The following is a 55,881-nucleotide window of genomic DNA, read 5'->3' on the forward strand; positions in this document are numbered from 1 at the left end:
GGAAGGCAGCCCCCTGTCCCTTGGGCAGGTAAAAGGTGGTGATCGCGAGGAACAGCCCGAAGCCCACGTTGAAGGCCAGCGTCAGCGTCACATAAAGTGCGGTATTGGCCGCGTAGCGCAGGGTGGACGGCAGGGCGAACAGCAGCTCCACGTTTTTGGTGGTCCAGACCCAGCCGGTATAGGCGGCCTGGGTGATCTGCTCCGCATAAGCGGCGGATGTGCCTGTTTCGGTCAGGGCTGCACGAAAGGCGGCTTCGGTGGCAAAGCGTTCGTTCAGGATCGAGCGTTTGAACAGCTCTGCGGCCTCTTTCCGGTCGCGGGTTCGGCGGATGCGATTGTCGCGCAGGTCCTTCAGCGCCCGTTCCATGTCGCGCCGGTCGGAAAACTCCGCTGCGCCATGCAGCTGTTCCAGTTCCTGCGCGGTGGCGGGGGTGGTCGCTTCGGCCAGGGCGGCAAGCCCGGCCGCATCCACGCGGTAACCGCCAGCCTCCAGTTTCGCCAGCACCTCCTGCGGCAGGCCCTCGTTTTGCAGCCTGCGCAGGCTGGCACTGTTCAAAAGATACTCGCCGCCGGTCACGCCCGTGGCGGTGGACATATTGGTGAAGGCAAAGAACCCGGTCAGCACGACCGGCAGCAGAAAGAACAGCGTCACCATGACCAGGGCGGGGCTCAGAAAGGCGGGGCCCAGCCAGTTTACGTTGCGCATGACAGATCCGAGACGTTTAGGGGAAAGGTGGGAAGGCGGCGCACCGCCCTCCCGATCTTCTTGGGGGAAGATAACCCTCAGCGGACGATCAGCTCGTCACCAAGCTTTGCGGTCAGTTCCGCCTCGACCGCGGCCACGGCCTCGGCGGGAGTCTGAACACCGGTCCAGGCGGCTTCGAGCCCTTTCCACATGGTCTCGGCAAAGACGCCGTATTGCAGGTGGTTCGGCTGCGCATTGGCGGTGCCGAGCAGGCGTTCCGTTGCTTCATCGGCCCAGCGGTCGCCGGAATAGAGTTCGACATTGGACTGTTGCCTGCTGATGCCAAGATGCGCAGATTTGATCGCGTGCAGGGAATTCAGGCGCGGTTCGGAGGCGATCTTCACCAGCTGCGCGGCCACGTCTTCGACCATGTCATCCTGCTGGTCGGTCAGCAGGTAGACCAGCGGTTGGGTGATGGTATTGGCGCGGCCCTTGTCGTTGCCCGCCGGGATCAGCGAAAACTGGATGGTGCCGAAGAAATCATCGTTGCCTTCCTTGCCGGTGTAGCGGGCGTAGTGCCAGGTGCCGCCGTGCCACAACGCGGCCTTGCCGTTGGCGACCTCGCTGTACCACTGGCTCCAGTCGGTGCCGATGTGGTTCTTGCGGGTCACGCCTGCCTCCACGGCATCGACAAAGAACTGGTACATCTCTTCCATCGCGGCCTTGTCGAGCACCAGCTTGCCGGTTTCGGGATCCTGCAACTGACCGCCAAACGACTGGTAGAACTGCGCATAGTCGGGGCCGTTCGACACCCGCGGATAAAACCCGTAGCCCTCGTCGACGAGGCCCATGTCGACGGCCTTCTTGGCATCGGCCAGCACGTCCTGCAGGGTGTATTCACCGGCGGCCACCTTGGTGGGCAGGGCGTCGATGTCGGCATCGGAATAGCCGATGCCCTTCATCGTATCCTTCCAGAAGAAGAACGGACGGCTCTCGGCGTCCTGCGGCAGGCCCCACTGGATGCCATCATAAGAGGCGATCTCCAGCAGGTTCGGGTAGATGTCGTTGAGCGGCCAGGCATCCAGATCGAGGTAATCCTCGACCGGCACGATATAGCCGGCCTGCGACCAGGGCGCGATATCGAGGTGGGACGTGACAACGATGGCCGGCGCGGTGCCGGCCTCGGCCGCCAGCGTCACCGACTGTTTGAATTCGTCCCAGCCGCCAAAGTCGCGTTTTGCCTCGACGGTGATGTTCAGCTCCTCGCCCAGGATCGCATATTCACGCTCCAGCAGGTCGGCTGCGAGCTCGATGGCTTCCCAGCGGTAGCTGTCGGCGTCGTTGGAGCCTCCAGCCCAGACATTGATGGTAACATCCTCGGCGAGGGCAGCTGTGCCGCAGGCGACAAGGGCGGTGGTGGCGAAGACGGCGCGCAAGTTGGACATGGTCGGTTCCCCGTGGTTTTGGCCAATGGTCGAAGCAGTCGGCACATGATGCTCGTGATGTGAGCACACGTGTGCACATCTCGATGCAGGACTTAGGCGATTCGTGTTTCACTTTTTTGACGACGAAGCGCGACAGGGCTGGGGGCGGCCGCAAAAACGCCCCGGATGCGGCATCCGGGGCGTGTGTGAGGTTTCAGGGAAAATGTTCGAAATCAGGTGTTTGGCGAGAACCTCAGCGACAGGCAGGACATGCCGCCGTCCAGTTTTGCGGCCTCGGAATTTCCGATTTCGCGGAGGTTGTAGCCGGCCTCCACCAGGCGGTCGCGGGTCTTGGGAAAGCCTGCGGGCATCAGCACCAGGTCGTTGAAGCGGATGGTATTGGCTGCGGCCTCCTCGCCCTCTGCGGTGAGAATAACCTTGTAGCCGTCAAAGCACCCCGAGGCCGCCAGACGCTCTGTCGCGAGCACGGTCTCACCGTCGAGGAGCGAGCAATCGGTCTTGAAGTGCAAGACGCCTTCCGGGGTGATGACCTCGCGCACGCTGTAGCCCCAATCGGCCACCAGCTGGCGCAACTCTTCGATGCCGGCGGCATTGGTGCGGGCGGAGCGTCCCACCAGGATTTCCGTTTCCGTGGTCAGGATGTCGCCGCCCTCGATGTAGCTGTCCGCACCGGAGATCTCGCGCACCTCGGCGTAGAGCCTGCGCAGATGGGGGGCCATTTCCGCGGCCTCCCCCAGCCGCGAAGGGGCTCCGGGGCGCATCACGATGGCCCCTTCCTGCAAACACAGTGCGGTGTCCTCGACAAAGACCGCATCGGGGTAGGCCTCCAGCGCGTCAAGCACCAGAACCTCGGCCCCGGTCTCCTTCAGCGCCAGCACGTAGTCGGCGTGATGGCTGGCAAACAGCTCAAGATCCGGCGTGCCGGTGTCGACCGCGCGCAGGCCGTCGGTGATGCTGGCGCTGGGTTTGCGCGAAATCGCGTGGGTGAAGCGGAAGGAACGGTCCGTCATGGGGGTAGTCCTTGGTCGTTGAATAGAAATACAGATCAGGCGGTGCGGCGGGGCATCCGGCGCTCCATCAGGCGAAAGGCGATCACCAGCACGAAGGTCAGACAGAGGTAGATCGCTGCCACGAACAGCAGCGGCTCATAGATGCGATAGGTTTCCTGGCGCACGATGGTGCCGACGCCATAGACCTCGAACACGGTGATGGTGGCGGCCAGAGGCGTGGCCTTCAGGGTCAGGATGAATTCCCCCGCAAGGGTGGGAAAGACGTTCTGCAAGGCCCGCGGCAACCAGATCCGGCGCAGCACGGTGAAGGGCGACATGCCCATGGCGCGCGCGGCCTCCAGCTCGCCCCGCGGCACGCCGCGGAACGCGCCCCGCATGACCTCGCCCTCGTAGCCCGCCACGCTCAGCGAAAACGCAAAGACCGCATAGGGAAAGGCCTCGCGCAGCAGGGGCCAGATCATCGTGTCGCGAATGCCGGGGATAAAGGGAAACAGCGATCCCAGCCCGTAGTAGATCAGCCAGAGCTGGATCAGCAGCGGCGTGCCCCGGATCACGGTGCAGAACGCCCGCGCCGCCCAGGCCAGCGGCCAGGGTCCGGTGACCTGCACCAACCCGATCGGGATCGCCAGTGCCATGCCAAAAAAGATCGACAGCCCAAGAAGTTGTAGGGTGAGCCAGAGCCCTTCGGCGAAACGGGGGGCATATTCGGCCAGCCAATACCATTCCATGCTATGTGCCCCCTATGTCTGTACCGGCTGGCCGCGCCGCAGGCGTCGTTCCAGCAGGGTGAAACCGAGGGTGGAGACCAGCGTCAGCGCCAGATAAAGCGCCCCCGCCACCATGTAGAACATGAAATACTCCCGCGTCGCCCCGGCCGCCTGTTTGGTTTCCAGCGCCAGTTCGCTGAAGCCGACAACGGCCAGCAGCGCGGTGTCCTTGGTGGTGATCAGCCACAGGTTCGACAACCCCGGCAGCGCATAGGGCAGCATGATCGGCAGGGTGATGCGGCGCAGCACGGTGAAGGGGCGCAGACCCATGGCACGCCCGGCCTCCACCTGCCCATGCGGCACCGCCTGAAACGCGCCGCGAAAAACCTCGGTGGAATAGGCACCTTGGACCAGACCGATCACGTAGATCCCGGCCCACAGGCCATTGATGTCGGTGCGCTCCATCCCGAGGCTCTCGCGCAGCACATTGAGGAGATCCGTTCCCGCGTAATAGAGCAGCAGGATCAGCACCAGTTCCGGAATGGCGCGGATCACCGTGGTGTAGATTTCCAGCCCCCAACGCAGCACCGGCCCGCCGTGCAGCTTGCCCAGGGCGCCGAACAGCCCGATCAGCAGGCCAAGCGCATAGGCGCCGACGGCGATCTGGATGGTGCGAAACAGGCCCATGAGGAGATTGCCTCCCCAGCCGGGCGGGCTGAGGGCGAGGAGGTCGAATGCGCTATCCATCGGGGATGTGGGTCTTTCCTGAAACAAAGGTGCCGGGCGACCTCAGCGGGTCGCCCGGCCAGTCGGGCGGGGATCAGCCGCCGTAGATGTCGAAGTTGAAGTATTTGTCCGAGATCGCATCATAGGTGCCATCTTCGCGGATCTGCTGGATCGCCGCGTTCATCTTCTCGCGCAGCTCGGTATCGCCCTTGCGGATGCCGCCGCCCACGCCGGGCCCAAAGATCGCCACGTCATTCAGCTCCGCCTTCACTTCGTAATCCTGGCCCGCGTCGCTGTTGAGGAAGTCCTGGAACGCCAGGCTGTCGCCCACAACCGCGTCGATACGGCCCGCAACCAGATCCTGGTTATGTTCGTCAAAGGTGTTGTAGGTCTTGACCTCGGCGGTGTCGGCAAAATGCGCATCGACATAGTTCGCATGCGTGGTGGAGACCTGAACGCCGACATAGCGGCCATCGAGGCTGGCCGGATCGCCGGACATCTCCATCGATTTCGGGCCCACCAGAACGGCGGGTGTGTTGTAGTATTTGTCCGAGAAATCAATGGTTTTCATGCGTTCTTCGGTGATCGACATGGACGCGGTGATGACATCGATCTTTTCCGACAGCAGCGCCGGGATGATGCCATCCCATGCGATCGGCACGATCTCGCAGTCTTCTTCCATCGCGGTGCAGAGCGCATTCACGATCTCGATTTCCCAGCCTTTCCAGCTGCCATCGGCGGCCTTTTCGGCAAAGGGCGGATAGGGTTCGGCGGCGATGCCGATCTTGACCTCGGCGCTGGCGATGCCGGCGGTCATCGCGAGGGCGGCCGCGGCGGTGAATGTGCTGAGTGTTTTCATTGTTTTGAACTCCCTGTTTGGTGGTTTGTTATGGATTGACGGGTCAGTGGACCGAGGCGACAAAGGCGCGGCAGCGGTCACTGACCGGGTCGCCAAAGACCTGCTCCGGCGGACCTTCTTCCTCGATCTGGCCCTGATGCAGATAGAGCACCTTGCTCGACACATCCCGGGCAAAGCGCATCTCGTGGGTGACCAGCAGCATGGTGCGGCCCTCATCGGCCAGCTCGCGAATGACTTTGAGCACCTCGCCCACCAGTTCCGGGTCCAGCGCCGAGGTCGGCTCGTCAAACAGCATCACCCGCGGATCCATGGCCAGCGCGCGGGCAATGGCCACCCGCTGTTGCTGACCGCCCGAGAGATAGGCCGGATAGGCGTCGCGTTTTTCCCACAGGCCGACGCGGGCCAGATGCGCCTCGGCGCGCTCCGTCGCCTCGGCGCGGGACAGCCCGAGGATCTGCACCGGACCCTCGATCACGTTCTGCAACACGGTCATGTGCTGCCAGAGGTTGAAGGACTGGAACACCATGCCGAGCCGAGCGCGAAACCCCTCCAGCTGACGTCGGTCGCGGGGCATCAGACCTGCGCGGCTGGGCTTCAGGCTCAGTTCCTCACCGCCGAGGAAAATCTGACCGCTCGACGGTGTCTCCAGCATGTTGATGCAACGCAGAAAGGTGCTCTTGCCGGACCCGCTCGAGCCGATCAGGGACACCACATCGCCGTCCTGTGCCGTGACACCCACCCCCCGCAGCACATGCGCCGTGCCAAAATACTTGTGCAGCGCGCGCACTTCGATGGCGGGGGGATTGGGCGGTGTGGCATCGGGCATCGGCTGGGTCCGTGGTTGTCTTCGTTGGCGCTAGCCTAGGTGTGATCGCGCCCGAAGGTCAACTCTGTTGCACGGTTGTGCAGTCATTAAATTTCTGGATCGCGCAAGAGTTGTATCCGTGCCTGCGGCATCGGCAGAAACAGCGCGTGGTCATTGATGCCGCCAACGCGGACCGGTGCAGCCCCCTCAGGCGATTGCGTGTTGCCAGGCCTGTGCCAGAGCGCGGGCCTGCTCCGCTGGCAGTACCAGCGCAAGGTCCAAGCCTTCGATGCGGGCCAGCGCCAGCTGCAGATCCCGGCTGAGTGGCAGGAGATGCAGGCGCGGTGTCCTGCGGCATAATGCCGGTCCGGGCGCGTTCAGAGGCTGGTCCTGACGCAGCTTTGCAAGTGCCGCGTCCAGCATTGGCGCAAAGGCCGAGTCCGGCGGGGATCGTTCCACCCCGCGCGTGTCGGTGTGATAGGCGCAAGCCGCCAACGCCTGCGTCCGCGCCGCCGTCAGCACGTCCTGCACGGAGGCCGGGGCACATGCGGCAAGCGCGGCGCGCAGCATCGGGGCCTTGCATGCTGCGGCATGGGGGCGGACGGCGGCGGCACGTCGCGTCAACTCAACCCTGGCGTTTGCAGGTAGCCGGGCGCTGATCTCCAAGAGGGTTCGGGCAAAATCCGTCGCAGCCGTCTCGGGGCAGTCGCCGCCACTGCCAGCACCGTCAGGCGCGTCGGGGCGGGGCAGGGTGCAGCCCTGCCAGCACAGGCGCATCAGGGCGCGCTGTGCGACGTGGAACTCCGCCACCTGCGCGTCGGTGATCCGGAGGCTCAGGACACGGGGCAGGACAATCTCGTCGATCTCCTGTAGCAGCCGCTCCATCAGGTCTGTCGGGGCCGCGGGCAGGGGCGCGGTTGCCAGCAGCCGCAACCGACGGGCCAGCGGGGTATCGGGGGACGGTGCCGTGGGTGCCTGTGCGGCCTGTTTCATATCGTGCCCATGCCCGGGTCCGATAGCAACGCCAGCAGCAGCGCCTGCGCCTCAGGCAGCACCCTATCCGCGGTTTGCACGGTGTCGCAAAGCAGCAGCAGCGCATCCTGTGGCGCTTGCGGTGACCTCAGGAACAGGCGCACGCCACGGTCGTCAATAAGGCGAACCTGCTCGACGTCAGGGCCGTCGTCCGCCCCCCCGCCAAAACCCGGCGGACAGCAGGCCAGCGCCGTTGCACGCAGGGCAAAGGCGGCATGGGCGTCGGCGCTCAACTGGTCCAGCAGCTCTTGCCGCACGGCAGGGCTGGCCACATGGCGTAAGACCAGGCTGGCCTCGAGATCGCAGTAGGCGACAACACGGCACCCGGGATCCCGGCGTTGCACGGCCCAGAGCGCCTGTTCGACGGGCCGAGCGGGGGTATCTGGATCGCTGCCGGATGAGGGGGAAATCACTTGCGTCACTTGACCCGGCGCTCCTGCCGACCGCGGCGTGGACGCGGCGTGGCGTGCTGCGTTTCACTGCGCACGCGGCGCGGCAGCACCCGCACGGTTCCCTCCGCTGCCGTGTCCTCCTCCGCCGGCGTCACCTCTGCGGAGACCGTGCGGACCGGTCGCAGCCGGGGGCGTTGCAGGTTGGGCACGGGCGCCAATTGGGCGATCGTCTCGTCACAGAGGGGGGCCGACGCGGTGGCGGTCTCCCAGTTCAGCAGCATGTCGATGAGGTGTTCGACAAACTGGTCTGCACCGCTGGTTTTCCAGGCTTCCACATCCTCGCCCGCGGCCAGCGCCTGTGGCAGGGCGATGGGGAAGATGGCGCCAAAACCGCCGTCGGTTTCCCGCTCCAGCCGCCGCAGGACCCGCGCCCGATCCCGCTCCGAGGTGAGCTTGTCGAAATGCGTCACCATCAGCGTGCCGGGCATTTTCAGCTGCGGCGACAGGATCGACCAGAAGGCCGCCTCGCTCTGGCGCCAGGCCTGAGTCGCCGAGGTGCACCAGATGACGCTGTCGACCTCTGGAAGCACCGTTTGCCAGACCTCTGCCGGCATGTTTGGATCGGAAATCCCCGGCATGTCGATCAGGTCGCACAGCTCCAGCGCCTCTGACGGCAATTGCAGGTCGATCCGGCGCGCCTGCGCCAGCGGCACGCGGTCCAGCGCCGCCGGTGCGATGTCCTGGACCGTGCCATCGGCCATCTGGACCTGCGCCTGCTCCGGCCCGTGGGAAATCCACACCGGCGGCAGCCGGGTTGCGGTGACCTTGACCGGCAACGGGCGGCTGCCCAGCAACAGATTGGTGAGCGTGCTTTTACCGGCACTGAATTCGCCCATCAGGGCGATCCGGGGCTTTTGGGAGGGATCTGGCATGAGGTGGGTCTCCGGGATCAGTCGGTGAGCCTGCGCAGGGTACGCAGGGTGGCGGGGCAGAGGCTGGTTTCAGGGTGGCCAGCGGCAAGAGGGGTACTTTGCGGTGGCTGTCCCCGGGCCATGGCATCTGTGATTTCAACAAGGATGTCGCGGTGCTGGCGCAGGGTGTTCTGCAACTGTCCCAGCGCCTCGGTGCGGATGCGGTCGGCCTGATCCACCTTGAGCGCTGTCATGAAGGGATGGGTTTCCACCGCGATCTGGGTGCGAAACGTCTCGGCAAAGGCGGCATATCCGCGGGCCCGGCGCCACCAGCTGCCCCACCAGCTGTCGCGGACATCCAGGGAAATGGTCTGGGCGAGCGCCACCGGAGCGGGCAGCGCGGGCGCATCCGGAACCGCGATCTGGATCCCGGCCACGGCGTCGCCGAAGGCGTCGTAGAGGTGGCGTGCCACATCGCTCAAGGCGGCGGAATAGCGGTCCTCCAGCCCTTCCTTGAGCTGTTTGCCCATGACCGAATAGGCGCTGCGCAACAGAAGTCGCAGTCCGGTGGGATCGTACTGCCAGGGGCTGCCTTCGCCCCACTCCTGCAAATGCGCGATCAGGGCATGGGTGGCGCGATCCAGAAACGTATCATGGGCGCGATCCGCCCGCTCCGCAAAGGCTTGCAGCACAGCGTCGATTTCTTCGGCACAAGCCTCCAGATGCGCCTGCGTCAGCGCGTCGAAGGCATGCAGGCTCTCTTCTGGCGTGGCAAAGCCCGCGCCGCTGCCGCCACTGACCCCGCTGACCCGAATGCCCTCGGCTGCATCCCGGGCGGTGGCCAGTGTCAGCGCCTCCTGCGCGATGCGGCGAATGAGGGGGCGTGCGTCGGTTTCGGCCACGCGGGTGGCAATGGCACGGTTCAGCGCCGGCAACCCGGAGAGCGCCCAGACCAGATCCGGCGGTTCGACCGCGTCGCCCTCGGACAGCGGGTTGGCTTCGACCCAGTTGAACAGCGCCTGCGCCGAGGCCCGTGGCATCGCATCCAGATCGCCGGCCAGCACCGCATTGGCCCAAAGCGCACTGCCAAAGATGATCTCAGCCCCGTCGGGCACGTGATGGGCCTTTAATGTTGCGCGCAGCGCGGTTTCGATTTCTGGCACCTGCACCGCCGGCTCTGACAGTTCGTCGATGCGGTTGACGAACAGCACCACCTGTTCGGCCTGAAGGTTGCTCAGCATGCGGATCAACCCGAGATCCACCGTCGACAGCGCCTGACTGGCGGTCAGCACCACCACGCAGACACGGCTGTCGCGCAGCGCCTGCAGGGTGATCTGTTCGCGCATCAGAAAGGTGTCGTTGACCCCGGGCGTATCCCGCAGGCACAGCTTGCAGGGCAGCACCGGACTGCCGAGATAGAGATCGGCCGACCGCGTCACATCGGCAAACCGGCCCTGATGGGCATCCGCGTCGTCGCCAAGGCCGGGATCATCGCCGAGGCAGATATAGCGTTCGATCAGGTTCTTGTCGAAATAGCCGTAGTCATGGCTCTGCCCCATCAGCAGCTCGAACTTGCGTCCCAGTCGCGCCTTGGCACGGTCGCGCATGGTTTCCACCTGGCTGCGGATCTTGTCCATCTCGCCCGCGGCACCGGCGCGCCCGGCCATCTCTCCCATGCGTCCGCCCCGGGTCAGCAGGTGATCCCACTCCGCCTCGGTCATAAAGCGAAAGCGGGCGCTGGTTTCCGCCCGGCCCTGGCCCGGGCTCAGGTGCAGCGAGGTCACCACCGAGGTCCAGGGGTTCACATCCGAAGGCAGCAGATCCGACCAGCCGGCCAGCGCATTCACCAGCGTGGTCTTGCCGGATTTCACTTGTCCCAGAAAGGTCACCGCCGGTTCGAACTGCGCCAGGTCCTGATCCAGCCGGGCCAGATTGCGAGCGGTCTTCTCGCCGGGGCCCTGCGCCAACTGATCCAATGCGGCCCGCAAGTCCGCGAGGTCCTGCGCGATCTCGTCCAACGGCGCCAGCCCGGCGGCGAGATTGCCGGGCTGGGTGGCCGCGCGCAGGTCCGTGGCGCTGTCGATTTCGGTATCGATGTACATTTGGCGGGGGCGTCCTTTGGATCGGGGCGAGAGAGAGCGGCAGATCAGGCTGGGGGTGACATTTCGCGCCGCAGTTGCAGCAGTACGGTGACCGCATCGACGGCGGCGTCCTCGTCCTGTTCCAGTTGGCAGAGCATCAGAACCTCTTCGCCTTCCTGCGCCGTGTCGTGGATCGTGCGCAGCCGGTCGGAGCGCGCCGCATGAGGCTCGACGGAGCGCATCACCTGCCGCAGCGTCGCGAGCGTGCCGTCAAAGATACAGTTGAGGTCGGGGGGCTCGGCGTCCTGCGCCTGCAGGAGGTCCGCGGCGCGGGCGCGGATCATTGCCGAGGCCTCGGCCAGAAGATCCTGCTCGTCGAGACGCGCATGCGCGGGGGCGGGGGCCTGTTCGGGGGCGGGCGTGGCTGCGGCGTCGCTGCGTGCTGTGGCGGTTGGCGCCGGTCGAAGGGGCCGGTGATCGGTCGCCGACGGGCGACGCCGGTCCGGCGGGGCGAATTGTTGCAGCAGCATCTCCGCCTGGTCGAGGTCGGCAGTCCGGCCCTGATCGATCTGATGCATGATGTCATCATAGAGCCGCTTGCCACCGCTCGAATGCCACAGCTGGCGATCGATGCCGGCATCGCCCCCCACCTGCGCCGTCAAACCCTGGATTGCGGCCAATGGATACAGCCCGAGGAATTCCTGCGCGGCCACAGGATCGAGCGCATTGATCGCTTGGTCAAGCGTGCCACGCATGATGCGGCGGTCGGCCATGGTCAGCACCAGAAAGCTGTGATCCTTGCGTTCGTCCGGCACTTCGGACCAGAGCGCCTGTTCCGGTGCGCTGAATTCGGTGCTGCAAAACAGCAGAATATCCGCATAGGCCACCGCCTGTTTCATGATCGCGGACTGGCGCGCGGGCGCGCCGAACACCGTGATTTCCGTCAGGCTGATGCCGCGCAAACGCGGATCGGGCAGTTCCTGGCGCAGGCGCAGCGTGGCCAACCCGGGATCGGTGACAGCACTTTGATCGGCCAGGTGGCCCTCGTGCTGCAGGATCGCGCCGTCGGCGGTCTCGATCTCAGCCCGGGGGCTTTGGCCGAATACGACCTCCGTCATGCCCGCCGAGGGACATTGTCCCAGCACGGGTTGGCCCAGCAGCATGTCGATCAGGGCGGATTTTCCACTGCCCGGCAGTCCGATCACCACCACCTGCACCGGCTTTTGCAATCGGTGCAGCAGGCGTTGTCCCCAATCCGCGTATTGGCGCGGGATCACCCCGGATTGCAGGCTCTCGCTCAGTTGCCCGGCAAGCGGCGTCAATGCGGCCTCGGCTATGCTCATGCGGATCCATCCCTGATGCTGTGGTGCAGATGCAGCCCTGCACGGCGATTGCCCTTGGCCAGAACCGTCAGCCGCCGACGCTTGCGTGCGGGGCGGGCGCGCTGCGGGGCCTGTGCCTGGCGCACACGGATCAGACAGAAGGCGACGTTGTCCTGCTCCGGCGCATTGGCGGCTTCGATACGGGCCAACAGCCGTTGGCTCAGCTCCGCACTCGACAGCTCCGCCCCATGGCCGAGGGTCTCTTCGATCTCGGCGGTGTGCAACGCCAGCAGGCCATCGCTGGTGGCGATCACGAGATCGTCGGCTCTGAGCGAGAGCGGTGCGTGGCGGCAATCCACCTGCGGGATGTCATGCCCGGTCAGGACCGACGTCACGCAGGCGCGATCCGGGTGCGCATGGGCCTCCTGCGCCGACAATTCCCCCGCCGCGACCATCCGGTCCAGCTGGGCGGCCAGCGAATGATCGGCGTTCAACCGGTAGAGCCGCCCGTCGCGAAACAGCAACAGCGGCGAATCCCCGATCGACAGCCAATACAGGCGATTGTCCACGATCACCGGCGCCAGCAAGGTTGCCCCCATCCCCAGCGCGTCTGGCCGCTGGCTCGCATAGGCGCGGATCGAGGCATTGGCGTCATCGGCGGCGTCGGTCAGCACCTGTGCGATCTGCGGTTCCAGCCGGTGCGGTGCATCCGACCACAGCTTCAGCCCGGCAAAGACCTCGGTGACCGCCAGTTTCGACGCCATGTCACCGGCCGCATGCCCGCCCATGCCATCGGCCAGCACGGCAAATCCGATCCCGGATCCGGCAAGGAAATCCGAGGCCACGGAATCCTCCTGCCGGTCGCGACGGCCCTGGCTGATCGCGGTGGCCGCGTCATAGCTGAAACTAGCGCGCGGCGGCATGGCGGCGGTCGCCCTCCGAGGTGTCATCATCCCAGCTGAAGCCCTGATCGCACAGCGGGATGAACCGCAGCTCGGTCTCCCCGATCCGCAGGGTGTCGCCCGCGTTTAAGGGTTCTGTCGACAGCACCGGTCGATTGTTCAGCCGGACCAGATTGGCTTTGCCGCCGTGACCGACATAGAAACTTCGCTGTTCCGGGTCATAGGCCAGTGCCGCGTGCTGCGCGCGCGAGATACTGGTGTCGCCAAAGTCCAGCTGCACGCTCTGATCAGGGCCGCGCCCGATGGTGGAGACGCCGGTATAGAGCGTGAAGGTCGCGCCCCTGCCGGGACCGCGGACCACCGCGAGCCAGCCGACAGGATATTCGCAATAGCCCGGGGAAGGGCCGCCCGCTTCGCTGGCAAAGGGATCCGGTGCTGCGGCGGGGTTGAAGCCCAGCAACCGCGTCTTGACCCGTCCACCGGCGCGCCGTGCGCCGCGCCCCATGGCCGGGGCCGGCACATCCACAGGCGATTGCACGGCTTCGCTGTCACCGAGCGGAGGCGGCAGGGCGTCCCAATCCTCATCGCTGGCGTTCTGCTGCGGTGGGCAGAGATCGGTTGTATCCGGCTGGCGGGGGGCTGCCGCGCGCGCACGATCACTGCGAAACGCGTCGAGGGCGTCGGGGGCCATGTCGGGCGCGGTCAGGTCACCGTCCGCATCGTTTGCATGCAGGGGCCGTGCCTGCGGAGCCTGTGCAGGCGCTCCCATGCCCGGCGTTTGCTCGGGCTCTGGTGATTGCTCCGGCTCTGGTGTCTGCACCTCGGTCGTTTCTGCGCTGCGGGCTGTTGGCGTGGGGGCAGCCTCCGGTTCGGACGGACGCGCTGACATCTGGGCAGGGCGGCGGCGTGTGAACAGGCGATAATCCCTGGGGTCCTCATCTGCCGGTGCAGGTGTGGGCGACGGCGCGCGCGCCGGGGAAGGCGCTGCCGGGGTGACCCGCTCGGGTCCCGGCGTGGGCGCGGTATTGTCGGGCGCTGGTGGCTTGGGGTGGTTGGTGTCCTCTGCTGCCTCCACGCCCGCTGCCGTCGCCGCCCGCAGCGCAGCCTCTTCCTGACGGGTGCGCGTGAGGATGCGGTCGAATTCGCTGTCATTTGCCAGCCGCTCCTCGGGATGAGGCGGGGGCGGCGCGGCGTTCCCGGCCCGCTGCTGCGTCCTCTCGCTGTTCAGGAGGTCAGTCACAGCCTCCAGCTGCGGCGCCGCGGCGGTGCCGGGCGGGATCGGCGCCTCCGGATCAGCGTCATCCACCCGGTCCTGGGTTTCAAGCCGCAGTGGCAGGTCGTCAGAGGCTGCGGTCGGGCGGACGCGGGTGCGTTGCTCTCCGATGATATCCTTGATGAACTTCATGGGTGATCCTCTTGGGGAACGGGGCGTTGTCGGAAACGCGGTAGCGGGGAAGCGGGGTCAGGTCGGAAGGGTCAGGAGGCTGTGGCGCTGTCCCTGGGCCGTGTGCGTTTGCCAAAGAACCGGCCGAGCCCGCCCTTTGCCTGCATTCTGTCGGCCTCGGGCGGGGCATCATCGGTTGCGTCACCTGCGGACCCCGCTGCCAGCGGAGCAGACGGCTCAGCGCAATCCTGATCCGCCATCCAGGCGTGCAGATCCCCGACCGGCTGGCCGAACAGGTCGACAAATTGACGTTTCAGCTTGTGCGCCTTGGGTTCGGGCGGCGGTGCAGGGCGCAGGACTCGCGGCAGCCCCGCGGTCAGCCCGTCGTTGGTCTGGGCGACAAGATCGGCGATCCGTGTGCTCAGCCGCGCCCCGGAGGCGGAGGCCGTCGGAGCGTCTTGCGCAAGCACGTCGGCAGCCTCTGGCAGGGCGGTGGCGGTCGATGTCGGCTCTGGCAGCTCTTGCGTGGCCGGAAGCGGCGCCGCGGTTGATGCGCCCGGGGGGCTGCACCGCAGGTCGGCCAGCCAGTCCGCCGCCGTCTGGTAGCGCTCTGCCGGCAGAATCGACAGGGCCTTGGCGATGGTGGACCAGAACGCCGGGGTCTCTGCCGGCGGGCGGAGCGGATCGGCCTCACCCCGAGTCACAGCCGCCAGGCGCTCCGGCCCTGACGGGGGCGGGTCGCCGGTCAGCAGGTAGTGCATCGTTGCACCAAGCGCATAGAGGTCGGAACAGGCGCGGGCGATGGCCCCGGCGGCATAAAGCTCATGCGGCGAGTAGCCATCCTTGACGGCGACCGTGTCCTCGCTGATGGTCAGATCTTCGGCGGGGGTATGGCAGGCGGCGCCAAAGTCGATCAACATCAGCCGGTTGTCGACGGTCCAGATCAGATTATCCGGGGAGATGTCGCGATGCAGGATGCCCTGCCCATGCAGCGCATCGAGCGCGCCGAGGGCCTGCAGCAGGCAGGCCTGCAACATCGGCGCGGTCAATCGCTGAGGAGCGGTCTCGCGCAGCGACAGAAGATCCTCTCCCAGCAGGTGATCCATCGCAATATAGGCCGTGCCGTTTTCGCGAAACACCTGATGCACGGGCACGATATTGGGATGTTCCGCACGCGCCAGCAGATGCGCCTCTCTCAGGAAACTGCGCAACACGGCCTTGTAACTCCGCAACTGGGCGGGGCTGCGTGGACGCACCTGTCCGGTGGTGTCGCGCTGGCACAGTTCAGCCGGGAAACATTCCTTGATCACAACCTGTCGGTCGAGACTGTCCCGCGCCAGATAGGTGATCCCGAACCCGCCCGCGATCAGGGGTGCCTCGATTTGATATTGGCCGTGCAGCAGCCGCGCACCATTCGCAAGTTCCGCATCCGAAGTCGGCTGAGCGGTCGCGGGGTGCAGCTGCATGAACAAACCTCCTGGGAAACCCGGCAGTGAGACAGACCCCCGGCAGAGTGGGGCGCGGCTTTCAAGGCTGCGAGGCAATCAGGGAAGAAGCGTGTCCTCTTTGGGGCAAATCGGGCAGGATCGCCCTTTTTTCGCCATAGTTCCGGGCACTTCCTTGAAAAGAAGGCGGGAAATGCGCCGCATTGCTTAACGCGCTATTAGTTCAAATTAACACTGATGGCGTTGCGCGCTGAATGTTGCGGGCGCCTGGCCTGTGGTGGCGCATTTTGGGGTAGCGGTGGCGGGCATCGGGGTAGGCTGCGCCGATTCTGCGCCGTCGCATCAGCGCCGGGATCTCTGCCGGATATGGGGCAAGATCGGGGTCATGCCCGCCGCAGCTCAAGGCCGCTTTTCCTGGCTTATTTCCAAGGCGCGCCGCCTCGGCACAGGCTTCTGCTGGTCCTGATCATTGCGGATGCGATCACGGGCGCAATCGTCCACATAGCGGCGCAGCAATTCCGTGTAGAATTTGAGTTCGACCGTCTCATCCTCGATTTGGCGCAGCCCTGACCGCATGGCTTCGGTCGCGTTCCGGTCCTCAAGGATGCGGTCCAGGTGCAGGGCGATATTGCGGAGCGGAGAGTAGGTGCTGTCCCGCGCCTGCACCGCCAGACGTTCCCGGTGCGGCAGGGACTCATGCAGTGCCCCTTCATGTCGCCGGAACACGCAGGCCACAGAGCCGATGAGAGAGGCAAAACCGATGATGATGTGCCGCCCGCCATTCATCGCCATGTTGACCAGCATGCGCATCCGCGCGACCACGGCCGCCTTTCGGGATTTGATGACATCGGGGGCTGTCAGGACCGGCGGCGCGTCTTTGGCGCGTTGCACGAGACGGAGCAGACAGTTGGCGAAATCCGGGTGGAACACATCGGTGATGGACCGTTTCCCGCTGAAGTGAAGCGTGTTCTTCAACGCCGCAGAGTGAAGTGCAACGGAGGCCACGGTTTGGTCGCGGCCTCCGGCAGCATCGCGTATTTCTACGGTCAGCCTGTTGCCTGCATACGCACTTACCTCAAACATGAGACATCACCGTTCAAGACAAAACCCAAACTATGATTATTCTATAGGTTGCAGGCGACAAGGCAAGGCGTCTGGAGGGAAAACACCGGCAATCCCAGGGCGCTGACTGCGGAGTAAAAGCGGGTTTTCTGTTGATTTATTGATGCTTGTATCCTGGAGGGACATCGAAATTTCCAATCCGCCTCGCCGAAAATGGCGGGGGTGGCAGGGCAGGTGTTGGCGCCCGAATTATCGGTGGTGACGCCCTTGTCGGAAATCTGGATCGGCCTGTGGTTGCAGTGCGCGGGGGGCGGCTCAGATCACACTGACGATGACGCCGATGTTCTCCGGGGGCAGACCCTTGAAAATCGGCGTGAACCTGAGTGTTTTTTCGACATCCCCCTCGCTGAACGGGACGCTCCGGTTTTCCTGATGACGAAAACACTCAGAGACCTGTGGCACCAGATGCGGTAGCCCCTCTACGGAGCGGCACGCGCTGAGAGGGATGCCGCTCTGGGGCAGCTGCGAAATCCCGAAATAGGACAGCGCAACCGCCGAGGCATGGCGAATTTGCAGCGCCGGGTCGACCACAAGCGTAGGATAAGGCGTGGCCCGCAGGATGGCGTCCAGCTCGATCATCAGCTGCTGCAATTCCGTCGCGTTGATCTGCATCTCCTCATTGACGGTAATCAGCTCCTCATTGGTGGCCTGCAACTCCTCGTTGGAGGTCTCCAACTCCTCGTTTGTCGCCTGTAGCTCCTCATTTGTGGCCTGCATTTCCTCGTTCACGGATTGCAGCTCTTCGTTCGAGGTCTGCAGCTCCTCGATCGTTTGTTGCAACGCCTCGCGGGTGCTGGCGATCTCGTCCTCGATCTGCCGGACATATTGCATCCGGTCCTGATCGCGGATGTCCGGCGTAGTGGGTGTCCGGGTATGTGCTGCGCGGGTCTCCACCGCAAACAGGACATGATCTTCGCCCTCGTTCTCGGCCAGCAGCGGGTAGCAGGTCAGCCGCGTCTGGTCGAAGCCGGGGCCGGCGATGCTGTGCCAGAGCCCGGAGCGCATGGAGCGGCTGCGCAGGCACAGGGTGATCAGGCTGGAAGCTTCGGCGCGCAGGTCCGATTTCAAAATCTTCGTGCTCAGGCGCAGCAGGGCGCTGCTCTCGTTCAGCTCTGTCACGTGGGAAATGTCGCCGATGATGCGGATGATCTCGCTGTCGCGGGTGGCGATAAAGCCGTTTGGCGCCAGCACCCGGCTGAGCGCGTCGAACATTTCCGAACCCCGGGGTTTCACCTGCGTGCGCGCCGGTTGCGGCATGTCGCGGCTGGCGATCGGCAGGGGCAGGAAACCGGAGGGCAACCGGGCGCTGCTCTGGCGCAGGCCGCGCTTGGAATACAGCCGATCGGGCAGGGACAGGGTTTCGAAATGGCCGTGCATGGCGCCGACGGTTTCCGAGGTGCCGAGAAAGATCTTGCCGTCGGGCACCAGCGCATAGGCCATCCGCGAGAGCACCTTCTCCTGCAGCGATGCGCCGAAGTAGATCAGCAGGTTGCGCAGGCTGATCAGGTCGATATTGATGAAGGGCGGGTCCTGGATGATGTTGTGGCGGGAAAACAGCACCACGGATCGCAACTGCTTGTGGACCTCGACGGTGTCGCCACCGACATGCAGATAGGTCTCGACATAGGCGCGGGGCACATCATTGGCGGCCGACAGCGGATAGAGACCGCGCCGGGCCACTTCCAGCGCCTTGGTGTCGATGTCGGTGGCAAAGATTTGAACCCGATCCTTGGTGAGCCACTCAATCCCACCCAGCGCCTCGGCAAACAGGATGGCGATCGAATAGGCTTCTTCTCCGGTGGCGCAGCCGGCAACCCAGACCCGCAGCGGGCGACCGGCCCTGTCCTTCACCATGGCGGCGATGACCTGGGCGAGGCGATTGAACTGGGTCTGGTCGCGAAAGAACCGCGTGACCGAGATCATCATGTCCTTGTAGAGCGCATCCACCTCGCTGTCGTTGTCGCGGCAGTGCGCCACATAGGCCTCGTAGCTGTCGACGCCGAGCGCCACCATGCGCCGCGCAATGCGCCGGTTTATGGTGGTCTCCTTGTAGTCGCGAAAATCGACTCCGGTGCGCGACAGCAGGATGTGGTAGAGATCCTGAAGCTTGCTCGAGGCGCTGGCGAGGGACTGCAGATCGGCAAGGTCCCGCGGGTTGGACAGGATCCGGGTCAGTTGCTGGCCGATCATGTCCGGCGGCAAGGTCAGGTCGATGCAGCCGGTGTGGACGGCGGAGGCAGGCATGCCCTCGTATTTCGCGGTGCCGACCTCCTGGGCAATGGTCACGCCGCCGCAGTCACGCATGGCGCGAATGCCGTCGCTGCCGTCGCTGCCCGTTCCCGACAGCACCACGCCGACACAGCGGTCGCCGCATTCATCGGCCAGGCTTTTGAACAGGCGATCCGCCACGGGTTGGGGCGTGCCGGGAGGGCCGCCCGAGCCCCGCAGCCCCAGTTTGCCCCCATCCAGTATGACGTCGCAGTTCGGCGGCGTGACATAGATGGTGTCCGGGAGCGGGACGCGATCCTCCTGCGTCAACTCGATGACCGGCAATTCGGTTTCGCGCCCGATCAGCGCGCACAGCAGGCTCTTGTGGGTCGGTGACATGTGCTGCGCAATCACGTAGCTGGCCTTGGCCTGCGCCGGCAGGTTCTTGACCAGCTGCGTGATCGCCTCCAGACCACCGGCCGATGCGGCAATACCGATCATGACCGGTAGCGTTGCCTGTGCCATTCACCCAAACTCCTGTCTCGCAAGGCCCTGTCGGACCGGCCATGCTTCGGCGCGGTCTCGCGGCGACCGTCACAAAGGCCAGATCCGTCCGCGCGCCTGCGCGTCTTCTCGGGTTGTTTCAGAAAACCCGCCGGCGTTCCAGTCGCGCGGCGTCACAAAACACGGCTGCGGCGGCGCGCTAGGGCAGGATACCAGTGCCGCGGCAGGGTGCTTTGCGCCTGTATATTTTAAGCTTGAAGGTTTGTCTTGCACCGGGACCCGCCGCGCAATACCGTTGCCCGGAGATCTGGCGGCGCGGGATCGCAAGCCGCAGGAAGGGAGCACCAAGATGAGCAACACACCCTATAATCCCGGGCAGGAGGGGGCCAGGATGGGCTTTGCCGACGCCATGTCCTATGGCGACTACCTGCACCTAGATGCGCTCCTGGATCAGCAGCACTGCAAGAGCGACGCCCATGACGAAATGCTGTTCATCATCCAGCACCAGACCAGCGAATTGTGGATGAAGCTGGCGCTGCATGAATTGCAGGCGGCGCGCAATGCGTTGCAGCAGGGCCAGACCGCCGAGATGTTCAAGATGCTCGCCCGGCTCAGCCGCATCTTTGAACAGCTCAACAGTGCCTGGGATGTGCTGCGCACCATGACGCCCGCCGATTACACCCGCTTCCGCGAGGCTTTGGGGCCGTCCTCAGGGTTTCAGTCCTATCAGTACCGGCTGATCGAATATGTGTTGGGCAACCGCAACCCCAACATGCTGCGCCCGCATGAACATGTGCCGGAGGTCCACGCGCTGCTAAGCGCCGAACTGGCGCGCCCCAGTTTCTATGACGAGGTGAACCGGTTCCTGTATCAAACCCTTGATGGGCATACGGAAAACATGCCGGAGCCACAACTGGATGCCCCGCATGCGCTCAACGCGGATATTCAGGCCCGCTGGTTGCAGGTCTATCAGGACATCGACAGCCACTGGACGCTCTACGAACTGGCCGAGAAACTGGTCGACCTCGAAGACTATTTCCGCCGCTGGCGCTTCAACCATGTGACCACGGTGGAGCGCGTCATCGGCTTCAAACGCGGCACCGGCGGCACCTCCGGTGTACAATACCTGCGCCGCATGCTGAGTGTGGAGCTGTTCCCCGAACTCTGGACCCTGAGAGGCGACCTCTGACATGACCAACCTGCCCAAGAAACACCTCTTCGACATCCCGGAGGGCATGATCTACCTCGACGGCAATTCGCTCGGCCCGCTGCCAAAAGGCGCGGCGGAGCGGGCGACCAGGACCCTCACGCAGGAGTGGGGCACCCAGCTGATCAAGGCCTGGAACACCGCCGACTGGATGGCCCTGCCGCAAAAGGTCGGGGATCGGATTGCAGGCTTTATCGGCGCCGCGCCAGGCAGCGTGGCCACCGGCGATACGCTCTCGATCAAGGTCTATCAGGCGCTGGCGGCGGCGCTGAAAATGCGCCCGGACCGTCGGGTGATCCTGTCGGACACCGGCAATTTCCCCACCGACCTCTATATGGCGCAGGGGCTGATCTCAACCATCGGTAAGGATTATGAACTGCGCACCGTCGCTCCCGAAGACGTGGCCGAGGCGATCACCGAGGACGTCGCCGTGGTGATGCTGACCGAAGTCGATTACCGCTCGGGCCGGCGGCACGACATGATGGAGATCACCGCACGGGCGCAGCAGAACGGCGCCGTGATGATCTGGGATCTCGCCCATAGTGCGGGCGCGCTGCCGGTGGATCTGACCGCCTGCAACGCGGAATTTGCGGTGGGCTGTACCTACAAGTATTTCAACGGCGGCCCCGGTGCTCCGGCCTTCATCTATGCCCGTCCCGACATCGTGCTGGAGGTGGAACCCGCGCTGTCGGGCTGGCTTGGCCATGACGCGCCTTTTGCGATGGAACCCGGCTATCGCCCCGCCATGACCACCGAACGCCTGCGCGTCGGCACGCCCCCCATCGTGCAACTGTCGATCCTCGACACGGCGCTGGATGTCTGGGACGGCGTGTCCATGGCCGAGATCCGGGCCGCGTCGATTGCGCTCTGCGAGACCTTCATCGCCGAGGTCGAGGCCCGCTGCCCGATGCTGACCCTTGCCTCCCCTCGCGACGCCGCGCAGCGCGGCTCGCAGGTGTCCTTTGCCTTTGACGAGGGGTATGCGGTGATGCAGGCGCTGATCGAGCGGGGGGTGATCGGCGATTTCCGTGCGCCGAATATCCTGCGGTTCGGGTTCACACCGCTCTATATCGACCAGGCGGACGTGCGGCGGGCTGCCGAGATCCTTGGCGAGGTCATGGACAGCGGCGCCTGGAAAGAGCCGCGGTTTCAGGTCCGGTCGCGGGTGACCTGACCGGGCCATCGCGCCCCCAGTGCCTGCCTCCCCCCAGTGCCTTGCGCGCCATGGCGCGAGGCACGCTGTCCCAACGCCCTGTGCGCGCGCGCAGGGGCAGGACGTTGCGATCCTCGTCAACGAATTCGTTAAATCATCACAATTTCGTACGGCTGTCGCGCGTGTCGCATCGACCTGTCGCGCTGAGTTTGTAACAGTTTCTTGACAATGGCGCTCACTGATTGACATCATGACGTCATATATTGAGGCCGCCCCAGATGTCCAAAGACAAAACAAGCAGCAGCAAACCCTCCAAATCCGCGCGCAAGAACACCTCTTTGCGTTTGGACAGCAAGACACTGAAAGCGTTGAAAATCCGGGCCATTGAAGAGGATACCAGCATTCAGCGCCTCATAGAGCGGCTTATCGAGGACTACCTGAGGCAGACAAAGAGATAAGGCGTATGACATCATCTGAACCAATTGGGTTTCTACTGGACGGCCAGATTGACTGGTCGCAGATCGAAACCGCCCTGGCCCCCCTGCAGCTGGTGACGGAGCCTTACGAGGGGACGGTGCCCTTTCGTTTGCTGGATTGCCACGACCAGCTTTTGCGCGGAACCGGGCGGGTGTTGCTGGAGTTTGACGGTGCGCTTGCGCTGTTTGCCGGGCAGGAGGCCCCGTTGCGCCAGGCGGCGGCCTCGGACGGTGATTTCCCGGCGGATCTGCCAGACGGGCCAATTCGCAGCCTGACGCAAAAGCTGTTCCCGCTGCGCTGCTTTCTGACCCTGGCCAGTGGTGCGCTGCGGTCCACCACCGTGCGTGTGGTGGATGAAGAAACCAAGACCCAGTTGCGCGGCGAGGTTCTGCAGGTCGAGGGCGAGGCCGGCGGTGCCGTCACCCTTGTCCTGCTGAAACCGCTGCGCGGCTACGACCGCGCCCCGGCGGCGATGGCGGCCGGCCTGCGGGAGCAGGGCGCCGGACCGGTGGATGCAGAACGGGTCTTTGCGGCGCTGGCGCCGGAGGTGCAGCCCTATGTGGCCAAGCCCAAAACCACCTTTACCGGGCAGGAAACCGCCTTTGATGTGGCGGTGGAAACGATGTCCAACTACATCGCGGTCGCCCGCGCGAACGAGGCCGGTGTGATCGCCGATCTCGACACCGAATTCCTGCATGACTATCGCGTGGCGCTGCGCAAGCTGCGCTCGGTGCTGAGCCTGTTCAAGGGCGTGTTTGGTGCGGTGCAGACGGCAGAGTTGAAAGCCGCCTTGTCCGACCTGATGCAGCCCACCGGGCGGGTGCGCGATCTCGACGTCTACCTGATGGAGCGGGCGGACTACGACGCCCGGGTGCCCGAACATCTGCGCCCCGGCCTGTCGGTGATGTTCGATGCCTTTGCCGCAGAGCGCGCCGGTGCGCAGGCGGCGCTGGCAAAACATCTGAAGAGCAAGGCCTATCACAAGGCGATTTCGGAGCTGGAGGCGCAGTTTGCCCATCCCGAGGGCTTTATCCGCGGCGCCGCAAGCGGGGTCAGCGCAGATCGATATGCCCGCAAGCTGATCTGGAAACGCTACCGCAAGATCTGCAAGATCGCCGCGGGTATCCATGAAGACACGCCCGACGAGGAGGTCCATGAACTGCGCATCGCCTGCAAGAAGTTCCGCTATCTGGTGGAGTTCTTTGCCCCGCTGTTTCCCGGCAAGAGCGCCAAGCGCATCATCAAGCGGATGAAGCTGTTGCAGGACAATCTCGGCGCGTTCAACGATTATGCCGTTCAGCAGCAGGCGCTGCTGCGCTTTGTCGAGAGCCATTCGGCCATGACCGGGCGCCGGGGTGTCGAGGCGGCGCTGAGCATCGGCGCGCTGATCGCCCTGCTGGATCAGGGCCAACGGGCGGAACGGGCACGGGTGATGGAGAGTTTCGACCGGTTCAACAGCCCTGAGGCCCGCGCCGAGATCAAGGCGCTGTGTCATCCCGAGGAGGCCGCAGCATGAAGGTTATTGCCTGCTACAGCAACAAGGGCGGCGTCGGCAAGACCGCGACCGCGGTAAACCTGGCCTACGCCTTTGCGCAATCCGGTGCGCGCACCCTGTTGTGCGATCTCGACCCGCAGGGGGCGTCGAGCTTCTATTTCCGGGTGAAACCGTCGAAAAAGCTGAAGGACGCGCAGTTCTTTCAGGATGTGGAGCGCTTTACCCGCGCCATCCGCGGCAGCGATTATGAGAACCTCGACATTCTGCCGGCCAATCTGACCTTTCGTGATTTCGACCTGTTTCTGGCGCGCATGAAGAACAGCCGGTCGCGCCTAAAAAAGGCGCTGAAGGGCGTGCACAGTGACTATGATGTCATCATTCTCGATTGCCCGCCCAATATCTCCATGCTGTCGGAGGCGGTGTTCAAGGCTGCGGACAAGGTGGTCGTGCCGGTGATCCCGACCACGCTGTCGGAACGCAGCTTTGTGCAGCTTCTGGATGTGTTCCGGGCGGACGGGGTGAAGATGACAAAGCTGCTGCCCTTCTTTTCCATGGTGCAGGGACGCAAGGCCATGCATGGCGAGACGATCACCCGCCTGCGCGCCCGCCACGGCAAGCGGTTCCTGTCGACGGAGCTGCCGTTTTCCACCGATGTGGAGAAAATGGGCCTGCACCGCAAGCCGGCCTTGTGCTTTGCGGCCACCCGCCCGGCGGGCAAGGCCTACCGGGCGCTGTTTGATGAGGTCAACGCCCGGATCTGACGCGGACCACAGGGAGCGTAGGGGTGATGCAAACAAGGACATTGGCATGAAAGAGATCGAGCGGAAATTCCTGGTGGCGGATCAGCCGGACCTGACTGCGGCGCAGGCCACGCCCGTGCGGCAGGGGTATCTGACCGCGTTGGAGGACAGCACCGAGCTGCGCCTGCGCCAGAAGGGAGAGCGTTTCTTTCTGACCCAGAAAGGCGGCTCCGGGCGGGTGCGCGAAGAGCGGGAGGCGGAAATCAGCGCGGCGGTGTTCGAGACCTTCTGGCCGGGCACAATGGGGCGGCGGGTGGAGAAGACCCGTTGGACCGGGGCGTTACCCGATGGCCTGGGCTATGAGCTCGACATCTTCGAAGGGGCGCTGGCTCCCTTGCAGATGGTCGAGGTGGAGTTTCCGGACGAGGCTGCGGCAGAGGCCTTTGTGCCGCCGACCTGGTTCGGGCGCGAGGTGACCGAGGACAAGCGATTTGGCAATAAATCCCTCGCGGTGCACGGTCTGCCGTCAGACCCGGAGTGATCCGCGCAGGGGGGCCTTAAACCGGGGGCGCTCCCGCCCCCGCGCAGACCCTTGCTGACGCAAGACCCCGCTTGGCGTTGGGCCGGGCAGCCTGTCCTGCGGACAGGCTGCGGCGCCGGACCGGAAGGTCCGGCGCCATGCCCAACGGGAGCGGTCGCATTTTTAATGGGGCCGCGACGGACGGGAGCCTTGCCCTTCTTGTTGTATCCCGAAAACCAGAGGCTGCGTGCTCAGGGGGCGCGTTGCAGCAGGTAGATATCCATGATCCAGCCATGATCTGCACGTGCTTCTGCGCGTGTGGCGATGATCCGGTCCTGCACCTCGGAGAGGCACCCAGAGATGTTGATCTCGTTGTCCATGCCCGCATAGGCCGACCAATGGATCGTGATCCGCGCCTGTTCGGCCAGGCTTTGGAACGAGCATTCGCCGTCCAGCATCACCACAAGCGTGTCGCAGCCCTCCGGCCAGCCCGCCGCGCGCAGCCGTCGTCCGGTGGTGATCTGCACCGGGCCACCGATGGTGTTCAACGGCACGCCATGGGCGGCGGTCAGGGCCTGGATCGAGGTGATGCCAGGGATCACCCGCATCCGCAGGTCCAGGCGCGCGCGCAGCCGCTCGGCAATCCGCATGGTGCTGTCGTAGAGTGACGGATCACCCCAGACCAGAAACCCCACATGCCCGCCATCGGGCAGGTGATCGGACAGGGCCGACTGCCAGACCGCGGCAATCGCATCATGCCAGTCGTCGACCCGTTGGCGGTACTCCGCGGTGTTCGGGTCTCGCGTGGGCAGGGCGAATTCGGCGATCCGCGGGGGATCCGCGCAGTCTGCCAGCACGTCGGCGCAGATGGCCTGCCGCAGCCCGGCAAGATCATCCTTGCCCGCCCCCTTGTTGGGGATCAGGATGAGATCTTGGGATCGAATGGCCTCGATGGCCTCCCGCGTCAGGTGCTTGGGATTGCCGGTGCCGATACCGATCAGGTTCAGATGGATCATGGCGTGCCGCTTTCCGGTTCCAACTGCGCCAGCGGTCCATAGAGGATCAGCACCGGCGCCGGTGAGGTGATCGCCTCCAGCAGATCCGGCAGACCGTCAACGGTCACCCGGAGCAGCTCTTGCGCGGGCGTCGAGACCCCAAGCGCCACCAGCGCAGGCGTGTCTTGCGGTAGGCCCGCCTCCAGCAGCAGGGACAGCAGCGCCGCAAAGGTGCGCTTGCCCATATAGACCACGGTGGTTGCCTCAGGATCGGCAAGGGCTGCAAGGTTCATGTGATCGGGCAGGCCGCCGGTCACGTCATGGCCGGTGATGAACTGCAACCGGCGCGCGGTCAACCGCCGGGTCAGCGGAATTCCCGCAGCGGCGGCGGCGGCAGAGGCTGCGGTGACGCCGGGGATGATCTCATATTTGATGCCAGCAGTGCGCAGCGCGATGATCTCTTCTTCAAGGCGGCCAAAGACGCCGGAATCCCCGGATTTCAGCCGCACCACATGGGCCCCGGATTGGGCATAATCCACCAGAAGCTGGCTCACGTGGTCCTGCTTGGGCGAGGGGCGGCCTGCGCGTTTGCCCACGCCCACCAGATCCGCATCCTCGCGCGCGTGCGACAGGATCGGACCCGAGGACAGGTCGTCAAACAGAACCGCATCCGCCGCCTCCAGACGTTTAACGGCCTTGACCGTCAGCAGGTCCGGATCACCCGGCCCGGAGGAGACAAAGCTGACAAATCCGCTCATGTGTGCTCTCCGGTGATCAGGTGGAAGAAAGTGCCGGTGACATGACCCTTGATCGATCCGGTTTCGGGGACCGGATTGCCGTCGGCGTCCATGACGCGCGCCAGCGGTGCGTCAGGCTCATCCAGAATGGTGGAGTAATGGAACTCATGCCCGCGCAAATAGGCGCCGCTGTCAAAGCCCGGCATCGGCGCCTGCAACTCCGCACGGCGGTAGCCGAGGTGGAATTTGCGTTTCTCATACGATGTGACAAGCCCCAGAAGCCCCGCCATCTGGTGCCGGGTGCCGCCTTTGTCAATCAAGGCCTCCCCCAGCGCCATATAGCCGCCGCACTCGCCATGCACGGGTTTGGTCTCAGCATGTCTTGCCATGCCTTTGCGCCAGTTTTCGGCAGCGGCAAGCGCGGCACCATGCAGCTCCGGATAGCCGCCGGGCAGCCATACCAGATCGGCGTCGGTGGCGGGGGCCTCATCCTTCAGGGGCGAGAACGGCAGGATCTCGGCCCCGGCGGCACGCCAGCCTTCCAGGAGATGCGGGTAGGTAAAGGAAAACGCAGCGTCGCGCGCCAATGCGATGCGCTGCGCAGGCGGGTGAGGCAGGGCGCGCAGCGCGGGTGCAGCAGCGGTGCTGGCCGCCGCACGGATCGCATCAAGATCGACGTTTTCGCGCAAAAAGGCGGCATAGCCCGCAATCGCGGCTTCAAGATCTGGATGCTCCACCGCCTGAATGAGGCCAAGGTGGCGTTCGGGCAGGGTCAGATCCCCGCGCCGGGGCAGAGAGCCAAGCACCTTGACGCCCGCGCGCTCCATCCCGAGCCGGGTGAGCCGCTCGTGCCGAGGGCTGGCCACCCGGTTCAGGATCACGCCCGCAAAGGGCAAATCGGGGTTGTACATCTTGAACCCCAGCGCGGTGGCGGCGGCGGATTGTGCTTGTCCGCCCACGTCGATCACCAGCACCACCGGCCAGCCCATCCTGAGCGCGGTCTCTGCCGAGGAGCCAAAGCCAGACTGGCCGCGCGTGGCGACCCCGTCAAAGAGGCCCATCGACCCTTCGCCGACGCAGATATCAGCGCCTTGGGCCTGGGTGGCGACAGCATCAAGCAGCGCACTGTCCATCGCCCATGTATCAAGGTTGAAGGACGCTCGTCCGGCGGCCGCAAAGTGAAACGCCGGGTCGATATAATCCGGTCCGCTCTTGAAGGGCTGCACGGTCAGCCCATCGTCCTTGAGCGCGCGCAGCAGGCCCAGCATGACGGTGGTCTTGCCGGTGCCAGAGGAGGGCGCGGAGATCATCAGGCCTTTGGGGAAATGGGTCATGTTGCCTCCCTGCGCACCGGCAAGTTCCGTCCGGCCGAAAGGCCGGACAGCGCCCGACCCTCCCCCCGGGAGGGCGCTTTCGCACCCACCCAGGCTCGGGCGCTGTTCTTATTTCTAATCCGCAGCCGATCAATCATCCCCTTCGCTCCATTCCGACCACGGGCTATCGGCACTTTGTGGACGATAACGGCGGTCATAATCCGCACCATAAAGGCAGCTTTCGGCGAAATCCTCTGCGCCCAGGGCATGGCCCACGAGGATCAGCGCGGTGCGTCCGCGCGCGCCCTCGGTCGCCTCGATAATGGACCCAAGCGTAGCCTTGACGATCTTCTGATCCGGCCAACTGGCGCGCCACACGATGGCCACCGGACACTCCGCGCCATAGGCGGGCGTGAGCCGTGCCACCACATCGTCCAGCACATGCACCGACAGATGGATCGCAAGCGTTGCACCGGTGGCGGCGAAATTCTCCAGCGTTTCGCCTTCGGGCATCGCCGAGGCGCGCCCCGACGTGCGCGTGAGCACCAGTGATTGCGCCACGCCGGGCAGGGTAAGTTCGGTTCCCAGCGCCGCCGCACCCGCCGCAAAGGCAGGCACACCGGGGGTGATGTCATAGGGAATATTCAGCGCGCGCAGGCGGCGCAGCTGTTCGCCCATGGCGGACCAGACCGACAGATCCCCGGAATGAAGCCGCGCGATATCATGTCCGGCGGCGTGGGCACTGGCGATCTCTGCCATGATCTCATCCAGCGACAGCGGCGCGGTGTTGATGATCCTGGCCCCCTCCGGGCAATGGCTAAGCAGCGCTTCGGGGACAAGGGAACCAGCATAAAGGCACACCGGGCAGGCCGCGATCAGGTCGCGTCCGCGCAGGGTAATCAGGTCGGCGGCACCCGGTCCGGCACCAATGAAATGAACGGTCATCTCTCTATCATCTCCGCAAGCGCCACGGTGGCAAGCCCGTCCGTGGTCACACATCGTCTCTGGATCAGCCGCGCGCCTGCGCCCGCTGCCACAAGGGCGCAGGCTTCGGCCACCGATCCGGTGTTGAACCGCGCATGAATACGCGGCGAAAGGGTGGGGGTCGCGACCCCGGCGATCTGGTCCTCATCAAGGGTCTCGACCCTGAGGTCTTGTGCCAGCGCAAAGGCGCGAAACACGGGGCTGTCGGCCTTGGCACGCAGGGTCACCACCCGATCCGGGCGCGTGTGCAGCGCATTGTAAGCCTCCGCAAGGCTTGCCTCGGTGGCGCGGTTGGAAAAGCCAAAGCCTGCGATCATCATCGGGTGACGCTCCACTGGATCACGGGACGGGCGCGCTCCCAGCCGCGCATGGACCCCAAGGCGCCGGCTTCGGCGATCTCCGCCTTGAGCAAATGACCGCCATGGCTGGCATGAGCCTGCATCAGCAGGGTTTCGGTTTCCAGCGTCACACCATTGGCAACAAGGCGCGTGCCTGCGGGCAGGATCTGCCAGAGGTGGTCAATGAGGGCCTGCGACCCGCCGCCGCCGATAAATACGCAATCGGGCGGGGGATGACCGTCCAATACCTCCGGCGCGCGGCCCTCAAGGGCTGTCAGGCGATGCGCCAGTCCGAAGTCTTCGGCATTGCGGCGAATGTTCTCCAGCCGATCCGCGCGGGCCTCAAATGTGGTTGCCGTGGCCCCTTGGGCCGCAAGGCACCATTCCACCGAGACAGACCCCGATCCGCCGCCAAGATCCCACAGATGTTCGCCCACACGCGGCGCAAGGGCCGAGAGCGTCAGCGCACGGATGGGGCGTTTGGTGATCTGCCCGTCACTGGCAAAGAGTGCATCCTCAAGGCCGGACGCCTGCGGCAGGCTCGTGCCTGACGCCGTGAGTGCCGCCACGACGGGGGCGTCAATGTCGGTGAGGTCAAACTCTTGGGCGGTGGTCGTGCGGATGCGCTCCCTTGGTCCGCCAAGGCGCTCTAGCACGGTGATCGCGCTGGTGCCAAAGCCGATCTCGCAAAGATAGGCAGCCAGTTCCGCCGCTGCCGCACCATCACGCAGGGTGCAGATCACTTGCGTGTCACGGCCCAAAATCGGGCGCAGGCGCGCATAGGGCGCGGCATGAAGGCCTAGGCAGAGCGTGTCCTCCAGCCTCCACCCCAGCGCATTGGCAGCCAGCGCAAAGCAGGAGGGTGCCGGGTGGGACGTCCATTCGCAGCGGTCCAGATCGCGTAGCAGGCTGCCGCCTGCGCCGTGCCAGAAGGGATCGCCCGACGCCAGAACCACCGTCGCGCGCCCGCGTGCTGCCAGCACCGGCGCAGTGGAAAAGGGCACGGGCCAGACCTGCCCACGTGCGCCTGCATCGACCAGTTCCAGATGACGCGGCCCGCCGATGATGATTTCTGCGGCCTGAAGGGCTGCACGGCTTGCATCCGACAGCCCGTCGGGGCCATTTTCCCCCAGCCCGATCAGGGTCAGCCACGGGCGCGCACCGCTCTTTGTCAGAGGATCAGACATGACCAAGCTCCTGCTTCTGGGCGGCACCACCGAAGCCTCGCATCTGGCGGCGCATTTGGCGCAAGCCTGGGTTTCGGACGATCCGGTGGCCGGGCGTCAGGCGGTGTTTTCCTACGCAGGCCGCACCGCGCGCCCGGCTGCGCAACCGTTGCCCTGCCGTGTCGGCGGGTTTGGCGGCGTGTCTGGGCTGGTCGACTATCTTCGCCGCGAGGGGATCACCCATGTGGTCGATGCCACCCATCCCTTTGCCGCGCAGATGAGCACCAACGCGGTGCGGGCCTGCGCCGAGGCGGGGGTGGGGCTGGTGGCCTTCGAGAGGCCTGCGTGGCAGTCGAAGCCGGGCGATCACTGGGTCCATGTGGCGGATATGGGAGGTGCCGTTGCCGTCTTGCCGGAGGCTGGCGCGCGGGTGTTTCTGGCCATTGGCAAGCAACATGTGGCGGAGTTCGCGGCAAAGCCCAAAAATCACTATCTGCTGCGGCTGGTGGATGCGCCGGAGGCACCGCTGTCTTTGCCCGATGCCACAGTCATTGTGGCGCGGGGACCGTTTGAAGCGACCGGCGATGAGGCCCTGATGCGCCAGCACAAGATCACGCATATCGTGGCCAAAAACGCCGGTGGCGCAGGTGCCGAGGCCAAGCTGAGTGCCGCGCGCTCTCTCTCCTTGCCGGTCGTGATGATCGACCGGCCCAAGGTGCCCGCACGCCCGGTGCTGGGCACTGTCGCTGAGGTGATGCGCTGGCTGGAGCACGGCGCTTAGGTGTCCTTGTCGGTCGGGGTCTGCCCGGTTTGATGACCGGGTTGGTGACCGGGCGCAAAGCGCGGCGTGTAGACATAAGGCCCCACGCGCCGCGTGTCGCGATTGCCGACGATCACCACGGTACGCATGTCCGCCATCTCTGGCAGGGCATCCTTGAGCGGTACGGTGAGGATCTCCTGCCCGGGTTTGGTGACATCACGGGCGAAGGTAATAAGGGTGTCCGCGCCACAGGCCGCGCGCAGCACGTCCAGAGCGCGGGCAAACTGATGCGGGCGGGATTTGGAGCGCGGGTTGTAAAAGGCCATCGCCAGACCTGCCTCACCCACGAGTTGCAACCGACGTTCGATCAGCTCCCACGGTTTTAGATTGTCGCTGAGGTTGATCGCTGCAAAATCATGGCCCAGAGGCGCGCCGATCGCCGCTGCGGCCGCCAGCATGGCGGTGATGCCGGGCAGCACCCGGATGTCTAGGTCGAGCCACGCGGGCTGCGCCTTGGACCCGTCTTCCAGTGCTTCAAACACCGCCGATGCCATGGCGAAAACCCCCGGATCGCCGGAGGAGACCACCACCACGCGTTTGCCCTCTGCCGCCATCTGCAGGGCCTGCGTGGCGCGGTCCACCTCAACCCGGTTGTCGCTGGCATGGAGGGTCAGGCCCGCGCGCGGCGCGATGCGCTCCACGTAGGGGATATAGCCAACCACGTCTGTGGCCTCGGCCAGAACCTCCTGCACCTCGGGGATCACCATGCTCTCTGAACCGGGGCCAAGCCCCGCGATCACCACCCAGCCTTTTTGCGCATCCCTCATGGGCGACGTCCTTGCCCGTGCAAGAGCACGATGGAGAAATAGGGCACGTCGCCGGTGATCTCGGTGAGCTTTTGCACCGTCTGGCTCGGCATGGTGCCGCGCTCCACCAGCCATGCGTCCTGAAGTCGGCCTGCAGCCTCAAGCGCGCGGCGCAGCTTGGGCAGGTTGCGGCCGATTTTCATGACCACCAGCGCGTCAGTCTCAGAGATGCGTTTGGTCAGCTCTTCTTCCGAGAGGGTTGCCATCGCCACGGTCAGAACATCATCACCCCAGGTGATCGGCTGGCCGGTGGCGGTCCAGCAGCCGGACATGCCGGTGATGCCGGGGATGATTTCCACCTCTGCGCGGCCCTCAAGGCGGGTGTGCAGATGCATGAACGACCCATAAAGGAAGGGATCGCCCTCGCAGAGCACCACCACCGTGTCCGTCGCCGCAATCTCGGCCAATGTGTCGGCCCATTGGTCATAAAACGCGGCCAATTGGCGGTTATACTCGGGGTCGGAGAAATGGATCTCGGTGGTGACCGGATATTCCATCGGGTACTCGGTGACGCCCTCGGGCAGGATGCCTTCGACGATGGCGCGGGCCTGCCCTGCGCGGCCTGCCTTGCGGAAATAGGCCACATGGGTTGCGCCTTGCAGCGCGCGCCAGCTTTTGACGCTCATCAGGTCCGGATCGCCGGGGCCGAGGCCCGCGCAGATGACTTTGCCGGTTTTGGGCGCGTTCATAGTCATTCTTTCCACGATGCCAGCGCATTCACTGCGGCAACCGTGATGGCAGAGCCCCCAAGGCGGCCGTTGACGATCATCGCGGGCACCGGCAGATCCTCCATCAACGCCTCCTTGGATTCGCGCGCGCCGACAAAGCCCACAGGGCAGCCGATGATTGCGGCAGGGCGCGGACAGGCAGGGTCCTTGAGCATGTTCAGAAGGTGAAACAGCGCGGTGGGGGCATTGCCGATCGCGACCACGGCCCCGTCGAGTTTCGGACGCCAGAGTTCCAGTGCCGCCGCCGAGCGGGTGTTGCCCATCTCGCGGGCCATTTCCGGCACTTTGGGGTCACGCAGGGTGCAGATCACCTCATTGTCGGCAGGCAGGCGCGGGCGGGTGATCCCCTCGGAGACCATATAGGCATCACAGAGGATCGGTGCGCCATTCGCCAGTGCCGCGCGGGCGGTTTCGGCCATCCCGTCTGAGAATTGCACATGTTCCTCCAGCCCCACCATGCCCGCGGCGTGGATCATGCGCACCGCCACCACCTCCTCGTCTTTGGTGAAGCGGGCGAGGTTGGCTTCGTTGCGGATGGTGGCAAAGCTCTCGGCATAGATCTTGGCGCCATCGGTCTCATAGGTGTGCAGCATGTCAGGTGTCTTTCGTCAGAAGGTGCGGCGCAGCGCGCAGGGTGCGCGCAGAGAGATCAGAACGCAAGGGGCGGTCGTCTGCGCGGCCATTGCGAACAAGGTCGAAACGGTCTGTGCCGGTGGCGGTCAAGGTCACATCCGCGGGTTGGGGATGGGCGCAGCCCTTGGCGCAGCCCGAGATGTGCAGGCTGGTGCCCTCCGGCAGATGCGGGGCGAGGTCGCGGGCCAGCGCGCGGGTTTCAGAGAGCGCCTGCAGGCACCCGGGTGCGCCGGTGCACGCGCTCACCCGCAGGCGCGGATCCGTTGCGCTGTGGATCAGGCCGGGCAGGGGCGCGATGTCTTGGGCGTTCTCGATCAGCAGCATCCGCCAGGGGGTGAGGCGCAGGGGGCCGAGATCGGCAAGCGCGGCGAAGGTCTCGGCGGTGATCTGGCCAAACTCCAGCGCAACCAGTGCGCCGCTGTGGGTCTGGCCGGGGGCGGGCCGCGAAGCGCCTCTTGCGACACCTGCGGTATGCGACGCGGGGGCTGCGCGGCGCGCGAGCAGGGCGTGCATCCGGCCCCGGCCCTCCGACGCGCCGCCTTGGTCAAGGAACCAGCGCGCGAGGGTCAGCGCCTCGGCTGCGGCATCGTCTTCGCGCACCTCCAGCGCCACATCGGCACCGTCCGCGCGCACGGTCAGCCTGTCGCCTGCACCCTCAATGCGGATATCGGCAGCGGCGCCCTGCAATACGGGGGCCGGACCTGCGTCCACGGCAAAGCCGAACTTGCCGGGCAGGGGCAAGTCCTCGGCCTGTGCGAGGCCCTCTGTCAACGCCAAGGCGATCTGGTGGCTGCAGTCTCCCTCCGCCCAGAAGGGCGTCATGAGGATATTGCGGCGTGCCTCGGCATGGGCGTCCTGGTCCACCAACCCCAGATCCTGAAGCGCAGCGATCAGGGCGGGATGGCTGGCCTCGCGGACGCCGCGCAGTTGCAGGTTCGCCCGCGCCGAAAGATCAAGCACCCCATTGCCGTAGCGCGTGGAGAGATCCGCGACGGCCTTGGCCTGCTCAGACGTGAGCCGCCCCAGTGGCGCGCGGATGCGCACAACCAGCCCGTCGCCGGACATCATCGGCCTTAGCGCGCCGGGGCACCAGCCATAGACCTTGGGGGCGGTGCTCATGCCGCGCCCTCAAGCGTGGCAAGGATCGAATTACGCCGCGTCACCCACAGCCCTGCGTCGCGCAGGGCGTTGAACCGATCCCGCATGGCCTGAAGGGCAGCGGGGTTTTCACGCTCCAGAAACGCCACCAGATCGTCGCGCCCCAATGTGGCCTCAAAATAGAGGTCAAAGAGATGCGCAGGTACAACCTGGGCCAGATGCGCAAAGGCCGCCATGTGATCCAGCGTTGCCGCAATCTCTGCCGCACCGCGAAAGCCGTGGTTCATCATTGAGGTCGCCCAATGCGGGTCAGAGGCACGGGCGCGGGTCACCCTGGCGATTTCCTCCTGCAGGCTGCGCGCCTGCGGGCGGTCCAGACGGGTGGCGTCCATGTGATAAAGCGCCGGGGCCTCAGCGCCCAGACGTTTCATCGCGGCGGCAAAACCAGCCTCATGGGCGGCATAGTCCGAGGCGACCAGAACATCCGTTTCCGCCAGATCTTGCAGATGTACAAAGCTGTCTGCGCTGTGCAGTCGATCCTCAAGCGCCGCGCGCGCCTCGTGGATGTCCCCTTTTGCGTCAATCGCATGTGACGAGGCCGCAAGCCAAGCCTCGCCCGCTGCCGCGCGGGCCTCTTCGGAGTAGTCATCGAGATGCTGGGTCATGCCAAGGCCGTATAACCCGGGCTTGGGGCCAAAGACGCGCGGCGTGGTCTTAAGATAGGGGTTGTCGCCTGGGTCCTCTTCGCGGGCACTCAGCGCGGCGGCGGCGGCCTCGAACATCTGGGCAAGGCCGGGAAACACGTCGCGAAACAGGCCGGACACCCGAAGCGTCACGTCGATGCGCGGACGGCCCAGAAGGGCCAGCGGGATAATCTCAAAGCCCGAAACACGCTCGGATCCTGCGTCCCATTGCGGGGCAAGACCCGCAAGATGCAGCGCCATGGCAAATTCCTCGCCCGCCGTGCGCATGGTGGCAGAGCCCCAGAGATCCACCACCAACCCGCGCGGCCAGTCGCCATGGTCCTGCAGGTGGCGGCGCAGCAACTCTTCTGCCAGCTTGACCCCTTGCGCCTGCGCCGCCCGCGACGGCACCGCGCGGGGATCGGTGGTAAAGAGGTTGCGCCCCGTGGGCATCACATCCGAGCGCCCCCGGTAGGGCGACCCAGACGGGCCGGGGGAGACCAGCTTGCCCGCCAGCGCATCCAGCACCCCGCGCAGCTCTGCCGCGCCGTGATCGCCCTGACCAAAGATATGCAGACCCTCGCCGTATTGGCTTTCCTTGATGTCGCAGACAAAGCGGTCGATGCGGGTGATCGCCTCTGCCGCCGAGGCGTCGGCGGGGATGCCCAGATCTTCTTCGACGCCGGTGCCCTGCGCCTCAGCGCGGATGTCGGCGATGAGCCGGTCGCGGCGCGCAGGATCCAGACCGTCGGCCGTGGAGTATTCATCCAAGAGGCTTTCCAGGCGGGTCATCCCGTCGAGCAGCGTGGTCTGTGCCAAAGGCGGCGGCATGTGGCCCAGCGTGATGGCACCGAAGCGGCGTTTGGCCTGCGCGGCCTCGCCCGGATCATTGACGATAAACGGATAGATCACGGGCAGATCCCCCGCCAGCACCTCGGGCCAGCATTGCCCCGAGAGTGCCACCGCCTTGCCCGGCAGCCACTCCAGCGTGCCATGGGCCCCCACATGCACCAGCACATCTGCTTGCCTCCTGAGCCAGAGATAGAAGGCGACATAGCTGTGGCGCGGCGTGCGGTCGAGGTCGTGATAGTCGTCATCGCGGGCGTGCACGTCCCCCCGTTCGGGTTGCAGCGCGATCAGTGCCTTGCCCGCACGCAGCGCGCGAAAGTGCACGAGGCCGTCCCTGATCGCGGGGTCCTGCTCGGGCGCGCCCCAAGCCGCAGTGAGATTCTCGCGCAAGCGGGCGGGAAGGTGGGCGAGGGCTGCGAGATAGTCCGAGAGCGGCCATGTCAGCGTCTCATCCGAGAGGCGTGCGCCAAGGTCTGCCTCGGCGGTGACGTCATAGCCCTCGGTCGCAAGGGCGCGCAGAATTTCGGACGTAGAGGCCAGTGCGTCCAGCCCCACCGCGTGAGCGAGGTTGTAATCGCGCCCCGGATAGGTCGAGAGCACCAGCGCGAGGCGTTTGTCGGCAGGCGTTTGGCGGGCGAGCCGCAGATGCGCCTCGATGCGATCCAACGCCGCCTCTACTCGTTCCGGATCGGCGCGATGGGTGAAACGGGAATATTCCAGATCGGGGTCGCGCTTGGTGGGGGATTTGAAGCTGACAACACCGGCAAACAGCCGACCGTCCACCTCTGGCAGGACCACATGCATGGCCAGATCCGCAGGCGACAGACCGCGATCCGCCAGATCCCAATCCTTGCGCCGCGCCGTGGACAGCGCCACCTGAAACACCGGACAGCCCGTGAGGCTCAGCGGGGAGGTGCTGCCATCGCGCCCCTGCGCGGAAAAGGCAGTGGCGTTGATGAGCGCGGCGGGGTTCAGGGCGGGCAGTTCCGCGCGTAGCCAGTCGACCGCTTCGGGGACCTTGAGGCTCGGTGCAAAAACGCCATAGGCGGCATACCCGCGCCCGCGCAGGCTATGGATCATCGCATCCACAGGGGCGGTGTCGGCAGACGTCAGGTAGGAGCGATAGAAACTGACCAGGACCAGGGGTTTGTCGATCTCGGGCAAGGCATCCAGCGCGCCGCGCTCGGGGTCGTAGAACCCGAAATCCGGCACGGTTTTCTTGCCGATCACCGGGCTGGCATAGAGGCCGGAGGCCAGCGCCAGCTGCGCCAGTGCCGCCTGCGCGGCGACAGCACCGCCCGCATCGCACAGCGCCTGAAGGCGGCGCAGAGTGGAAACCGGCAGGGTGGACAGCTCATCAAGGCGCGGATCTTCCTGACCGTCGGCGGGCAGGATCGCCAGCGCGATCCCCTTGCGCCGGGCCAGATCCTGAAGCGTGGCCAGACCGTAGGACCAGTAGCTTTCGCCACCGATCAGCCGGACCAGGACACCCTTTGCGCCCTCCAGCGTCTGCTCGGCGTAAACATCGACCGAGAGCGGGTGTTTGAGCGCCACCAGATTGGCAAGCCGAGTGGAGGGGAGTTTGCCGTCCGCGCGATGCCAGCCCGCCGCAAAGGCGCCGAGATCGCTGTCGGAAAAGGACAGCACCACCAGATCGCCGGGGGTCTGCCCGACGTCATAGGGGGTGTCTGTTTCTCCGAGCCCGTGGCTTTCGCGGAAGACGACGTGCATGAGGTTAGCTCCGTTTGGACACGCCAAGGATAGCCCCGGACCGCGGGTGGGGGAGAAGCCCCCGCCCGGGGGGGCGGTCGGGGGCTGTCCGGCCTCTCGGCCGGACGAAAACGATGTGTTTCCACTTCGCCCGCATAGAAACTCAGGCCCCGAGATCGGCGTGGATGCCTGCTGTGTCGATGTTATCATGCTCGGCGATCACCACCAGCTGGGTCTTGCGCTCCTGTGCGCCCCAGGGTTGGTCGTATTGCGCGCGAAGGCGTTCGCCCACCGCTTGTACAAGCATTCGCATCGGTTTTCCTTCCACGGCCACATAGCCCTTCACCCGCAGGATGTTGCGGGCGCGGGCCATCTCGATGATCCGTTTTTGCAGGTCTTCGGGGTCGGAAACTTCGCCCATTTCGACCACGATGGACTCAAAATCGTCATGTTCGTGATCGTGATGGCCGTCGTGGTGGCTGGGGCGCGCGTCGAGATCGTCTTCGGCGGCAGCGCCAAGACCCAGGATCACGCGCGGATCGATCACCCCTTCGGTCATTGGCAGGATCGGCAGCTTGCGCGGGGCCTCGGCTTCGATCACGGCGCGGGCTTTCTCGACGCCGGCCTCACCGGCCAGATCGGCCTTGGACAACAGTACGATGTCTGCGCAGGAAATCTGATCCTCAAAGACCTCGGACAGCGGTGTTTCGTGATCAAGGCTGTCGTCCGCCTCGCGCTGGGCCTGCACGGCGTCCAGATCCGGCGCGAACTGGCCCTTGGCGACGGCCTCGGCATCGGCCAGGGCGATCACCCCGTCCACGGTGATGCGCGAGCGGATCGCGGGCCAGTCGAAGGCTTTGAGCAGCGGCTTTGGCAGTGCCAGACCGGAGGTTTCAATGACGATATGCTCGGGCGGCTCGGGCAGCGCCATCAGGCTCTCGATGGTGGGGATGAAATCATCGGCCACGGTGCAGCAGATGCAGCCATTGGCGAGTTCCATGATGTTCTCCGCCGGGCAGCTCTCGTCGGCGCAGGATTTCAGGATGTCGCCATCGACACCGGCGGTGCCAAACTCATTCACCACCACGGCAAGGCGCTTGCCCTGCGGGTTCTGCATCAGGTGACGGATCAGAGTGGTTTTGCCAGCGCCGAGAAAGCCGGTGATGACGGTGACGGGGATCTTGTTCAATGTGGTCATGTGAAATAGGCCTTTCGGATCAATCCTGCGCAAGCTCGGTGGCAGGCGTGTCTGGGGTGTCACTGGAAGAGTCGTGACGCTCGGGTGCAGGCGTCGGGGTCAGCGCGACGCTTGGCATGGAGACGGGCGGAATGCGGGCGATGGATTGTTTGCGAAACACCACCGGGCGTTCGCGCCATGGCACAAACCCATCCTCGGTCGCGGCATAGGCGGCCGCACCGGCGAGGATATCCTCAAGATGGGCATCCGGGTCGAGATCGCCGTAGATATAGCTCCAGCGCGCAGGGCCCCCGGAGAGATGCAACGTGCAGGACCGCGTGCAGGCCGAGAGGCACTCGACCCCGCGCACGGTGACGCCCTCGGGCAGCGCGCTGCCCGCAAGACGGTCGGCAAGGATGCGGCCGGGGCGCATGGCTTCGGGATCGCTGCCGGTCTGGCGACAGGTGGTGCAGACGGTCAGGACAACCGGCTCCGGGCTCTGGCTGGGGGTCTCTCCCATGCGGCCTTTTCTCCTCCTCAGCGGCGAGGCGGGGCAGGCCAGATGGGGGCGCGTGCCACGTGTGGCAGGCCCTCAACCGGTCGCGGCACACCCCGTCCGCCGGTTTCACACGCGCTGGCAGGTCTCCCGGCTTGCGGATGCCAGACCCGGGTGGGGCGCTGACGGTCGTCCCGCCTTCCCGGTGCCCCCCTGGGGGTGCGCCAGTGGCGTCGGGAGACCTCTCCGGTCACGGTCGCGGGGGCGGCTGTGCTTGGGGCGCGCTGCGGCGTGCCTTGTCACATTCCCTCTTCGCCCGAAGGGTGTCACCTTCGGGAACCAACGAAAATCCCTTGCGCCATGGGGGCACTCTTTGTCAAGACATGGGGCCAAACAGCAGGAGCGACCCCGTGAGCGATCAGACCAGCGCAAGTAGCGAAACCGACATCTCCGACGAAGAAGCGGCACGCCATGCCTCCAAGATGGCAAAGAAAAAAGCCGCCCGAGATCGGATGATGAAAACCAAGGATGGCGAAAAGGGTCTGATCATCGTTCACACCGGCCCCGGCAAGGGCAAGTCGTCCTCGGGATTCGGCATGATCATGCGCTGCATCGCCCATGGCATGCCCTCGGCGGTGGTGCAGTTCATCAAGGGCGCGTGGCAGACCGGCGAGCGGACGTTGATCGAGGAGAATTTCTCGGATCTGTGCCAGTTCTACGCGATGGGCGAGGGATTCACCTGGGAAACGCAGGACAAGGCCCGCGATATTGCGGCAGCCCGCGCGGGCTGGGAAAAGGCCAAGGAAATGATCCTCGATGAGAAGAACACCATGGTGCTGCTCGACGAGATCAACATCGCGCTGCGCTATGAATATCTGGATTTGCAGGAGGTTCTGGAGTTCCTCGTCGAGCATAAACCGCCGATGACCCATGTGGTGCTGACCGGGCGCAACGCGAAGGAAGAACTGATCGAGATCGCCGATCTTGTGACCGAGATGGCGCAGGTGAAGCATCCCTTCCGGGCCGGGGTGAAGGCGCAGAAGGGCGTGGAATTCTGAAACCTCAGCGCGCGTTGTGAGCGGGGATGCGAGGCGCTGCCTCGCGCTCCGAGGTATTTGGAAAAATGTGAAGAGGGGCGCTGTGCCCCTCTTTTCTGTTGGTCTGTTTTGTTAGTCGGTGACGCGGGACTGGATATAAGCGTCGACCGCTGCGCGCGCATCAGGGTCCAGACGCAGGCCGAGTTTTGTGCGTCGCCACAGGAAATCCTCGCCCGTGCGCACCCATTCGCGGGCAATCGCCCAGTCGAGTTCGCGGGCCGTGATGGTCGCGCCGAAGCTCTCGCCCAGATCGCTCTGCGCCTTGGCGTCGCCCAGAATGGCCCAGGCCTCGGTGCCATAGGCGCGGATCAGGCGGCGGGTGGCGTAGGCCGACAGGAAGGGATAGTCGGCGGCGAGTTTTTCGCGCAAGCGGGTGACATCTTCGACCGGGAAATCGCCGCCGGGCAGGGGCACACCTGCGGTCCACTCCGAAGGCAGGCTTGGGAAGACCTCGTTGATTTTATCCAGCGCCGCCTCGGCCAGTTTGCGGTAGGTGGTGATCTTGCCGCCAAAGACATTGAGCAGCGGGGCCTGTGTCTTGTCGAGCGTCAGCACATATTCGCGTGTCGCGGCGGAGGCGGAGCTGGCGCCGTCATCATAGAGCGGCCGCACGCCGGAATAGGTCCAGACGATCTGATCGCGTGTCACGGGTGTGTCAAAATAGTTCGACGCGAATTTCACCAGATAGTCCTGCTCTTCCTCGGTGCAGATGGGTTTGGTCTCGGGATCGGGGTGATCAGCGTCGGTGGTGCCGATGAGGGTGAAATCCTCCTCATAGGGAATGGCAAAGATGATGCGCCCGTCCTGCCCCTGAAAGAAGTAGCAGCGCCCGTGGTCGTAGAGTTTTGGCACCACGATATGGCTGCCGCGCACGAGGCGCACGTTTTCGCGGCTGTTTTGTCCGAGCTTCTGGCGCAGCACATCCGCCACCCATGGCCCACCTGCGTTGACCAGCATCTTGGCGCGGCGGGTGCTTTCTGCGCCGGTGGCCAGATCCTTCAGGTGGATTTCCCAGTGATCCGCGTGGCGGGTGGCATTCACGACCTCGGTGCGGGTCATGATCTCGGCACCACGGGCCTCGGCGTCGCGGGCGTTGAGCACCACGAGGCGGGCGTCCTCGACCCAACAGTCGGAATATTCAAACGCCTTTTTGAATTTGGAGTTCAAGGGCTTGCCTGCCTCATCCGTAGTCAGGTCCACGGTTGCGGTGCCGGGCAGGATGCCGCGTTTGCCAAGCGTGTCATACATAAAAAGACCCAGCCGGATCAGCCATGCAGGGCGGCGGCCTTTCATCCATGGCATGACGGTGGTCAGCAGTTTGGAGGTCGGCGTGGTGTTGTCGAACCGCATGTCCTTGTGGAAAGGCAGCACGAAACGCATCGGCCATGAGATATGCGGCATGGCGCGCAGCAGCACCTCGCGTTCGATCAGGGCCTCGCGCACCAGACGGAATTCGAAATATTCCAGATAGCGCAGGCCGCCGTGGAACAGTTTGGTCGAGGCCGAGGAAGTGGCTGAGGCGAGGTCGTTCATTTCGGCCAATGTCACGGAGAGGCCGCGACCGGCGGCGTCGCGGGCAATGCCGCAGCCGTTGATGCCGCCGCCGATGATGAACAGGTCGGTGATGTCGGAGGTCTTGGGCGTATCAGTCATTTTCGCTGCTTTCGGTTTCGGGGCCGCCGTCTGCGATCAGGATTCGGGTGCCGGACGCTTCTGCGGCCTCGGCAAACTCTGCCGGAACAGGGCGGTCTGTGATGACAAAATCCAGCTCCGCGAGGGCGCAGATACGCACGGGGGCGGAGCGGTCGAATTTGCTGCCGTCGCACATCAGGATGCGCGTGCGGGCATTTCTGAGGATGGCGCGGGCGACGGAGACTTCGCGGGCGTCGTGGTCGAGGATTGCACCGTCCGCGTCCATGGCAGAGGCGCCGATGACGGCGTAGTCGACCTTGTAGCGGTTGATGAAGTCCACCGCCTCTTCGCCGACAATGGCACCGTCGCTTTGGCGGATGGTGCCACCCACAAGGATCAGATCTCGCGCCTCCATCCCCATCATCATATTGATAATGTTGATATTGTTGGAGAGGACCGTCAGCCCCTTGTGACCGGAGAGCGCGCGCGCCACCTGTTCGGTCGAGGTGCCGATGTTGAGCGCGATGGAGCAGTTCTCAGGGATCACATCGGAGGCCAATGCGGCCATCGCGCGTTTGCCGCTGGCATTGAGGCTGCGGCGCTCGGCATAGCCGCGATTGGCGGCAGAGCTGATGCGCACGGCGCCACCATGGACGCGGCTCAGCTGGCCACGAGCAGACAGATCGCGCAGGTCAGTGCGCACGGTTTGCAAAGAGACGCCAAAGCGGCGCGCAAGATCTTCTACCTCGACACGATCCTGCTGCGTGAGCAGGGAGAGGATTTCGTTTTGGCGGTCGCTTGCGTCCATGAGCTTTCCTTTTCATGGATGCATATAGAGAACACCACGCGTTTTGTCACGTATGGATTTCGTTCTCGTGTGCGTGTGGCGCAAAACGAAAGCCCCTCGCGCGGATGCGGAAGGGGCGGAGGTTTTGCTCTCGGAGTTTTGACTGGGTTTCGCCCGGACGAAGGTCGGGCAGCCCCCGACCTCCCCCACGGGAGGGGGCTTCACCCCCACCCGAGGTCGGGGCCGCACTGCGTGCTCTCAGGTGAGCGGGATCAGATGGTTGTCCCAGGCCAGCGGCGCGGTGGCGAGGTGTTCGACCTCTGTGCCGATCCGCGCCACGGCTCCGGTTCCGGTGCTGGCTAGGAAACCTTCGCGCCGGGTCGCAAGGCCGCAGACATCCCGGAGCGCATGTTCGGCCAGTAAAGCACCGCTGGCGCAGTCCATCACCTGCACCACGCCACCCCGGGGCGAGGTCACGGCGATCTGCGTCTCATCGCCAGAAAACGCGATGGAGCCGCCATAGCCATTGAGGTTGCGCAGGCGCGGGTCGTCCGCCGCCATCAGGCGCGGCGCGTCGCTGGGGTGATGCAGGCCCACGATCGGCACGTCCGCGCCCAGATCGCCCTGCCATTGCATGGCAAACCCCACGGTGCCATCGCTGCGCACCGCGATATGGCGGATGGAGTTTTTGTGCAGATCCGAAGGCAGTTCCATCTGCTCCTGTATCTCACCCGACAGGCTCAGATAGCTGAGGTTTGGGCGCATAAAGGGGATGTTGAGCTTGGCGCGGCCAGTATCCGGGTGGGTCTCGATGCCGCCATTGGCCACCACAAGACCGGGGGCGTCGCGGCGCAAGAGCATCTCATGCGGGCCGATGCCGCCGGAGGGGAACTGGCCGATGCGGCGATAATCGCGGGCGTTCCAGACGCCAATCATGCCTTCGCCGCTCTCGAAGGCATTCTCGGTCGTATACATCACCTCGCCCTCGGGGGAGAACACGCCGTGACCGTAGAAGTGATGCCCCTCCGGTGGCTCCAGCCGCGCCAGTTGCGCGCCGCTGCGGCAGTCGATCACATCGGCAAAGCGGCCCGGTCGGCGGGCAAAGGCGACCGCCTCTGGCCGGGTGGGATGCGCGCTGGCAGCATGGCCCCGGTCGGGCAATGCATGGCGAAACAGCACCTCGCCCGCCGCAGAGAGCCCCGCGACCACAAACAGTCCCAACTCGTCCTTGCCCGCAGAGAGATAGGCGGGCGCGCCCGCGTCAGCCCAGGTGGCGGAAGGGGCCATGCTGCTGGCCATCAGGCCTGCAATGAAGCCGCGTCGAGAGGGCATTTGTGAACTCCTGTCTTGGATCGGAACGGGTTGTGAAGTGTCGGGTCAGTCGCCGTCCAGTGCGTTGAACCCGGCCTCCACCCCCAGCTTGGGGCCAAGGCCCAGTGCGGCGATGTCTTTGATCTCGCGTACATCCTGTTGCAGCGTTTCCAGCAAAAAGCGGTGTTGCGGATCACGCACCCCGGCAAAGCTGGGGTCATCGGCAAGGTTTGCGGCGTGGCGGTCGGCCTTGTCGAACAGCTGTGTCAGATGTTGCGAGAGGTCTTGATCGCCTTCGGACAGGAGGTGTGCCAGCTGACGCAGGCTATCCAGCTGGATCTGCACATGGCGCAAAGAACGGCCAGAGCGGCGGGCCTCGGCGCGATTGGGGCGCGGGTTGTCAAATGTGCCAAGCGGGCGGCCAAGGCGCATATCGGCGAGGATCTCCAGTCCGGTGGTGAGCGCCTTGAACAGTTCCTGATGCGCTTCCTCATCGCTGCGGTAACGGTCATCGGGGTAGCGCAGCTTGTTGGCGTAGTCCTCTTGCCATTCGGTCAAAATCGCGGCGCTGTTTCGCGACAGATCTTGCGCGACCGCTTTGACAAACGCGCAAGCATAGTCCGGGGAGGTCAGATCCGCATAGGCGGGGTCATAAAAGAGGTACTCTAGCGCATAAAACCCGCGTACCGCGACCGAGGCTGTGGCGAATTCCTCGGGGGTGTTGACCACCGGGTCACTGTCCAACAGCAGGCTGCGCAGAGCCTTTGGAGTCTTGGAGCGGCTGTCGGGCCAGAAGGCGATGGCAAAGGCGCGGTTGTCGGCCTCGGAGGGGCCAAAACGCAGGTGGCTTGCCGCAACCCATGCGTCAAAGGCCTCACCCCAAGCGGTGCGCACGGCCTCTGATGTGGGGGCGCAGTCGCTGTCTGTAAGGGTTGCAAATTCGGCAGTCTCGGTGGCCAGACGCGCGTAGGTGGGCAGGATGTGCTGGTCGATCACCGCATCCGTGAGCGCATCCGCGCGTGCCAGTCCGGTGAGGGCAACAAGGGCGCAGGTGGTGGACGCCAGACGAGACAAGACAGACATTAAAGAGACTCCAGAAAGGTGATAAGGGCGGCGCGATCATCAGGGGGCAAGGCGACAACAGTGTCGCGGGCGGCTTGAGCTTCTCCACCATGCCAGAGGATGGCTTCCAGCAAAGTGCGGGCGCGGCCATCATGCAGGAAGGTGGCGCGGGTTGAGACCTGCTGCGTCAAGCCAATCCCCCAAAGCGGTGCGGTGCGCCAATCGCGCCCGGTCGCGCGCGCTTCGGGCCGGTTGTCTGCAAGGCCCTCGCCCATGTCGTGCAACAGCAGATCGGAATAGGGCCAAATGAGCTGAAAGCTCTGCTCGGGGCGATCAAGCAGGCGGTGGGTGACAAATTTGGGCCGGTGGCAACTGGCACAGCCGCTGTCATAGAACACGGATTTGCCGCGCAGCACTTCGGGGGCGTCCAGATCGCGGCGCGCCGGCACCGAGACATTGCGGCTGTAGAAGGTGACCAGATCCATATTGGGCTGGTCAATTTCGGTGACGCGCACGTCGCCGTCGCCGTGCGGCGCGCTGCGGCAGGCGTCCTGCAAGGCCGTGCAATCGCCATAGGGCTGCGGAAACAATGGTGTCGAGATGCCGATATCGCCGGAAAACGCCGCAGCGGATTGTTCGTGGATGGTGGCGGTGCCCGCCTTGAGGCCAAAGCGCCCCAGCATCACCTGACCAAATTCCTTGGACCACACAAGGTTCGGCCGTCCCGATATACCATCGCCGTTCTGATCGTCGGGGTCGGCAAGGGCGAGGATATCAGCCGCCGGGATCGCCTCCAGCAGGCCAAGACCGATCATCGGCGGCGCCACGCGCGGCGAGAGCATCGCCTTGGCATGCAGGGGGCCGTATTTCAGCGCGGTGGCTTCAAACGTGGGCTTGCGCAGGCGGACCACCTCGCCGCCATTCAGGGTGATCTCTTCCTCGGTGTAGGTCACAGACAGGCGGTATTCGGGATCAACGCCGGGGCTGGAGAAATCCTGCAATTGCCAGCCATAGGTCGGCTCTGGCGACATGCCGATATAGTCGGGAATGGCGCGCAACATAGGGGGCACCGGGCCGGGAATGGAGACGCGCAGAAAGGTCGAGGCAGAGCGATAGTCCGGCCCTTCGGGCAGATGTCCCCGCCCATCGCGGATGTGGCAGCGTTGGCAGGCGCGGGCGTTGTAGACCGGGCCAAGCCCATCGGACGCGCGGGTCGAGGATGGCGAAAACACCCAGAGTTTGTCAAACAAGGCCTCGCCCAGCCGAAACTCCAGACCCTGTTCAAACGTCAGGTTCACGGGCGGCGCGCTGAATGCCTCGCGGTCGTTGCGATAGGGCAGGGTGGCGGCCCCGGCGGGGAGGTCCTCGAACGGCTCGGGTGCGGTGAAGTCCTCCGCAGGGGCGGTGACGCGCGCAATGCGGCTGGTTTCGTCCTTGGTGCGGGGCAGAACGGAAAGATGCGGCTCCGCAAGGCCATCCGGGGGCGGCGCGGCGGCGCGGTCGGTTGCATGCAGCGGTGCGGCCAGCACCAGAGCGAAGGCCGCACCGAGGACACAGGCCGAATTACTCGGCGTTGTCCATCTTGGAGGCGTTGAGATGCGCGTAGTTTTCGGCGCCAACGCGGTCGTGCAGTTCAAGCTGGGTCTCCAGGAAATCGATATGGCCTTCTTCGTCGGCCAGCAGCTCTTTGAACAGCTCCTCGGTGACGAAATCACCATTGGTCCTACAGTACTCGGCGGCTTCCTTGTAGAGGTCGCGGGCCTCTTGTTCCGCGGCCAAATCGCACTCCAGCGTTTCCTTGGGGGACTGGCCGATGCGCAGGGGATCCAGCGTTTGCAGATTGGGATGCCCCTCAAGGAAGATGATCCGATCAATCAGCTTGTCCGCGTGATGCATCTCTTCGATGCTTTCCTCGCGGCTTTTCTTGGCCATGTGACCAAGGCCCCAGTCGTCCTGCAGGCGATAATGCAGCCAATACTGGCTGACAGCGGTCAACTCGCTCCTAAGCGCCTTGTTGAGATAGTCGATGACTTTGGGGTCGCCCTTCATAATTGCTCTCCGGAGAAATGGCTGTACGTAGGTTCTGCAGATGTGCAGGTACACTAACCTTAGCGTTGGCGCGCATGGTGTCCAGAAAGAGCGTCATGCAACCGCCACAATCCGCCTTCTTGCCGAGGGCGCGATAGATTTTCCCAGGAGTTATAATGGTTTGCGGGTCAGAGGCGCGCATCCAGTCGATGGCCGAATGGATGTCGTGATCCGAGATCGCAGTGCAGTGGCAGATGATCATGACGGGGCTTTTATCCCAAGAGATTCTATAGGCTACTTGCTTGCCTCAATATCTGAGCAAAAGAATAAGTTTTCAAGGATAAATAAGACTGATTTGCTCAGGAAATCGTGAGTGCCTCACATCATGACGACTGGCGCGCGCAAAAAAGAAGGAGCCGCGCACGGGGCGCGACTCCTGTCAGATCGGGGACCTGATCTGAATTACTGGAATACGGCCGACGGGTTATCGAGCGAGTCGGAGCCCTCGATGGCGACGGTGTCCAGTTCCAGCACGGCAACCGCGCGCTCGATCGACCGGGTCTGATCCACCAGCGCCTCGACGCCGCCCATGACCAGCGCCTCGCCGGCTTCGCTGCCCTGCGCCAGCATCTGGTCATAAGAGAAGCCGGCCTCGGCTGCCGTCTTGATGCGGCCCAGCTTCATCATGGTGGTGGAGAGTTTGCCGGTCAGTTCCGCGTTCAGTTCAGAATCCGCGGCTTCGACGAGATCGGCCAGCGCCGGGCCGGACACCAGATCGCCGTTCACCCGCACATATTCGCCCAGGTAGACGTTCTGGATGCCCAGACCGTCATAGTAGTGGCTGTTGTGGGTGTTGTCGGAGAAGCAATCGTGCTCTTCCTCGGGGTCGTTCAGCATCAGGCCAAGACGCATCCGCTCGCCCGCTTGTTCGCCATAGGACAGCGACCCCATGCCGGTCAGGATCGTGGTGATGCCTGCGTCTTCGTCCGAAAGCACGGTTTCGCGCGCTTCGCCGCCTTCGGCCCATTGTGCGGTGATCCACTCAAGATCGGACACCAGCAGATCGGTCGCCGCTTTCAGGTAAGCGCCACGGCGGTCACAATTGCCGTTGGTGCAGTCATCGCCCGCCGCATAGTCCGTCCATGCGCGCTCGCCCGCGCCATGCTCGGTGCCGTTCAGATCCTGCCCCCAGAGCAGGAATTCGATGGCGTGGTAGCCGGTTGCCACATTGGCTTCGACACCGTCGGCCTCGTGCAGGGTCTCGGCCAGCAGCTCGGGCGTGATGTCGGAGGCGTCAATTGTCTCGCCGGAGAGGGTGAACTCTGGGTTGGCAACCACGTTCAGCGCTGCGGCGGCATTTTCGTCGGTCGGGCCACCATAGGAGGCGTCCACATAGTCAATCAGGCCTTCATCCAGCGGCCATGCGTTCACTTTGCCTTCCCAGTCGTCGACGATGGCATTGCCGAAACGATAGACTTCGGTCTGCTGATAGGGGACGCGCGCCGCCAGCCAGGCGTGTTTTGCGGCCTCAAGGTTTTCAGCCGAAGGGTCCGCAATCAGCGCATCAACAGCAGCCTGAAGTGCCTTTGCGGTGATCAGGCTGTCTTCGTATTTTGCCTCGGCGATGTTTGCGTAATTGGTCAGAACATCGGCCTTGGACGCGGCGAAAGCGGCCGATGTGCCTACGGTCAAAGCCGCAATGGCGGCACCGGTGAGAAGCGGCGTTTTCATGAAGTATATCCTCGCTGGAACTTTGGTATTTGTGGCGCTGTTGCGCGTGGGGTGAATTACTTGGTCAGGATCAGTTTGCCGGCGCGGGTGATGCGCAGCGAATAGATCTGACCATTGAGAAGAATGCGGGCCTGCACACCGCCGCGGGTCAGATCCTCGGCGTGGTAGGTCGGGTAGGTTTCCGGTTGTGCGGCTGCGGCAATGTCTTCTTGGGAAATCGGTTTCAGGTTGCTCATCGGGGAGACCTCTGTTTCTGCTCCACCTTGTCGAACAGCCACTCAAAGCAAAAGCTCTGCTGCGGCACCTCTCCCGACAGGACGTTGTGCCACAGATCCGACACCGGCAGCGGATCTGCGTCGCGGTCACTGTGCGTGGGTGTTTGGCCAGAGAGGTTCAACATGTGCGGGACGCAAGGTTCAGGTTGTCGGCTGGCCCGTGTGATGCACAGGTTGGCTGGATTGCCCTATTCCTGATTTATTTGGTCGGATATGTCAAATGGTTTCATATCCGGCCTGTTTTCTTTGACTTATCCAAAGGTGGCGGCGGCGTCAGGGTCGGACAACACCAGGGCGCGGGCCGCTATGGCCCCGGCTGCGGCGCGGTTCCGCACCCCTATGACGAGCCGCCCGTGGCGGAAAATTCGGCCACAAGCGCGTCTATGAACAGGCGCACGCGCTGGGGTTGGTGGCGGCGATCCTGATAGACGAGGTAAAGACCAAGCTGCGATTCGACGCCGGGGGGCGGGGCGGCGATCTCCACCGTGCCCGCTGCGGCATCCTTTTCACAAAGCGACAGTGGCAGACAGGCGCGGGCGGCACCGGCCAGCGTCAGTTCCCGCGCCAGTGCAAAGGATTCGCAACGGGCCTGTCCGGGCAGCGGGGTGCTGTTCAGGTGCCGGGTGAGGGGGCCGAGGATCGGTAGGCTCTCGTCCCGCAGCCGCCCCGGTGGGGCCACCAGATGCACCGGCATCTGCGACAGGAGCCGCGCAATCAGATCCGCGCCGCCGGGTCGGTGGCCACGCAGGGCCACATCGATCCCGTCGCGGACAAAATCGGTGGCGCGATCCTCAACGGTGATGTCCACATGGATTTTGGGGTGGCGCGCCAGAAAGTCCCGGATGAGACGGGCCAGCCGATCCATCGGCAGGGCAGTCGGCACCGACAGCCGCACCGGCCCGCTGGCGCTGACATCGGCCGAAACAAGGCTGCGTGCCGCCTCGATCTCGGCCAAGGCCCGTTGGCAGCGCTCCAGAAACACCGCGCCCTCGGCGGTGAGGGCGGTGCTGCGGGTGGTGCGATCCAGGAGGCGCACGCCGAGGCTCTGTTCCAACGCCCGCACCCGGCTCGTGACGGTCGAGGGCGGCAGACCCAGACGCCGCGCCGCGCCCGCAAAGCTCAACTGGCCCGCCACTTCGGCGAAGGTTTCGATGTTTTGCAGATCGTTCATTGCACGACTATCTCGTTTAGTGTCTGCGGTATTATGGCGATTATTTCGCCCTATGCGAGGGGTTACATCCGCTTCATCAAAAGTGGAGAAGCAGATGAACAGACGTAGCTTTTTAAAATCCGGTGTTGCGGTTGCCGCAGCGAGCCTGTTGCCCGCCACCGTGCGCAGTGCGGCGGCCCCCCTGTCGGTGCGTTGGCTGGGGGGCGCGATGATGGAGATCGAAGCCGCAGGCCTGCGTATTCTCACCGATCCCTGCCTTGGCGAGGGAGAAGAGGCCTTTGTGATGGGGGACCCCAATGAGATGTTTGACCTTGCCAAAGGCCCAAACATCAAGACCCACGCCCGGCTGACGCCCTTTCCGGGGCTGAAGCACAGCAGCCCGGATCTGGTGCTCCTGAGCCATCTGCACGAGGATCATTTCGACCAGAAAGCCCAAGCCTGGCTGGACCGCAGCCTGCCCTTGCTGGCACCGGAGCATGACACGGAGCATCTGCGGCAGCAGGGCTATGGCGCACAGGCCGTGCGGCACGGGGCGACGCGTGTGTTCAACGGCCCCAGTGGTGAGGTCCGGGTCACCGCCCTGCCTGCGGTGCATTCGCTCAATCCGCAAATCTCGGCGGTGCTGGGGCTTGGCAACGGCTATATGATCGAGGCCCGCCGTGGCGCGCAGGTGCAGCGTCTGTATTGGGCGGGCGATACGTTCCATGCCGCACCGGTGGCGCAGGCGCTGGCCCAGCAAGACACTCCGGATCTGTTCATTCCACATATCGGCGCGGTCGGCGGCGAGGGCGCGCTGGGGCAAATTTCCATGGACGGGGCGCAGGCGATGGATTTTGCCGCACAAGTGGGCGCGCGTTCGGTTCTGCCGGTGCACCACACAACCTATTCCCTCTATCGCGAAGGGCCGGAGGTGATGCAGCGCCTGCACCAAGCCCGCTCCCCCGGCTGGTCGCTTCACGTGCTGAACGAGGGCGAACAGATTGCCCTCTGATGCGCGCAGATGCAAAAAGGCCGCCCGGAACAGGGCGGCCTCTTCTTTGTTCTCTGCATGTATGCGCGGGGTTTAGGCGTCGCGTCCGCCGGCAAAACGCGCCTGCCATTCCTCGCGCTGCTCGTCGGTGATCTTGGCAAAGAGCACCTCCGGCACGGTAAAGGCATGGCCTGCGGGCAGGGCGGCCAGCGCTGCGGCGACGTCTTCGGGCCAGCTGCGATCCTCGGTGCCCAATGCCTCAAACAGGCGATAAGAGGCATCGGGGATGAAGGGCGCCGACAGCACCGCATAGAGGCGGATCAGGTTGAGGCCCAGACGCACCTGACCAGCGGCGCGTTCAGGGTCTTCCTTGAACACCGACCACGGCGCGGCAGATTGCAGGTATTCATTGCCCGCAACCCAGATCGCGCGCAGCTCTTGCGCCGATTTGCGCACTTCCATCGCTTCCATGTGGCGCTCATAGGCGCCGATGCGGGTGGAGAGCTCCTCGATCAGGGCCTGTTCCTGCTCGCCCCATGCGCCGCCCTCGGGGACCTGCTCGCCAAATTTCGAGCGGCAGAATTTGGTGATGCGCGAAACGAAGTTGCCAAGCACATCCGCCAGATCCTTGTTCACCGATTGCTGGAAGTTCTCCCATGTGAACTCCGCATCAGAGCTTTCGGGGGCATGGGACAGCAACCACCAGCGCCAGTAATCCGACGGCAGGATCTCCAGCGCCTGATCCATGAACACACCGCGCCCCTGCGAGGTGGAGAACTGGCCGCCGTCATAGTTCAGGTAGTTGAACGACTTGAGGTGATCCACCATCTTCCACGGCTCGCCCGATCCCAGCAGGGTCGCGGGGAAGGACAGGGTGTGGAAGGGGACGTTATCCTTGCCCATGAACTGGACGTATTTCACGTCATCCGCGCCCTTGTCGGTACGCCACCAGCGTTCCCAGTCCGCATCCGATTTGCCGTGTGCCTCGGCCCATTCGCCAGCAGCGGCGATATATTCGATCGGCGCGTCGAACCAGACGTAGAAGACCTTGCCTTCCATGCCGGGCCAGTCCTCGGTGCCTTTCTTGACCGCGATGCCCCAGTCGAGGTCACGGGTGATGCCCCGGTCCTGAAGCCCATCGCCGTCATGCAGCCATTTCTTGGCGATCGAGGTGGTCAGCACCGGCCAGTCGGTCTTGGAGTCGATCCACTGGTCCAGTTGGTCGCGCATTGCGGATTGGCGCAGGAACAGGTGCTTGGTCTCGCGCACCTCAAGGTCGGTGGACCCGGAGATCGCCGAGCGCGGGTTGATGAGGTCGGTCGGATCGAGCTGCTTGGTGCATTCCTCGCATTGATCGCCGCGCGCCTTCTCGAACCCGCAGTTGGGGCAGGTGCCCTCGATATAGCGGTCGGGCAGGAAGCGGCCATCGGCGTTGGAATAGACCTGTTTTTCCGAAACTTCGGTGATCAGCCCGGCCTCTTCCAGCTTGCCCGCGAAATGCTGGGTCAACGCGTGGTTCTGCGGGCTGGAGGAGCGTCCGTAGTGGTCAAACGACAGGCCAAACCGCTTGGCGATGTCGGCCTGGACCTCGTGCATCTCGGCGCAATAGTCGGCCACGGGTTTGCCCGCCTTGGCAGCAGCCAGTTCGGCGGGGGTGCCGTGTTCGTCGGTGGCGCAGAGGAACATCACCTCATGACCGCGCCCCCGGTTGTAGCGGGCATAGAGATCGGCAGGCAGCTGGCTTCCCACGAGGTTGCCGAGGTGCTTGATCCCATTGATATAGGGCAGTGCCGAGGTGATGAGAATTCGGGCCATATCGTCCATCCACGTCGCTTGTCTGGCCGCTCGTCTATCCCATGCGGGAAGGTACGAAAACCCCATGTGATCCGGCAGCGCGAAGAAAGCGGCAAATCTGCTGCGCCGGCGGCGCTCTTCACCTTGACCCCCAAGGGCGCTTGCAGGAGGTTGAGGGCGATTTTGAACCCCAATCCCTTGAATCCTCACGGGTGCGTGAACATATAGATTGCATACAATGGCATACAAGTTGGATTTTATATACGGATGACAGATCTTCTTCTCGACGGGGCCTTTGCCCCTTTCACCATGGCACTGGCGCTTTTGCTTAGTTTGGTGGGGATGGAAGTTCTGGCATTGCTGCTCGGGGGCAGCCTTCTGGCCGGCGACAGCGACGCCGATCTGGAGGGTCCCGGCGGCGTGGAGCTGGATGCGGATCTCGATATTGGCGGCGTCGATCTGGATGCGCTGGATGGCGTTGATCTGGATGCGCTCGACATCGACGGGCTGGAAGGGCTGGAGGCGGAAGCCCCCGCAACCGCGCCAGAGGTCTCCGGCGGGGGCGGCGTGCTCAGCTGGCTCGGCATCGGGCGCATGCCCTTTCTGATCTGGCTCGGCTCTGCGTTGATGGCCTTTGGCCTGTCGGGCATGGCCTTGCAACTCAGCCTCCGGGATCTGTTCCAGATCTTTGCCCCGGCTGGGCTGGTGGCAATTCCCGCGGGCATCCTGGCCCTGTGGTTTGCGCGTGGCTTCGGCGCGGTCTTTGCGCGGCTGTTGCCACAGACCAAGACCGAAGCCCTGTCCGAAGGGTCCCTCGGGCGCCGCCGAGGAACCGTCACCCAGGGCACCGCCTCGCGCGGGCGCCCCGCCGAGGTTCGCGTCATGGACCGTTTTGGCAACGCCCATTACCTGCGCGCCGAACCTCTGAGCGATCAGGATGAGATCACCCAGGGCACCGAGGTGCTGGTGATCCGTGACCGACGCGCCGAACGATATGTTCTCGTGCCGCTTTCTGACTGAGCCGCGCGGGGGCAGCCCCACCTTGAATTTAAACGTAACTTTGACCTGAAGGAGGTTTGGGATGGACTTTTCATTCCTGCTGGTGAGCGTGATCACCATATTGATGTTTGTGGCCCTGATCGGGCTTGTTCTGGGGCGACTCTACCGCCGCGCCACCCGCGAGGTGAGCCTGGTGAAGACCGGTTCGGGCGGCAAAAAGGTCATCATGGATGGCGGGACCATTGTGATCCCGTTGCTGCATGAAATCAGCCCCGTCAACATGAAGACCCTGCGTCTGGAGGTGCAGCGCTCGGGCGAGGCTGCGCTGATCACCCAGGACCGCATGCGGGTCGATGTGGGCGTGGAATTCTACGTCTCGGTGATGGCCACCGAAGAAGGCATCTCGCGCGCGGCACAGACTTTGGGCGACCGGACCTTTGATGTGGAACAGCTGCGCGAGATGATCGAAGGCAAGCTCATCGACGGTCTGCGCGCGGTGGCCGCACAGATGACCATGGACGGGCTGCATGAAAACCGCGCCGACTTTGTGCAGGAGGTGCAGAACGCAGTCTCCGAGGATCTGCTGAAAAACGGTCTGTCGCTGGAATCTGTCTCGCTTACGGCGCTCGACCAGACACCGTTTGAGGCGCTGGATGAAAACAACGCCTTTAACGCGGTGGGCATGCGCAAACTGGCCGAGGTGATCGCCACCTCGAAAAAAGAACGCGCCCAGATCGATGCGGAGGCGGAGGTCGCCGTGCGCCGCGCCGCGATGGAAGGGGAACGCCAGAAACTGCTGATCGATCAGGACGAACAGCAGGCCCGTATCGAACAGATGCAGCAGGTGGAAACCATGCGCGTGGCGCAGGAGGCGGAAATCGCCGCCCGGACCGAGGACTCGGTGCGTGAAACCGAACGCGCCCGCATCGCCCGTGAGGAAGCCATCCGCTCTGCCGAGATCGAGCGCGAGCGCAAGATCCGCGAGGCCGAGATCACCAAGGAGCGCGAGCTTGAGGTGGCCGAACAGGAACGTCAGGTCATCATTGCGCAGAAGTCCGAGGAAGAAAGCCGCGCCCGCGCCTCGGCGGATATGGCCCGCGCCGAAGCGACCAAAGCAACCGAAGCCGTGGCAACCGCCCGTCAGGTGGCCGAGGCCGAGCGTCAGAAGCAGATCGTTCTGATCGAGGCTGCCCGCGAGGCGGAACGTCAGGCCACCGGCATTCGTCTGGCCGCACAGGCCGAAAAAGAAGCCGCCGCCGACCGCGCCGAAGCCCGCCGCGAGGAAGCCCAGGCCGAGGCCGATGCGCTTAACATTCGCGCGGAGGCCAAGAAGAACGACATGCTGGCGGAGGCCGAAGG

53 protein-coding genes and 1 riboswitch (2 of these 54 only partly in view) are annotated in these 55,881 nt (G+C 64.5%); of the genes, 11 read left to right on the forward strand and 42 right to left on the reverse strand.

Annotated elements, in window-relative coordinates:
* The 17 genes from ACXAF5_RS05650 to ACXAF5_RS05730 all read right to left on the reverse strand — a co-directional run.
* Positions 1 to 706, reverse strand: partial view of a carbohydrate ABC transporter permease gene (locus ACXAF5_RS05650; RefSeq protein ID WP_474945856.1) — the 5' portion only. It extends 596 nt beyond the left edge of the window; 706 of the gene's 1,302 nt are visible here — the first part of the coding sequence; its start codon is at positions 704 to 706; its stop codon lies off the left edge, out of view.
* 77 nt (positions 707 to 783) lie between these two features.
* Positions 784 to 2,130: an ABC transporter substrate-binding protein gene (locus tag ACXAF5_RS05655; protein WP_474945857.1), complete on the reverse strand. Its 1,347-nt coding sequence runs from the start codon at positions 2,128 to 2,130 to the stop codon at positions 784 to 786.
* 212 nt (positions 2,131 to 2,342) lie between these two features.
* A complete protein-coding gene (locus ACXAF5_RS05660; protein WP_239322939.1) occupies positions 2,343 to 3,140 on the reverse strand; it encodes an arginine deiminase family protein in 798 nt (265 codons plus the stop codon).
* A gap of 35 nt (positions 3,141 to 3,175) precedes the next feature.
* The gene (locus ACXAF5_RS05665; protein ID WP_239322941.1) at positions 3,176 to 3,868 is read right to left on the reverse strand and encodes an ABC transporter permease; all 693 of its coding nucleotides are present in this window, start codon (positions 3,866 to 3,868) and stop codon (positions 3,176 to 3,178) included.
* A 12-nt stretch (positions 3,869 to 3,880) separates the two neighbouring features.
* On the reverse strand, positions 3,881 to 4,594 hold the full coding sequence (locus tag ACXAF5_RS05670) for an ABC transporter permease (protein WP_239322943.1): 714 nt from the start codon (positions 4,592 to 4,594) through the stop codon (positions 3,881 to 3,883).
* A gap of 73 nt (positions 4,595 to 4,667) precedes the next feature.
* Positions 4,668 to 5,432, reverse strand: a complete 765-nt coding sequence (locus ACXAF5_RS05675; protein WP_474945858.1) for a transporter substrate-binding domain-containing protein — start codon at positions 5,430 to 5,432, stop codon at positions 4,668 to 4,670.
* Positions 5,433 to 5,475: 43 nt separating this feature from the next.
* Complete coding sequence (locus ACXAF5_RS05680; RefSeq protein ID WP_474945859.1) at positions 5,476 to 6,258, reverse strand: ABC transporter ATP-binding protein; 783 nt, start codon at positions 6,256 to 6,258, stop codon at positions 5,476 to 5,478.
* Between the two features lie 186 nt (positions 6,259 to 6,444).
* The gene (locus tag ACXAF5_RS05685) at positions 6,445 to 7,230 is read right to left on the reverse strand and encodes a hypothetical protein (protein ID WP_474945860.1); all 786 of its coding nucleotides are present in this window, start codon (positions 7,228 to 7,230) and stop codon (positions 6,445 to 6,447) included.
* A complete protein-coding gene (locus ACXAF5_RS05690; protein WP_474945861.1) occupies positions 7,227 to 7,691 on the reverse strand; it encodes a hypothetical protein in 465 nt (154 codons plus the stop codon). The genes ACXAF5_RS05685 and ACXAF5_RS05690 overlap by 4 nt, the downstream gene beginning before the upstream one ends.
* On the reverse strand, positions 7,688 to 8,593 hold the full coding sequence (locus tag ACXAF5_RS05695) for a dynamin family protein (RefSeq protein WP_474945862.1): 906 nt from the start codon (positions 8,591 to 8,593) through the stop codon (positions 7,688 to 7,690). The genes ACXAF5_RS05690 and ACXAF5_RS05695 overlap by 4 nt, the downstream gene beginning before the upstream one ends.
* Before the next feature lie 17 nt (positions 8,594 to 8,610).
* Positions 8,611 to 10,674, reverse strand: coding sequence for a dynamin family protein (locus ACXAF5_RS05700; protein ID WP_474945863.1), 2,064 nt, complete (start codon positions 10,672 to 10,674; stop codon positions 8,611 to 8,613).
* A 44-nt stretch (positions 10,675 to 10,718) separates the two neighbouring features.
* Entirely contained in the window at positions 10,719 to 11,996 is a 1,278-nt protein-coding gene (locus ACXAF5_RS05705) for a hypothetical protein (RefSeq protein ID WP_474945864.1), read from the reverse strand.
* Positions 11,993 to 12,898: a PP2C family protein-serine/threonine phosphatase gene (locus ACXAF5_RS05710; RefSeq protein WP_474945865.1), complete on the reverse strand. Its 906-nt coding sequence runs from the start codon at positions 12,896 to 12,898 to the stop codon at positions 11,993 to 11,995. Before ACXAF5_RS05710 ends, ACXAF5_RS05705 begins: the two co-directional genes overlap by 4 nt.
* Entirely contained in the window at positions 12,882 to 14,282 is a 1,401-nt protein-coding gene (locus tag ACXAF5_RS05715; protein ID WP_474945866.1) for an FHA domain-containing protein, read from the reverse strand. The genes ACXAF5_RS05710 and ACXAF5_RS05715 overlap by 17 nt, the downstream gene beginning before the upstream one ends.
* 71 nt (positions 14,283 to 14,353) lie before the next feature.
* Entirely contained in the window at positions 14,354 to 15,727 is a 1,374-nt protein-coding gene (locus ACXAF5_RS05720) for a serine/threonine protein kinase (RefSeq protein ID WP_474945867.1), read from the reverse strand.
* A 378-nt stretch (positions 15,728 to 16,105) separates the two neighbouring features.
* Positions 16,106 to 16,789 carry a hypothetical protein gene (locus tag ACXAF5_RS05725; RefSeq protein ID WP_474945868.1) on the reverse strand — a complete coding sequence of 228 codons (684 nt, stop codon included), beginning with the start codon at positions 16,787 to 16,789 and terminating at the stop codon, positions 16,106 to 16,108.
* A 294-nt stretch (positions 16,790 to 17,083) separates the two neighbouring features.
* A complete protein-coding gene (locus tag ACXAF5_RS05730; RefSeq protein WP_474945869.1) occupies positions 17,084 to 19,561 on the reverse strand; it encodes a CheR family methyltransferase in 2,478 nt (825 codons plus the stop codon).
* Positions 19,562 to 19,889: 328 nt separating this feature from the next.
* Between ACXAF5_RS05730 and ACXAF5_RS05735 the strand changes: the two genes are divergently transcribed.
* Entirely contained in the window at positions 19,890 to 20,729 is an 840-nt protein-coding gene (locus tag ACXAF5_RS05735; protein ID WP_474945870.1) for a tryptophan 2,3-dioxygenase, read from the forward strand.
* A gap of 1 nt (position 20,730) precedes the next feature.
* On the forward strand, positions 20,731 to 21,921 hold the full coding sequence (kynU, locus tag ACXAF5_RS05740; RefSeq protein ID WP_474945871.1) for a kynureninase: 1,191 nt from the start codon (positions 20,731 to 20,733) through the stop codon (positions 21,919 to 21,921).
* 235 nt (positions 21,922 to 22,156) lie between these two features.
* Here the strand turns inward: kynU and ACXAF5_RS05745 are convergent, their stop codons facing one another.
* Positions 22,157 to 22,303 carry a hypothetical protein gene (locus ACXAF5_RS05745; RefSeq protein WP_474947857.1) on the reverse strand — a complete coding sequence of 49 codons (147 nt, stop codon included), beginning with the start codon at positions 22,301 to 22,303 and terminating at the stop codon, positions 22,157 to 22,159.
* On the opposite strand from ACXAF5_RS05745, the gene ACXAF5_RS05750 reads away from it, so the two are divergent.
* The 4 genes from ACXAF5_RS05750 to ACXAF5_RS05765 are packed head-to-tail and all read left to right on the forward strand — an operon-like array spanning position 22,269 to position 25,153.
* Positions 22,269 to 22,358, forward strand: a complete 90-nt coding sequence (locus ACXAF5_RS05750; RefSeq protein ID WP_474947803.1) for a hypothetical protein — start codon at positions 22,269 to 22,271, stop codon at positions 22,356 to 22,358. The genes ACXAF5_RS05745 and ACXAF5_RS05750 overlap by 35 nt on opposite strands.
* Positions 22,359 to 22,363: 5 nt before the next feature.
* A complete protein-coding gene (locus ACXAF5_RS05755) occupies positions 22,364 to 23,893 on the forward strand; it encodes a CHAD domain-containing protein (RefSeq protein WP_474945872.1) in 1,530 nt (509 codons plus the stop codon).
* Complete coding sequence (locus ACXAF5_RS05760) at positions 23,890 to 24,633, forward strand: ParA family protein (RefSeq protein ID WP_474945873.1); 744 nt, start codon at positions 23,890 to 23,892, stop codon at positions 24,631 to 24,633. The genes ACXAF5_RS05755 and ACXAF5_RS05760 overlap by 4 nt, the downstream gene beginning before the upstream one ends.
* 46 nt (positions 24,634 to 24,679) lie before the next feature.
* A complete protein-coding gene (locus tag ACXAF5_RS05765; protein ID WP_474945874.1) occupies positions 24,680 to 25,153 on the forward strand; it encodes a CYTH domain-containing protein in 474 nt (157 codons plus the stop codon).
* Positions 25,154 to 25,383: 230 nt separating this feature from the next.
* Here ACXAF5_RS05765 and cobF read toward each other — a convergent pair whose 3' ends face one another.
* The 6 genes from cobF to cbiE all read right to left on the reverse strand — a co-directional run bounded on the left by cobF (position 25,384) and on the right by cbiE (position 30,686).
* Entirely contained in the window at positions 25,384 to 26,148 is a 765-nt protein-coding gene (gene cobF / locus ACXAF5_RS05770) for a precorrin-6A synthase (deacetylating) (protein ID WP_474945875.1), read from the reverse strand.
* The gene (gene cobA, locus ACXAF5_RS05775; protein WP_474945876.1) at positions 26,145 to 26,885 is read right to left on the reverse strand and encodes a uroporphyrinogen-III C-methyltransferase; all 741 of its coding nucleotides are present in this window, start codon (positions 26,883 to 26,885) and stop codon (positions 26,145 to 26,147) included. The genes cobF and cobA overlap by 4 nt, the downstream gene beginning before the upstream one ends.
* Positions 26,882 to 28,198 (reverse strand): cobyrinate a,c-diamide synthase, encoded by a 1,317-nt coding sequence (locus tag ACXAF5_RS05780; protein WP_474945877.1) that lies wholly within the window; start codon positions 28,196 to 28,198, stop codon positions 26,882 to 26,884. Before ACXAF5_RS05780 ends, cobA begins: the two co-directional genes overlap by 4 nt.
* A gap of 129 nt (positions 28,199 to 28,327) precedes the next feature.
* Entirely contained in the window at positions 28,328 to 29,122 is a 795-nt protein-coding gene (gene cobM / locus ACXAF5_RS05785) for a precorrin-4 C(11)-methyltransferase (RefSeq protein WP_474945878.1), read from the reverse strand.
* Entirely contained in the window at positions 29,119 to 29,481 is a 363-nt protein-coding gene (locus tag ACXAF5_RS05790) for a cobalamin biosynthesis protein (protein WP_474945879.1), read from the reverse strand. The genes cobM and ACXAF5_RS05790 overlap by 4 nt, the downstream gene beginning before the upstream one ends.
* Positions 29,478 to 30,686: a precorrin-6y C5,15-methyltransferase (decarboxylating) subunit CbiE gene (cbiE, locus tag ACXAF5_RS05795; RefSeq protein WP_474945880.1), complete on the reverse strand. Its 1,209-nt coding sequence runs from the start codon at positions 30,684 to 30,686 to the stop codon at positions 29,478 to 29,480. Before cbiE ends, ACXAF5_RS05790 begins: the two co-directional genes overlap by 4 nt.
* On the opposite strand from cbiE, the gene ACXAF5_RS05800 reads away from it, so the two are divergent.
* Complete coding sequence (locus tag ACXAF5_RS05800; RefSeq protein WP_474945881.1) at positions 30,685 to 31,446, forward strand: cobalt-precorrin-6A reductase; 762 nt, start codon at positions 30,685 to 30,687, stop codon at positions 31,444 to 31,446. The genes cbiE and ACXAF5_RS05800 overlap by 2 nt on opposite strands.
* Here the strand turns inward: ACXAF5_RS05800 and cobJ are convergent.
* The 7 genes from cobJ to ACXAF5_RS05835 form a co-directional block, all read right to left on the reverse strand.
* The gene (gene cobJ / locus ACXAF5_RS05805; RefSeq protein WP_474945882.1) at positions 31,443 to 32,252 is read right to left on the reverse strand and encodes a precorrin-3B C(17)-methyltransferase; all 810 of its coding nucleotides are present in this window, start codon (positions 32,250 to 32,252) and stop codon (positions 31,443 to 31,445) included. The genes ACXAF5_RS05800 and cobJ overlap by 4 nt on opposite strands.
* Positions 32,249 to 32,980, reverse strand: a complete 732-nt coding sequence (locus ACXAF5_RS05810) for a precorrin-2 C(20)-methyltransferase (RefSeq protein WP_406707416.1) — start codon at positions 32,978 to 32,980, stop codon at positions 32,249 to 32,251. Before ACXAF5_RS05810 ends, cobJ begins: the two co-directional genes overlap by 4 nt.
* 2 nt (positions 32,981 to 32,982) lie before the next feature.
* The gene (locus tag ACXAF5_RS05815; protein ID WP_474945883.1) at positions 32,983 to 33,612 is read right to left on the reverse strand and encodes a precorrin-8X methylmutase; all 630 of its coding nucleotides are present in this window, start codon (positions 33,610 to 33,612) and stop codon (positions 32,983 to 32,985) included.
* A gap of 1 nt (position 33,613) precedes the next feature.
* On the reverse strand, positions 33,614 to 34,771 hold the full coding sequence (cobG, locus tag ACXAF5_RS05820) for a precorrin-3B synthase (RefSeq protein ID WP_474945884.1): 1,158 nt from the start codon (positions 34,769 to 34,771) through the stop codon (positions 33,614 to 33,616).
* Positions 34,768 to 38,013 (reverse strand): cobaltochelatase subunit CobN, encoded by a 3,246-nt coding sequence (gene cobN, locus ACXAF5_RS05825; RefSeq protein ID WP_474945885.1) that lies wholly within the window; start codon positions 38,011 to 38,013, stop codon positions 34,768 to 34,770. The genes cobG and cobN overlap by 4 nt, the downstream gene beginning before the upstream one ends.
* Before the next feature lie 142 nt (positions 38,014 to 38,155).
* Entirely contained in the window at positions 38,156 to 39,190 is a 1,035-nt protein-coding gene (gene cobW, locus ACXAF5_RS05830; protein ID WP_239363105.1) for a cobalamin biosynthesis protein CobW, read from the reverse strand.
* A gap of 19 nt (positions 39,191 to 39,209) precedes the next feature.
* Positions 39,210 to 39,689, reverse strand: a complete 480-nt coding sequence (locus tag ACXAF5_RS05835; RefSeq protein ID WP_474945886.1) for a DUF1636 family protein — start codon at positions 39,687 to 39,689, stop codon at positions 39,210 to 39,212.
* A 99-nt stretch (positions 39,690 to 39,788) separates the two neighbouring features.
* A riboswitch (cobalamin riboswitch) is annotated at positions 39,789 to 40,024 on the reverse strand.
* A gap of 24 nt (positions 40,025 to 40,048) precedes the next feature.
* On the opposite strand from ACXAF5_RS05835, the gene cobO reads away from it, so the two are divergent.
* Positions 40,049 to 40,723 carry a cob(I)yrinic acid a,c-diamide adenosyltransferase gene (gene cobO / locus ACXAF5_RS05840; protein WP_239322977.1) on the forward strand — a complete coding sequence of 225 codons (675 nt, stop codon included), beginning with the start codon at positions 40,049 to 40,051 and terminating at the stop codon, positions 40,721 to 40,723.
* Positions 40,724 to 40,834: 111 nt separating this feature from the next.
* Here the strand turns inward: cobO and glpD are convergent, their stop codons facing one another.
* The 10 genes from glpD to ACXAF5_RS05890 all read right to left on the reverse strand — a co-directional run bounded on the left by glpD (position 40,835) and on the right by ACXAF5_RS05890 (position 50,759).
* Positions 40,835 to 42,415 carry a glycerol-3-phosphate dehydrogenase gene (gene glpD, locus ACXAF5_RS05845; protein ID WP_474945887.1) on the reverse strand — a complete coding sequence of 527 codons (1,581 nt, stop codon included), beginning with the start codon at positions 42,413 to 42,415 and terminating at the stop codon, positions 40,835 to 40,837.
* The gene (locus ACXAF5_RS05850) at positions 42,408 to 43,202 is read right to left on the reverse strand and encodes a DeoR/GlpR family DNA-binding transcription regulator (protein ID WP_474945888.1); all 795 of its coding nucleotides are present in this window, start codon (positions 43,200 to 43,202) and stop codon (positions 42,408 to 42,410) included. The genes glpD and ACXAF5_RS05850 overlap by 8 nt, the downstream gene beginning before the upstream one ends.
* Positions 43,203 to 43,439: 237 nt before the next feature.
* Positions 43,440 to 44,513, reverse strand: a complete 1,074-nt coding sequence (locus ACXAF5_RS05855; protein ID WP_474945889.1) for a DUF1513 domain-containing protein — start codon at positions 44,511 to 44,513, stop codon at positions 43,440 to 43,442.
* 45 nt (positions 44,514 to 44,558) lie between these two features.
* On the reverse strand, positions 44,559 to 45,575 hold the full coding sequence (locus ACXAF5_RS05860) for an imelysin family protein (protein WP_474945890.1): 1,017 nt from the start codon (positions 45,573 to 45,575) through the stop codon (positions 44,559 to 44,561).
* Positions 45,575 to 47,083, reverse strand: coding sequence for a di-heme oxidoreductase family protein (locus tag ACXAF5_RS05865; protein ID WP_474945891.1), 1,509 nt, complete (start codon positions 47,081 to 47,083; stop codon positions 45,575 to 45,577). Before ACXAF5_RS05865 ends, ACXAF5_RS05860 begins: the two co-directional genes overlap by 1 nt.
* A 34-nt stretch (positions 47,084 to 47,117) precedes the next feature.
* Complete coding sequence (gene bfr / locus ACXAF5_RS05870) at positions 47,118 to 47,603, reverse strand: bacterioferritin (RefSeq protein WP_239322983.1); 486 nt, start codon at positions 47,601 to 47,603, stop codon at positions 47,118 to 47,120.
* A complete protein-coding gene (locus tag ACXAF5_RS05875) occupies positions 47,557 to 47,844 on the reverse strand; it encodes a (2Fe-2S)-binding protein (protein WP_239322984.1) in 288 nt (95 codons plus the stop codon). Before ACXAF5_RS05875 ends, bfr begins: the two co-directional genes overlap by 47 nt.
* A 200-nt stretch (positions 47,845 to 48,044) precedes the next feature.
* Positions 48,045 to 49,313 (reverse strand): imelysin family protein, encoded by a 1,269-nt coding sequence (locus ACXAF5_RS05880; RefSeq protein ID WP_474945892.1) that lies wholly within the window; start codon positions 49,311 to 49,313, stop codon positions 48,045 to 48,047.
* 56 nt (positions 49,314 to 49,369) lie between these two features.
* Complete coding sequence (gene hemP, locus ACXAF5_RS05885) at positions 49,370 to 49,549, reverse strand: hemin uptake protein HemP (protein WP_005628449.1); 180 nt, start codon at positions 49,547 to 49,549, stop codon at positions 49,370 to 49,372.
* A 376-nt stretch (positions 49,550 to 49,925) separates the two neighbouring features.
* Complete coding sequence (locus ACXAF5_RS05890; protein WP_474945893.1) at positions 49,926 to 50,759, reverse strand: LysR family transcriptional regulator; 834 nt, start codon at positions 50,757 to 50,759, stop codon at positions 49,926 to 49,928.
* 94 nt (positions 50,760 to 50,853) lie between these two features.
* On the opposite strand from ACXAF5_RS05890, the gene ACXAF5_RS05895 reads away from it, so the two are divergent.
* Positions 50,854 to 51,750: an MBL fold metallo-hydrolase gene (locus ACXAF5_RS05895; RefSeq protein ID WP_474945894.1), complete on the forward strand. Its 897-nt coding sequence runs from the start codon at positions 50,854 to 50,856 to the stop codon at positions 51,748 to 51,750.
* A 72-nt stretch (positions 51,751 to 51,822) separates the two neighbouring features.
* Here ACXAF5_RS05895 and metG read toward each other — a convergent pair whose 3' ends face one another.
* Positions 51,823 to 53,544 carry a methionine--tRNA ligase gene (gene metG / locus ACXAF5_RS05900; protein WP_474945895.1) on the reverse strand — a complete coding sequence of 574 codons (1,722 nt, stop codon included), beginning with the start codon at positions 53,542 to 53,544 and terminating at the stop codon, positions 51,823 to 51,825.
* A gap of 246 nt (positions 53,545 to 53,790) precedes the next feature.
* Here metG and ACXAF5_RS05905 point away from each other — a divergent pair, with 246 nt between their 5' ends.
* Both ACXAF5_RS05905 and ACXAF5_RS05910 read left to right on the forward strand, forming a co-directional pair.
* Positions 53,791 to 54,543 (forward strand): OB-fold-containig protein, encoded by a 753-nt coding sequence (locus ACXAF5_RS05905; RefSeq protein WP_474945896.1) that lies wholly within the window; start codon positions 53,791 to 53,793, stop codon positions 54,541 to 54,543.
* 61 nt (positions 54,544 to 54,604) lie between these two features.
* Positions 54,605 to 55,881, forward strand: the 5' portion of a protein-coding gene (locus ACXAF5_RS05910; protein WP_474945897.1) for a flotillin family protein. Its footprint extends 436 nt past the window's final position; 1,277 of the gene's 1,713 nt are visible here — the first part of the coding sequence; its start codon is at positions 54,605 to 54,607; its stop codon lies off the right edge, out of view.

It is taken from the genome of Epibacterium sp. ABV4_022 (assembly GCF_056159345.1).

Bases quoted from the DNA above. Each gene is read 5' to 3' on its own strand.
- cobF (WP_474945875.1), bottom strand. From the start codon at position 26,148: ATGATCCATCTGAACCTGATCGGTATCGGCACCGGCAATCCCAAGCAC.
- ACXAF5_RS05695 (WP_474945862.1), bottom strand. From the start codon at position 8,593: ATGCCAGATCCCTCCCAAAAGCCCCGGATCGCCCTGATGGGCGAATTC.
- glpD (WP_474945887.1), bottom strand. From the start codon at position 42,415: ATGACTGATACGCCCAAGACCTCCGACATCACCGACCTGTTCATCATC.
- ACXAF5_RS05790 (WP_474945879.1), bottom strand. From the start codon at position 29,481: ATGATGATCGCAGGCTTTGGCTTTTCCAACCGCGCCACCGAGGCAAGC.
- cbiE (WP_474945880.1), bottom strand. From the start codon at position 30,686: ATGTCTGATCCTCTGACAAAGAGCGGTGCGCGCCCGTGGCTGACCCTG.
- ACXAF5_RS05755 (WP_474945872.1), top strand. From the start codon at position 22,364: ATGACATCATCTGAACCAATTGGGTTTCTACTGGACGGCCAGATTGAC.
- ACXAF5_RS05890 (WP_474945893.1), bottom strand. From the start codon at position 50,759: ATGAACGATCTGCAAAACATCGAAACCTTCGCCGAAGTGGCGGGCCAG.
- ACXAF5_RS05655 (WP_474945857.1), bottom strand. From the start codon at position 2,130: ATGTCCAACTTGCGCGCCGTCTTCGCCACCACCGCCCTTGTCGCCTGC.
- cobA (WP_474945876.1), bottom strand. From the start codon at position 26,885: ATGAGCGGATTTGTCAGCTTTGTCTCCTCCGGGCCGGGTGATCCGGAC.
- ACXAF5_RS05660 (WP_239322939.1), bottom strand. From the start codon at position 3,140: ATGACGGACCGTTCCTTCCGCTTCACCCACGCGATTTCGCGCAAACCC.
- ACXAF5_RS05780 (WP_474945877.1), bottom strand. From the start codon at position 28,198: ATGACCCATTTCCCCAAAGGCCTGATGATCTCCGCGCCCTCCTCTGGC.
- ACXAF5_RS05860 (WP_474945890.1), bottom strand. From the start codon at position 45,575: ATGTCTGTCTTGTCTCGTCTGGCGTCCACCACCTGCGCCCTTGTTGCC.
- ACXAF5_RS05675 (WP_474945858.1), bottom strand. From the start codon at position 5,432: ATGAAAACACTCAGCACATTCACCGCCGCGGCCGCCCTCGCGATGACC.
- ACXAF5_RS05875 (WP_239322984.1), bottom strand. From the start codon at position 47,844: ATGATCATCTGCCACTGCACTGCGATCTCGGATCACGACATCCATTCG.
- cobN (WP_474945885.1), bottom strand. From the start codon at position 38,013: ATGCACGTCGTCTTCCGCGAAAGCCACGGGCTCGGAGAAACAGACACC.
- cobW (WP_239363105.1), bottom strand. From the start codon at position 39,190: ATGACCACATTGAACAAGATCCCCGTCACCGTCATCACCGGCTTTCTC.
- ACXAF5_RS05665 (WP_239322941.1), bottom strand. From the start codon at position 3,868: ATGGAATGGTATTGGCTGGCCGAATATGCCCCCCGTTTCGCCGAAGGG.
- cobG (WP_474945884.1), bottom strand. From the start codon at position 34,771: ATGAGCACCGCCCCCAAGGTCTATGGCTGGTGCCCCGGCGCGCTAAGG.
- ACXAF5_RS05800 (WP_474945881.1), top strand. From the start codon at position 30,685: ATGACCAAGCTCCTGCTTCTGGGCGGCACCACCGAAGCCTCGCATCTG.
- ACXAF5_RS05905 (WP_474945896.1), top strand. From the start codon at position 53,791: ATGACAGATCTTCTTCTCGACGGGGCCTTTGCCCCTTTCACCATGGCA.
- ACXAF5_RS05670 (WP_239322943.1), bottom strand. From the start codon at position 4,594: ATGGATAGCGCATTCGACCTCCTCGCCCTCAGCCCGCCCGGCTGGGGA.
- ACXAF5_RS05730 (WP_474945869.1), bottom strand. From the start codon at position 19,561: ATGGCACAGGCAACGCTACCGGTCATGATCGGTATTGCCGCATCGGCC.
- ACXAF5_RS05685 (WP_474945860.1), bottom strand. From the start codon at position 7,230: ATGAAACAGGCCGCACAGGCACCCACGGCACCGTCCCCCGATACCCCG.
- ACXAF5_RS05735 (WP_474945870.1), top strand. From the start codon at position 19,890: ATGAGCAACACACCCTATAATCCCGGGCAGGAGGGGGCCAGGATGGGC.
- cobM (WP_474945878.1), bottom strand. From the start codon at position 29,122: ATGACCGTTCATTTCATTGGTGCCGGACCGGGTGCCGCCGACCTGATT.
- ACXAF5_RS05835 (WP_474945886.1), bottom strand. From the start codon at position 39,689: ATGGGAGAGACCCCCAGCCAGAGCCCGGAGCCGGTTGTCCTGACCGTC.
- ACXAF5_RS05850 (WP_474945888.1), bottom strand. From the start codon at position 43,202: ATGGACGCAAGCGACCGCCAAAACGAAATCCTCTCCCTGCTCACGCAG.
- ACXAF5_RS05815 (WP_474945883.1), bottom strand. From the start codon at position 33,612: ATGCTGCACACCTATGAGACCGATGGCGCCAAGATCTATGCCGAGAGC.
- ACXAF5_RS05680 (WP_474945859.1), bottom strand. From the start codon at position 6,258: ATGCCCGATGCCACACCGCCCAATCCCCCCGCCATCGAAGTGCGCGCG.
- bfr (WP_239322983.1), bottom strand. From the start codon at position 47,603: ATGAAGGGCGACCCCAAAGTCATCGACTATCTCAACAAGGCGCTTAGG.
- ACXAF5_RS05715 (WP_474945866.1), bottom strand. From the start codon at position 14,282: ATGAAGTTCATCAAGGATATCATCGGAGAGCAACGCACCCGCGTCCGC.
- metG (WP_474945895.1), bottom strand. From the start codon at position 53,544: ATGGCCCGAATTCTCATCACCTCGGCACTGCCCTATATCAATGGGATC.
- ACXAF5_RS05705 (WP_474945864.1), bottom strand. From the start codon at position 11,996: ATGAGCATAGCCGAGGCCGCATTGACGCCGCTTGCCGGGCAACTGAGC.
- ACXAF5_RS05725 (WP_474945868.1), bottom strand. From the start codon at position 16,789: ATGTTTGAGGTAAGTGCGTATGCAGGCAACAGGCTGACCGTAGAAATA.
- ACXAF5_RS05810 (WP_406707416.1), bottom strand. From the start codon at position 32,980: ATGAACGCGCCCAAAACCGGCAAAGTCATCTGCGCGGGCCTCGGCCCC.
- ACXAF5_RS05745 (WP_474947857.1), bottom strand. From the start codon at position 22,303: ATGCTGGTATCCTCTTCAATGGCCCGGATTTTCAACGCTTTCAGTGTC.
- ACXAF5_RS05700 (WP_474945863.1), bottom strand. From the start codon at position 10,674: ATGTACATCGATACCGAAATCGACAGCGCCACGGACCTGCGCGCGGCC.
- kynU (WP_474945871.1), top strand. From the start codon at position 20,731: ATGACCAACCTGCCCAAGAAACACCTCTTCGACATCCCGGAGGGCATG.
- ACXAF5_RS05880 (WP_474945892.1), bottom strand. From the start codon at position 49,313: ATGAAAACGCCGCTTCTCACCGGTGCCGCCATTGCGGCTTTGACCGTA.
- ACXAF5_RS05765 (WP_474945874.1), top strand. From the start codon at position 24,680: ATGAAAGAGATCGAGCGGAAATTCCTGGTGGCGGATCAGCCGGACCTG.
- cobO (WP_239322977.1), top strand. From the start codon at position 40,049: ATGGGGCCAAACAGCAGGAGCGACCCCGTGAGCGATCAGACCAGCGCA.
- ACXAF5_RS05710 (WP_474945865.1), bottom strand. From the start codon at position 12,898: ATGCCGCCGCGCGCTAGTTTCAGCTATGACGCGGCCACCGCGATCAGC.
- ACXAF5_RS05895 (WP_474945894.1), top strand. From the start codon at position 50,854: ATGAACAGACGTAGCTTTTTAAAATCCGGTGTTGCGGTTGCCGCAGCG.
- ACXAF5_RS05855 (WP_474945889.1), bottom strand. From the start codon at position 44,513: ATGCCCTCTCGACGCGGCTTCATTGCAGGCCTGATGGCCAGCAGCATG.
- ACXAF5_RS05760 (WP_474945873.1), top strand. From the start codon at position 23,890: ATGAAGGTTATTGCCTGCTACAGCAACAAGGGCGGCGTCGGCAAGACC.
- ACXAF5_RS05720 (WP_474945867.1), bottom strand. From the start codon at position 15,727: ATGCAGCTGCACCCCGCGACCGCTCAGCCGACTTCGGATGCGGAACTT.
- hemP (WP_005628449.1), bottom strand. From the start codon at position 49,549: ATGAGCAACCTGAAACCGATTTCCCAAGAAGACATTGCCGCAGCCGCA.
- cobJ (WP_474945882.1), bottom strand. From the start codon at position 32,252: ATGAGGGATGCGCAAAAAGGCTGGGTGGTGATCGCGGGGCTTGGCCCC.